The sequence below is a fragment of the Gemmobacter nectariphilus DSM 15620 genome, from assembly GCF_000429765.1.
Lineage (GTDB): Bacteria > Pseudomonadota > Alphaproteobacteria > Rhodobacterales > Rhodobacteraceae > Wagnerdoeblera > Wagnerdoeblera nectariphila.
Window position 1 is genome coordinate 1 of the sequence record NZ_AUCM01000005.1, and the last position, 56,426, is coordinate 56,426.

Here is a 56,426-nt window from a genome sequence, read left to right on the forward strand (position 1 = left end):
ATGTCAAAGAGCGCAACAATCCAGAACAACAAACAACCGAACCGACCCAATTCTCACCGGGCCAACTCGACCGTGCAGTCCACATTGTCAACCTCAACTTCCCATCAGGCTCGCACCCTCCGTTCCGTCTCAGCTACCGTCCGTCCCGGTTCCTTCCGTCCCCGTCGTCTCGGTGAAGCGGTTTCTAGTCAGACCAGCCGGGGGGCGCAAGAGGAAAAAACACACCCCGTCATCTTTTTGTCGCCAACCCATGTTTCGTTGGAAATTTCAGCACCAACGCCCAACATCACACCTGTGGATAAACCACCCAAACTGTGGATAACTCACAACAAACACCAAAAATACCCCAGTCGAAGCCCGAATCCCCCTCGAGTCGCCACGAGTCACCCCCCCTGCGCCCGCATGATTCACGAAGACCGCGAATCCCTTCGACTCGCGCCCGCGTTGACGCTGCTGAAAGCGTGCCACAACAGTCTTGCGACACATCGAAATATCGCTAACACTCGGCGGACAAACACGGACGGGCCTGACCCGGACCGCAACAAGAAGACCATACGCGGGGAGCGACATATGCCCGATGGGGCGCAGCCTGTTCTTGATGTTCGGGGCCTTAAGACGGTTTTCCGAACCCGCGGCGGCCTGATTCATGCCGTCAATGATGTCAGCTTCAGCCTGCGGCCCGGTGAGCTGCTGGGCGTTGTCGGGGAAAGCGGCTCTGGCAAGTCAGTCACCATGATGTCGCTGCTTGGGCTGCTGCCCTCGCCCCCGGCGCAGAATGCCGGCGGCCAGGTGATGTTCGACGGCAAGGACCTGCTGAAGGTCGCGCCGGCCGAGCTGCGCGCCGTGCGCGGTGGCAAGATCGGCTTCATCTTCCAGGATCCGATGACCAGCCTGAACCCTGTGTTCACCGTCGGCTTTCAGATCATGGAGCCGCTGCGGCGTCATCTTGGTCTTGATAAGGAACGCGCGCGCAAGCGGGCGGCGGAACTGCTCGATCTGGTGGGCATTCCCGATGCTGCGCGGCGGCTGAAGGATTATCCCCACCAGTTTTCCGGCGGGATGCGCCAGCGGGTGATGATTGCCATTGCCCTTGCCTGCGATCCCAAGGTTCTGATCGCCGACGAGCCGACGACCGCGCTGGATGTGACCATTCAGGCGCAGATCCTGGAACTGGTGCGCGATCTGCGCCAGAAGCTGGGCATGGCCATCGTCTGGATCACCCATGATCTGGGCGTCGTCGCCGGCATCTCGGACCGGGTGATGGTGATGTATGGCGGTCAGGTCGTCGAGATGGCCCCGGTCAAGGAACTGTTCGCGCGCCCGCGTCATCCCTATACACAGGCGCTGCTTCAGACGATCCCCGCCCTGCACGGCGCGCGCGAGGCGCGGCTGCGCACCATCGAAGGTCAGCCGCCCATCCTGCGCAAGGCGCCGGCCGCCTGCCCCTTCATGTCGCGCTGCCGCCATGCGGTTCCGCTTTGCGGGCTGGAGAATCCGGCACGCCGCACCCTGACCCCCGGCCATGACGTGGCCTGCCACCGGGCCGAGGAACTGGCCGTCACGCAAGAGGTGGCCCATGGCTGACACCGCCCGCAAGCCACTGGTCGAGGTGGACGGCCTCAAGATGTATTTCCCGATCACCGCCGGCATCTTCCGCACCAAGGTCGGAGATGTGAAGGCTGTCGATGACGTCTCGTTCACCATCTATGAGGGCGAGACGCTGGGACTGGTCGGGGAATCGGGCTGCGGCAAGTCCACCTGCGGGCGGGCGGTGCTGCGGCTTTATGATCCGACCGCGGGGTCGATCCGCATCGACGGCAAGGACATCGGCAAGATGGACCAGGGCACGCTGCGTCCGCTGCGGCCCAAGATGCAGATGGTCTTTCAGGATCCGCAGGCCAGCCTGAATGCGCGGATGACGGTGGCCTCGATCATCTCGGAGCCGCTGGACGAACATACGCGGATGAGCCGGGCCGAAAAGCTCGCGCGGGTCTATGAGCTGATGGATGCCGTCGGGCTGAATCGCGATTTCGCCAACCGCTATCCGCACGAATTTTCCGGCGGGCAGCGGCAGCGGATCGGCATTGCCCGCGCCCTTGCGCTGAACCCCAAGTTCATCGTCTGCGACGAACCCATCGCCGCGCTGGACGTGTCGATCCAGGCGCAGGTCGTGAACCTGCTCGAGGATCTGCAGGACAAGCTGGGGCTGACCTACCTGTTCATCAGCCACGATCTGTCGATGGTGCGCCATATCTGCGACCGGGTCGCGGTGATGTATCTTGGCCGGATCGTCGAACTGGCGCCGCGCGATGCGCTGTATGATGCGCCGATGCACCCCTATACCCAGGCGCTGCTGTCGGCCGTGCCCGAACCCGACCCTGCCACCGAAACGTCCCGCCAGCGCATCATCTTGCAAGGCGACGTGCCCTCGCCTGCCAATCCGCCCAAGGGCTGCAACTTCTGCACCCGCTGCCCCAAGGTGATGCCGGTCTGCCGCGAGGTGAAACCCGCCCTGACCGAAATCGCGCCCGGGCATATGGCGGCCTGCCATCTACTTGATACCAGAAACGCCACAACAGCCGGGGCAACCGGCGGCACTGGGGCGCCCGAGCATACCCAACAAGGAGAGAACGCATGAAACTGAGAACCGCCCTTCTGGGCGCGGCTGCCACGGTTGCCTTTGCGCCGATGGCGCTGGCCGAGCGCGGCGCCGATGGCCATGTCAACGTGATCTACTGGCAGGCGCCGTCCATCCTGAACCCCTATCTGTCGGGTGGCACCAAGGACGTGGAATCCTCGTCGCTGGTCATCGAGCCTCTGGCCCGTCACGACCAGACCGGCGCCATGGTTCCGTGGCTGGTCGAGGACATCCCGACCGTCGCCAATGGCGGTGTGTCCGAGGACCTCAAGTCGATCACCTGGAAGATCAAGCCGGGCATCCTGTGGTCGGACGGCACGCCCTTCACCTCGGCCGATGTGGTCTTCACCTATGACTACTGCACGCATCCCGAAGGCGGCTGCGCCCAGTCGGCCAAGTTCGAAGGCGTGAGCAAGGTCGAGGCCGTCGATCCGATGACGGTCAAGATCAGCTTCGCCGATGCCAAGCCGAACCCCTACCTGCCCTTCGTCGGCGCCCAGTCGCCGATCCTGCAGATGGCGCAGTTCAAGGACTGCATGGGCACCAAGGCCCCGGAATGCACCACGGCCAACTTTGGCCCGATCGGCACCGGCCCGTTCAAGGTGACCGAGTTCAAGACCAATGACGTGATCTCGCTGGTCGCCAACCCGAACTATCGCGACCCGGCCAAGCCGCGCTTTGCCACCATGACGCTCAAGGGCGGCGGCGATGCCGAAGGCGCGGGCCGCGCCGTGCTGGAAACCGGCGAATTCGACTACGCCTGGAACCTTCAGCTGGCCCCGTCGGTCATCGACCAGATGGCTGCTGCCGGCAAGGGTCAGGCTGTGTCGGCCTTTGGCACGCTGGTGGAACGCATAGAGGTCAACCTGACCGACGCCTCGCCCAGCCTGCCCGAGGGCGAGCGCTCGACCACCAAGCACCCGCATCCGTTCCTGACCGATCCGGCGGTGCGCAAGGCCCTGTCGATGGCCATCGACCGCGAGCTGCTGGTCGAAGTCGGCTATGGCCGCGCCGGCCGCCCGACCTGCGATCTGGTCCCCGGCCCGGAAGTCTATGCGGCCAAGAACACCTCGTGCTTTGCCCAGGACATCGCCGGCGCCAACAAGCTGCTGGATGAAGCCGGCTGGGTCAAAGGCGGCGACGGCATCCGCGCCAAGAACGGCGTGAAGCTGTCGATGGTCTATGCAACCTCGACCAACGCCGTGCGCCAGGACTTCCAGGCGCTGATCAAGCAGTGGTGGTCGGAAATCGGCGTTGCCGCCGAGCTGAAGAACGCCTCGGCCAGCGTGTTCTTCGGGGGCGATCCCGGCTCGCCGGATACCTTCCAGAAGTTCTATGCCGACGTCGAGATGTATGCGAACAACTTCGATGGCACCGACCCCGAGGCCTATCTGTCCGCCTACACCTGCAACAAGATCCCGCGGCCGGAAAGCCAGTGGCAGGGCGAGAACATCAACCGCGTCTGCTCGCCCGAGTATGAAGCGATGATCGTCGAGCTTGGCCGTACTGCCGATATCGCCAAGCGCCGCGAGCTGGCGGTGAAGATGAACAACTTCCTGACCGTCGACAACAACTACATCATCCCGCTGGTCGACCGTGGTCGTGTTTCGGCCCATTCGAACACGCTGGGTGGCGTCATCCTGAACACTTGGGATTCGGAACTGTGGAACGCGGCCGACTGGTATAGGGTCAAGTGATCCGGGCCACGGCCTGACATGAACCGGCGCGGGCAGGCTCTCTGCCCGCGCCATCCCTTCCCCGCCTTCCCGATGGTTCGCCCATGCTGACCTTTGCGATCCGCCGCATCCTGCTGGCGATCCCTACGCTGATCTTCATCAGCCTCGTGCTGTTCCTGCTGCTGGAGGCCGCGCCCGGCGATCCGCTGGCGGACATGCCCCTGACCATTCCCCCGGAAGTGCGCGAAAAGATCCGCCTGGCCATGGGCCTGGGCGAGCCGTGGTACGTCCGTTACGCGCTGTGGCTGAACAACTTCTTCATCACCGAGCCGCAACACTGGCTGGATTCCGTCTTCCACACCAACTGGGCCGAGGGCAAGCAGCGCATCCTGTCCTACCAGACCCGTTCGCCCGTCTTTGACACCATTGGCGAGCGCCTGCCGCAAACGCTGATCGTGGTCGGCACCGGCATGCTGGTCGGCATCCTGATCGCCATTCCCATCGGGGTCATCTCGGCCTATCGGCAATACAGCTGGTTCGACCAGCTGGGCACCTTCATCTCGATGATCGGCTTCTCGATCCCGACCTTTGTCACCGGCGTCGTGCTGATCGTGATCTTCGCGGTCTGGATCCCCAATGACAGCCCGTTCTGGCTGCCGACGATCTACGACACCACGCTCAAGGTCACGGACTGGCACAGCTTTGTCGCCCAGGTGCGCCAGATGGTGCTGCCGGCCACCGTGCTGGCCCTGTATTATGCCGCCCAGATCAGCCGCTACATGCGCTCGTCGATGCTGGACAATCTGGGCCAGGATTATGTGCGCACCGCCCGCGCCAAGGGGCTGACCGAAAAGGTCGTGGTGCTGGTCCACGTCCTGCGCAATTCGATGATCCCGGTGGTCACGGTGATCACCCTGCTGATCCCCGGCGTCTTCACCGGCGCGATCATCACCGAGACCATCTTCAAGGTGAACGGAATCGGGCAACAGCTGCTGTTGTCGCTGCAAGGGAACGATGCGCCGATGGTGATGACCATCACCTTCATCTTCGCGGTGCTGATCGTGGCCTTCAACCTGATCGCCGACCTGCTTTACGGCCTGCTCGACCCGAGGATCCGCTATGACTGACACTGCCGCCACGACCTCGGCCCGCCCGCCGCGCAACCAGTGGTGGGATGTCTGGGACCAGTTCAAGACCCACAAGGGCGCGCTGTTCGGCAGCTTCGTGTTCCTCAGCGTGATCGCGCTGATCGTGCTGGGGCCTTGGATCTGGTCGCAAGATCCCAAGTACATCAACATCCGCGCCCGCGATCAGGGCATGTCGCTGCTGCATCCGCTGGGCACCGACCAGCTGGGGCGCGACATGCTGGCCCGCATCATCGCGGGCGGCAAGACCACGCTGGCGGTCGGCATGGCCGCCATGGCGCTGTCCATGCTGCTGGGCACGCTGGTCGGCGTGCTGTCAGGCTTCTTCAAGCGCCTTGACGGCCTGCTGATGCGTCTGACCGATCTGTTCCTGGCGCTGCCGCTGCTGCCCTTGCTGCTGCTGATGGTCATGCTGTTCCGCGAGCCGCTGGTGATGTCCTTCGGCCCGGAAATGGGGATCTTCATCCTGATCGTCGTGGCCATCGCCGTGACCTCGTGGATGAACACCGCGCGCATCGTGCGGGGCGAGGTGCTGACCATCAAGGAGCGCGAATTCGTGCTGGCCGCCCGCTCGATCGGCACGCCCTCGCGGCGGATCATCACCCGGCACATCCTGCCCTCGGTGCTCTCGCCCATCATGGTTTCGGCCACGCTGGGGATCGCGAATGCGGTGATCACCGAAAGCGCGCTGTCCTTCCTGGGGCTGGGCTTCCCGCCTGACTTCCCCACCTGGGGGCGGCTGCTGCAAGACGGGATGCCCTACATCAACCTGCATCCCGAACGGGTGCTGTGGCCCGCGATGGTGCTCTCGGCACTGGTGCTGTCGGTGAACTACATCGGCGACGGTTTGCGCGACGCGCTGGACCCGCGCATCCGGGGCCGCTGAGGCCATGCAGATCCGGCCGCTGACCCCGGATCTGCTGCCTGACCTGCGGCGCCTGTTCGCCGCCGACAGTGTGGCGCGCGGGTGCTGGTGCCTGCACTGGCGCATCGCGACCGCAGAACGCAAGACGATTGCCGCCGCCGACAGGCCTGCCCGGTTTGCGGCGGAAACCGACGGCACCGTGCCCGGCCTGATCGCACATGATGCCCAAGGTCCGGCCGCCTGGGTGCAGATCACCCCGCGCGCGCAGGTGCCGCGGTTCAACCAAGTGCCGACCGCCCGGCCGGCTGCCGACACTCCGGCCGGCACCTGGGCCTTGTCGTGCTTCTTCATCCGCAAGGATCTGCGCCGGCAGGGCCTGATGACCCGGCTGGCGCAGGCGGCCTGCACCCATGCCGCCGCCCATGGTGCCACCGCGGTCGAAGCTGCCGCCCGCCGCCCCGGTGGCAGCACCGCCTGGGGCGAGGGGTTCACGGGCCTCGTCCCTTCGCTGCTCAAGGCCGGGTTTGCAGAAATCGAAGATCGCAGCCCTGTCCGGGTGCTGATGCGCTGGACTGCGAAATAAGAACAGACTTTGCCGCCCGTGCTGCCACGGCCGACAATGCCCTGACACCCCGGCTGCGTCGATGAACGGCAATCCCGGCGGCAGGGCTGTCTGTGGAACAATGTTCCAAGGCTACACGCATGGGCGCGGCCCTGGGGCCTTGAAACTTCAGAGACACCTCGGCATCTCGGAACAGTTTCCTGATCAAGGAGCCCGGAATGCTCGAATCTCTCGACATCTCTCCGCGTGCGGCCAGCCTGTGGGTTGGGCTGCTGGTCGGTCTTGCCTTCGGCCTGCTGGCCGAGGCCAGCCGCTTCTGTCTGCGCCGCGCGCTGGTCGGGCCTGTGGCCGAACGCCGGGGCGCGGGCGCCATGTGGCTGATCGCGCTGGCCACTGCCATGGCGGGCACGCAAGCGGCCCGGTCTGCCGGGCTGTTCGACCTGTCGGACCACCGCTTCCTGTCGGACAACGTGCCGGCACTGGCCATCGTGCTGGGCGGGCTGATGTTCGGCGTCGGCATGGTGCTGGCCCGTGGCTGCGCGGCACGGCTGACGGTTCTGGCCGCCACCGGCAACTTGCGGGCGGCGACAGTCGTTCTGCTGATCGCGGTCACCGCGCTGATCACGCTCAAGGGCCTGCTGGCGCCGCTGGCCAGCACGCTTGCCAGCGTCACCCTGGCGCTGCCGCATGTGACCGCCCTGCCCTTTGCCGCCATCGTGCTGCCGCTGGTGCTGGCCGCCGTTGCCCTGGCCGCACGGCCCGGATGGAAGGCGCTGGCCTTCGGCATTGCCATCGGTGCGCTGGTTCCGCTGACCTGGACCGCAACCGGCTGGCTGCTGCTGGACGATTTCGACCCGATCCCGGTCGACTCGCTCAGCTTCATCGGGCCGGTGGCGGATACGCTGTTCTGGTCGGTCGCCGCCACCGCCATTGCCCCCGCGCTGGGGGTCGGGCTGGTGCTGGGCACGCTGGCCGGGGCGCTGATCTCGGCGCTGATCGGGCGGCGGGCCGCGTGGCAATCCTTCACCTCGCCGCGCGAGACCGGGCGCTATGCGCTTGGCGGTGTGCTGATGGGGGTCGGCGGCGTTCTGGCCGGTGGCTGCACCATCGGCGCGGGCCTGAGCGGGGTGGCCACCCTGTCCAGCGCCGCCGCGCTGGCGCTGGTCGCCATCATGCTGGGGGCAAAACTGACCGACCGGCTGCTTAGTGCATCTTCTGCCGGATCCGCCGGATCATCAGCCACACCAGCAGCACAACCGGCAGAGTAAGCCCCGCCGTCACCAGCCCCTTGGACAGTCCAAGGGGCTCGGTGACCGGATACGCCAGATAGCTGGCCAGATTGACGGCATAATAGCTGATCGCCACCACCGATAGCCCTTCGACCGTCGCTTGCAGACGCAGTTGCAGATCGGCGCGGCGATCCATGCTTTCCAGCAATTTCTGGTTCTGCGCGCTGCGTTCCACATCGACCCGTGTGCGCAGCAGTTCGGACGCCCGCGCCGCGCGTTCAACCATCTGGCCCAGCCGCGTTTCCGCCGATTTCACCGTGCGCATCGCCGGATCATAGCGGCGGCGCATGAATTCGGCCAAGGTCTGCCGCCCCTGCCAGCGCGTCTCGCGCAGAACCTCGATCCGGTCGTGAACGATCGCCTCATAGGCCGCCGTGGCCCCCGCCCGAAAGGCAAAGCGGGCGGCCAGCGTCTCCAGCTCGGCCGAGATGCGCAGCAGATCGTTCAGCGTGGTGTCCGGCGGGCTTGCCTCGTCACGCATCGCGCCGACCAGCGCCGACAATTGCGCCTCGACCGCGTTCAGCGGACCGCCAAGTTCGCGCGCGCGGCCAAGGCCCAGCATCGACATGGCGCGATAGGTCTCGATCTCGCTCAGGCGCTGGACAATGCGGCCGATGCGTCGGCTGCCGGTGTCGGGGCGGACAAAGACGGCAAAGCGCATGTTCCCCGCCGGGTCGATGCGGAAATCGCCCGCGACGATCGCCGCCCCGTCCAGCACCTCGGCACAGGCCAGGCTTTCGGCGACGAACCAGTCGTCCAGCTTGCGCGGCACCTGCGCGGCATCATCGGGCATCGGCTCGATGCGGATCAGCATGGAACATAGCCGCTGGCCCGGCGCCTGGTCCAGCCAGTCCGCCGGGAACACATCGGTTTCGGCCGGGTCAAAGGGGCGCTCGGGCGCACCGGGGCAAAAGGCCGAATAGGTCACGAATTCGGTATGGCTTTCCCACTTCAGCAGGTGCCGCCCCAGCTGCGCCGAATGATGCGTGGCGTCGGGCTGCGGATGCGGGGCGCCGTGCCGGTCCAAGAGCGCCAGCAGATGCGCCCGGTCCCGCCCCCGGTCGCGCCGCGCGGCCTCGACGGGTTCCTTCACGGCCAGCAGCACAGCATGACACGGCGCCTCGAGCTGCGGAAACGGGCGGGCGTGCAGTTCGTTCACCAGCGCATAGCGCTGCGGGTGGTCGTCGATCGGGGCCATGGTCCAGTTCCTTTTGCCGCAAGTTTCGGCCGTCGGGCGCCTGGTTCCAGCACAAATGCAGTATGCCGGGGTATGCGGCCCGGGTGTTGCCCAAACGCCCCGCCGCATTGCGCCTGCAAAAGCGGCAGCGCCGCCCGCGCAAACTGCAGACTGCCCAAATACCGCGCCATATGCCCATTTCTTGCGCAGATACGCCGCCATGGCCCGCGCCACGGCAGACACCACCCGCTTGGCGGTTGAGCCGCCCCGGCGCCCGGTGACACTGGAGGGCGGAGGACCCGCATGACCGCCTTGCCCACCCTGTCCATCCCCCCGACCCGGATGCAGCGCAGCCGCGGAGAGGTCACGGCCTCGTGGCGGATGTCGGGCGGACAGGCACGGCTGCACGGGCTGCGCCAGGCCGGATCGGCCCGCGCCATTGCCTTGCCAGGGCCGGAACTTGTGGTGCTGAACACCTCGGGCGGGCTGACGGGCGGTGATCGGCTGTCGGTCGCGCTGGACGTGGGCGATGGCTGCCGCGTCACGGCAACCACCCAGACGGCCGAGCGGTTCTATCGCGCCGCCGAAGGGCGGGCGCAGATCGACATGTCCATGACGGTGGGCGCCGGCGGGCATCTGGACTGGCTGCCGCAGGAAACCATCCTGTTCGACGCCTGCGCGGCCGAGCGGCGCACGACCATCGACCTTGCCGCCGATGCCGGTTGCCTGACGCTGGAGACGCTGGTGATGGGCCGCGCCGCCATGGGCGAGACGCTGGCCCGCGTCAACCTGCGCGACTGGCGGCTGATCCGCCGTCAGGGCCGCCCCGTGCATCTGGAGCCGCTGGCGCTTGATCCCGCGCGGATCGGCCCGCAGGCCGCGGGGCTCGCCGGGGCGCGGGCGGTGTCCACCGTGGTCATGGTGACCCAGGGCGCCGAAGATGCCATCGGCCCCGCCCGCGCCGCGCTGACCGAACCCGGCGTCACCGCCGCCGCCTCTGGCTGGGATGGCCGGCTGGTGGTGCGCCTGATGGCCCCCGATGGCTGGCCTCTGCGCCGCCAGCTTGTCCGCCTGCTGGCCGCCCTGCGCCAGTCCCCCCTGCCCCGCGTCTGGCAAAACTGAGGTCCGCCGATGAACCTGACCCCCCGCGAAAAAGACAAGCTGCTGGTCAGCCTTGCGGCCATGGTGGCCCGGGGCCGTCTGGCCCGCGGCGTCAAGCTGAACCACCCCGAGGCGGTGGCGCTGATCACCGATTACGTCGTCGAAGGCGCGCGCGATGGCCGGTCCGTCGCCGACCTGATGGAGGCAGGCGCCCATGTCATCACCCGCGATCAATGCATGGAAGGCATCCCCGAGATGATCCATTCGGTTCAGGTCGAGGCGACCTTTCCCGATGGCACCAAGCTTGTCACCGTTCACCACCCGATCCGATAAGAGGCCCCGATGCGCATTCTTCGTCTTGCTTTGCCGCTGACCTTCCTGCCGACGCTGGCGCTGGCCCATGCCGGCCACGATCAGGGCACCTTTGCCGCGGGTGCGCTGCACCCTGTAGGCGGCAGCGATCATGTGCTGGCCATGGTGGCGGTCGGTCTGCTGGCGGCGCAGATGGGCGGGCGGGCCTTGTGGGCCGCGCCCATGGCCTTTGTCGGCGCGATGGTCGCAGGCGGGCTGCTGGGCGCGGGCGGGCTGCCGTTTCCGGCGGTCGAGCCGATGATCCTGGCCTCGATCATCGTGCTGGGCACCATCACCGCACTGGCCGCCCGCCTGCCGCTGACCGCCGCGCTGCCCATGATCGTGCTGTTCGGTGCGGCCCATGGCTGGGCACATGGCGCCGAGGGGCCGCAGAGCGGCCTTGCGCTGTATGCGCTTGGCTTTGCGCTGGTCACGGCGGCGCTGCATGTCGCGGGGATCGCGCTTGGCAAGGGCCTTGGCGCCCTGGCCCTGCGCGCCATGGGCGGGATGGCGACGGTCGCCGGCCTTGCGCTTGCGTTTGCGTAAGGTGCGCCGATGATCCCCGGAGAACTCTTCCCCGCCGAAGGCGAGATCGTCCTGAACGCGGATGCGCCCGTGACCGTGCTGCTGGTCGCCAATACCGGCGATCGCCCCGTGCAGGTCGGCAGCCATTACCACTTTGCCGAAACCAATCCCGGCCTGTCCTTTGACCGCGACGCCGCACGCGGCCAGCGGCTGGACATTCCGGCCGGCACCGCCGTGCGGTTCGAACCTGGCCAGACGCGCGAGGTGCGGCTGGTGCCGCTGTCGGGCCGGCGCACCGTCTATGGCTTCAACGGCAAGGTGATGGGCGCGCTGGACGGTTGACCGGCGCAATGCGTGGTGGAACGCTGCGACGGCGCGGGCAGCCCCCGCGCCACACACCAGCGGGCCCCGCCCGCCTCAACAGGAACGAACGACATGTGCAACGCCTGCCTGATCGAAGACGTCAAACGCTCGATGCTGTCGCGCCGCTCGCTGTTCACTGGCGCCGCCGCCACCACGGCCGCCGTGATGGCCTCGGGCCTTGGATCGGCCCGGCCCGCCCTGGCACAAGCCTCGGGCAAGGTGGTCGATCTGACCCATGCCTATGACAGCACCTTTCCCACCTTCGACGGCAAGCCCGGCATCTTGTACGAACCCGCCGTCAAGTTCGAGGAATCCGGCTATCAGCTGTGGAAACTGACGATCTGGGAACATACCGGCACCCATATCGACGCGCCGCTGCACTTTTCCAAGGATGGCACCTCGGTCGCGGATCTGCCGCCCGAGAACCTGATCTGCCCGCTGTGCGTGATCGACCTCAAGGCCAAGGCCAAGGACGATCCGAACGCCATGGTCGAACCCGAAGACATTGAAAAATGGATCTCGGCCAATGGCGACATTCCGGCAGGTGCCTGCGTGGCCATGAACTCGGGCTGGGCCGACAAGGTGGCCAGCCCCGAATTTCGCAATACCCCCGATGGCAACTTCGCCTTCCCCGGCTTTTCCAAGGCGGCGACCGACCGGCTGGCCGAACTGGGCGCGGCCTGCATCGGGGTGGATACGCTCTCGCTCGATCCTGGCAATTCGGCCGATTTCGCGGTGCATTTCAGCTGGCTGCCCTCGGGCCATTTCGGGATCGAAAACCTTGCCGGCCTTGACGCCGTTCCGGCCAAGGGCGCCACGATCTTCATCGGCGCGCCCAAGCACAAGCAGGGCACCGGTGGGCCGGCCCGCGTGATGGCGGTGATCTGACATGGCGACGGTTCCCCTGCTGAGCGATCAGGACGCCAGCCCGGATGCCCGCGCCGTGTTCGACGACATCCGCGCCAAGCGCCAGACGGATTACGTCAACAACTTCTGGCGCGCGCTGGCGCATGACCCGGATCAGCTGTCCGCGATCTGGACCCGTCTGCAAAAGGTGATGGCGCCCGGTGCCCTGGACCCGCTGGTCAAGGAGCTGATCTATGTCGCCGTCTCGACCGCCAACGGATGCAGCTATTGCGTGCATTCCCATACCGCGGCGGCCAAGGCCAAAGGCATGACGCCCGAGATGCATGCCGAACTTCTGGCGGTGATCGCCATGGCCAGCCAGACCAACGCGCTGGCGACCGCCCTGCAGGTGGAAACCGACGACAGATTCAAGGCCTGAAACCCGGCGCGGCCCCTGATGCGGGGCCGCGCCTCAACCCCCAAGGGAACCCGATGCCGCACGCCATTTCCCGCGCCGCCTATGCCGACATGTATGGCCCCACCACGGGCGACCGCCTGCGGCTGGGTGATACCGACCTGATCATCCAGGTCGAACGCGACCTGATCGCGGAACGCTCTGCCGATGGTGGGAATGCCTCGCGCTATGGCGAAGAGGTGAAGTTCGGCGGCGGCAAGGTGATCCGCGATGGCATGGGCCAATCGCAGCTGACCCGCGCCCAGGGGGCGATGGATACGGTCATCACCAATGCGCTGATCGTCGATCATACCGGCATCTACAAGGCCGATGTGGGCCTGCGCGACGGGCGCATCGCGGTGATCGGCAAGGCGGGCAACCCCGACACCCAGCCCGGCGTCAACGTCATCATCGGCCCCGGAACCGAGATCATCGCGGGCGAAGGCCGGATCCTGACCGCAGGCGGCATGGACGCCCATATCCATTTCATCGCGCCGCAGCAGATCGACGATGCGCTGCATTCGGGCATCACCACCATGCTGGGCGGCGGCACCGGCCCCGCGCATGGCACGCTGGCCACCACCTGCACCCCCGGCCCCTGGCACCTCGCCCGCATGTTGCAGGCGGCCGAGGCGTTTCCGATGAACCTCGCCTTCGCCGGCAAGGGCAATGCGTCCCTGCCCGCCGCGCTGGAAGAACAGATCCGCGCCGGCGCCTGCTGCCTGAAACTGCACGAGGATTGGGGCACCACCCCCGCCGCCATCGACTGCTGCCTGACCGTGGCCGAGGCGATGGATGTGCAGGTGATGATCCACACCGACACGCTGAACGAATCCGGCTTCGTGGAGAACACCCTTGCCGCGATCAAGGGCCGCACCATCCACGCCTTTCACACCGAAGGCGCGGGCGGCGGCCATGCCCCCGATATCATCAAGGTGGTGGCCAGCCAGAACGTCATCCCCTCGTCCACCAACCCGACGATGCCCTATACGGTCAACACGATCGAGGAACACCTCGACATGCTGATGGTCTGCCATCACCTGTCGCGCAAGGTGCCCGAGGATGTCGCCTTTGCCGAATCTCGCATCCGGCGCGAAACCATCGCCGCCGAAGACCTCCTGCACGACATGGGCGCCTTCTCGGTGATCTCGTCGGACAGCCAGGCCATGGGCCGCGTGGGCGAGGTGATTACCCGCACCTGGCAGACCGCCCACAAGATGAAGAAACAGCGCGGTGCCCTGCCCGAGGAAACCGGGCCGAACGACAATGCCCGGGTCAAGCGCTATATCGCGAAATACACCATCAACCCCGCCATCGCGCATGGCATTTCAGCCCATATCGGCAGCATCGAACCCGGCAAGCGTGCCGATCTGGTGCTGTGGTCACCGGCCTTTTTCGGCGCCAAACCCGAAATGGTGCTGATGGGTGGCCAGATCGTCGTGGCCCAGATGGGCGATCCCAACGCCTCGATCCCCACGCCGCAGCCGGTCTACACACGACCGATGTTTGGCGCCTTTGGCAAGGCGCTGCCCCGCGCCGCCGCCACCTTTGTCAGCCAGGCCGCGCTGGACGAGGGCATCGGCCACCAGCTTGGCCTGGACAAGGAGCTGATCGCCGTCCGGCACACCCGCGGCATCGGCAAATCGGACATGCGGCTCAACAGCGCGACCCCGGCCATCGAGGTCGATCCCGAAACCTACGAGGTGCGCGCCGATGGCGTCCTGCTGACCTGCGAGCCGGCCACCGAACTTCCCCTCGCACAGCGCTATTTCATGTTCTGATGCTTCATCTTGCCACAAATACCCTGGGGGGAGCCGTGCGGAACGCACGGCCGGGGGGCAAGGCCCCCCGCCCACGGCTGGACCAGGCACCCCGTCTGTGGCATCCTGACCCAAGGGGAGGGGCCATCCGACCGGGGGCCCCCATGACGAACCGCCTGTCGCCTGCCAATTCCCGCCTCAGCCCCGCGCAATCGGCGCGGCTGGATCTGTTCCTGGCCAGCAGCGGCATGGGTTGGAACCCCGCCCTCGACCGCCGCGCACGCGAGGATCTGTTCGTCCGCCTCGACGCCCTGCCCGATGCCGCCCTGCGCGCCATGGGCCTTTCGCGCGAGGGTCTCCCCGCCCATGTCTACCGCGACCTTCTGAGTTGACCCCACCGAGTTGCCCCCATGTCCACACTGCCCACCATCCGCCAGTTGCTGACCACGGCCCCGCCCAAGACCCACGATACCGTGGTGCTCGATTACGATGGCCGCCTGATCCGCCGCCGCCGCCTTGTCACCACCTTTGGCAAAAGCTTCCTCGTCGATCTGGAATCGCTGACCAACCTTGACGACTACTGGGGGTTCGAGCTGTCGGACGGCACCACCGTTCAGGTCAAACCCGCCGAGGAGGATCTGGTCGAGATCACCGGCAACTTGCCGCGCCTTGCCTGGCATATCGGCAACCGTCATACGCCGTGCCAGATCGAACCCGACCGCCTGCTGATCCGCCGCGACCATGTGATCGAGGGGATGCTGACGCTACAAGGCGCCAGCCTGCGCATGGTGTCTGAACCCTTCACCCCCGAAGGCGGCGCCTATGGCCATGGCCGCACCATGGGCCACGATCACGGCCACCAGCACTGACATGCACCCCGGCCTTCTGACCCTTGTGCAATGGCTCTCCCCGGCCTTCCCGACCGGGGCCTTCGCCTATTCCCACGGGCTGGAAACCGCCATTGCCGACGGCCGCCTGCCCGATGCCGCAGCGGTCCAGGACTGGCTGGCCGAGATCCTGCGCCATGGCTCCGGATGGCAGGATGCGGTTCTGCTGGCCTGCGGGCTCAGGGGCGGCAAACTCGACGATCTCTCCGATCTTGCCCGCGCCCTTGCCAGCAGCGCCGAGCGCCTCGGCGAAACCATGGACCAGGGCACCGCCTTTGCCCGAACCGTCGCCCATGTGACAGGCCGCCCGCTGCCGCCGCGCCCCCTGCCGCTGGCGGTGGCCGAAGCCGCCACCCCCTTTGCCCTGCCGGTGGCCGAGGTGGTCGCACTCTACCTGCATGCCTTCGCCTCGAACCTCGTCACCATCGCCGTGCGCGCCGTGCCGCTGGGCCAGTCCCAAGGCCAGGCGGTGCTGACGGCCCTGCACCCGCTGATCGCCCAATTGGCCAACCGGGCAACCACCGCCACACCCGACGACCTCGCCAGCTCTGCCTTTGCCGCCGACCTGACCGCGATGGCCCATGAAACCCTGCAACCAAGGCTGTTCCGCACATGAGCACCCACGGCCCCCTCCGCGTCGGCATCGGCGGCCCCGTCGGCGCCGGCAAGACCTCGCTGACCGAACACCTCGCCCGCGCCCTTGCCCCCCGCTGCTCGATGGCCGTCATCACCAATGACATCTACACCCGCGAGGATGCCGATTACCTCATGCGCGCCCAGGTGCTGCCGCAAGACCGCATCCGCGGGGTGGAAACCGGCGGCTGCCCCCATACCGCCATCCGCGAGGATGCCAGCATCAATCTGGCCGCCGTGGCCGACCTCACCCGCGCCTTTCCCGATCTCGACCTGATCCTGATCGAATCGGGCGGCGACAATCTGGCCGCCACCTTCTCGCCAGAACTCGCGGATCTGACGATCTATGTCATCGACACCGCCGCCGGTCAGGACATCCCCCGCAAACGCGGACCGGGCCTGACAAAATCCGACCTGCTGGTCGTCAACAAGACCGACCTCGCCCCCTATGTCGGCGTCGATCTTGCCCGTCTCGAACACGACACCCGCACCGCCCGCGGCACCCGCCCCTATGTCCTGGCGCAGGTCAAGTCCGGCAAGGGCATCCCCGACATCATCGCCTTTCTCGAAACCGAAGGCGGCCTGACCCTGGCCTGACCGCTCCTCCTTGCCTTTTTCCAAATACCCGCCCGCGGCAGGCGCGGCGCGCGGAACGCGCGCCGCCGGGCCCAAAGCCCTTGCGCGCCCGGCAGGGCGCGCAAGGGGTGCGGGAGCCGCCCCGAAATGCAAAAGGCCCCGCGCATCGCGGGGCCTTTCCACATTCTGAAACCCTGATCAGTCCAGCATCGGCAGCAGCTGGTCGACCGACTTCTTGGCATCGCCATAGAACATCCGGGTGTTCTCCTTGTAGAACAGCGGGTTCTCGATCCCCGAATAGCCGGTGCCCTGGCCGCGCTTGGACACGAAGACCTGCTTGGCTTTCCAGACCTCCAGCACCGGCATCCCGGCGATGGGCGAGTTCGGATCCTCTTGCGCCGCCGGGTTCACGATGTCGTTCGAGCCGATCACGATGACCACATCCGTATCGGGGAAGTCCTCGTTGATCTCGTCCATCTCCAGCACGATGTCATAGGGCACCTTGGCCTCGGCCAGCAGCACGTTCATATGCCCCGGAAGACGGCCCGCCACAGGGTGAATGGCGAAACGCACGTTCTTGCCCTTGGCGCGCAGCTTGCGGGTCAGCTCGCTGACCGATTGCTGTGCCTGCGCCACGGCCATGCCATAGCCCGGCACGATGATGACCGAATCCGCATCGTTCAGCGCAGCGGCCACACCCTCGGCGTCGATGGCGATCTGCTCGCCCGTCACTTCCATCGCCGGACCCGTGGTGCCGCCAAAGCCGCCCAGGATGACCGAGATGAACGAGCGGTTCATCGCCTTGCACATGATGTAGGACAGGATCGCACCCGAGGACCCGACCAGCGCACCGACGACGATCAGCAGATCGTTCGACAGCGAGAAGCCGATCGCCGCCGCCGCCCAGCCCGAATAGCTGTTCAGCATCGACACCACGACCGGCATGTCGGCGCCGCCGATGCCCATGATCAGGTGATAGCCGATGAAGAAGGCCAGCAGCGTCATGGCGATCAGCGCCCAGGTGCCTGCCCCGTTCAGATACATCACCAGCAGCACCAGCGAGCCAAGCGCCGCGGCCGCGTTCAGGACATGCCCGCCCGGCAGCTTTTTCGCCTTGCCGTCGACCTTGCCCGCCAGCTTGCCATAGGCGATCACCGATCCGGTGAAGGTCACCGCGCCGATGAACACGCCCAGGAAGGTCTCGACCCGCAGGATGGCCAGCTCGGCCGGCGATTTCTCGAACACCTTCTTGGCAAATCCGGCCAGCGCGTTCAGCGCATTGGCATCAGCGGTGGCCAGCATCTCGCTGATGCGGGCCATTTCGATCTCGGTGTTGAAGCCGATGAACACCGCCGCCAGACCGACCAGCGAGTGCATCGCGGCCACAAGCTGCGGCATTTCCGTCATCTGGACGCGCTTGGCGACGATCCAGCCGATGATGCCGCCCGCAACGATCAGGATGGCCGACAGCCACCACAGCCCCGCACCGGGACCGATCAGCGTTGCAACAACCGCCAGCGCCATGCCGACAATGCCATACCAGACCGCGCGCTTGGCGCTTTCCTGCCCCGAGAGGCCGCCCAGCGACAGGATGAACAGGACAGCCGCGACCACATAGGCAGCAGTGGTAAAACCGTATTCCATTGCCCCTCGCTCCTTACGACTTCTGGAACATGGCGAGCATGCGCCGGGTGACCATGAAGCCACCGAAGATGTTGATGCCGGCCATGAACACCGACAGCGCCGCCAGCACGATCACCAGCCACGACCCCGACCCGATCTGCATCAGCGCGCCCAGGATGATGATCGACGAAATCGCGTTGGTCACCGCCATCAGCGGCGTGTGCAGGCTGTGCGAGACGTTCCAGATCACCTGGAAGCCGACAAAGCACGACAGCACGAAGACGATGAAGTGCTGCATGAAGCTGGCCGGAGCGACCAGCCCCACCAAGAGCAGCAAGGCGCCGCTGACGCCCAGCAGGGTGAACTGGTTGCGGGTCTGCGCCTTGAACGCGGCAACCTCCTGCGCGCGCTTCTCCTCGGGCGTCAGCTCCTTGGCCTTTTCCTTGGGCTTTTGCGCGGCGATGGCGGCGATCTTGGGCGGCGGCGGCGGATAGGTGATCGCGCCGTCCTTGGCGACCGTGGCGCCGCGGATCACGTCGTCTTCCATGTTGTGGAAGATCACGCCATCCTTCTTGGGCGTCAGATCCGTCATCATGTGGCGGATGTTGGTCGAATACAGGGTCGAAGCCTGCGCCGCCATCCGGCTGGGGAAGTCGGTATAGCCAACGATGGTCACGCCATTGTCGGTGACGATCTTTTCATCCGGCACAGTCAGATCGCAGTTGCCACCGCGCTCGGCCGCCAGGTCGACGATGACCGAACCCGGCTTCATCATCTTGACCATGTCCTCGGTCCACAGCTTGGGCGCAGGCCGGCCGGGGATCAGGGCGGTGGTGATGACGATGTCCATGTCCGGCGCCAGCTCGCGGAACTTCTTCAGCTGCGCGTCGCGGAACTCGGGGCTCGACGGGGCAGCATAACCGCCGGTCGCCGCGCCGTCCTGGGCCTGTTCGGCAAAATCCAGATAGACGAATTCTGCGCCCATCGATTCGATCTGCTCGGCCACTTCGGGACGAACGTCAAAGGCCAGCGTGATCGCGCCGAGGCTGGTCGAGGTGCCGATCGCGGCAAGACCCGCCACACCTGCGCCGACAACCAGCACCTTGGCCGGGGGCACCTTGCCCGCTGCCGTCACCTGGCCGGTAAAGAAGCGGCCGAAGTTGTTGCCCGCCTCGATCACCGCGCGATAGCCGGCAATGTTGGCCATCGAGGACAGCGCGTCCATCTTCTGCGCCCGGCTGATCCGCGGCACCATGTCCATGGCGACGACGGTTGCCCCCTTTTCCCGAACTGCCTCAAGCAGTTCCGGGTTCTGGGCCGGCCAGAAGAACGAAATCAGCGTCTGGCCCGAACGCAGCAGGGCGACTTCGGACAGTTCCGGCCCGCGCACCTTGACCAGCACATCAGCGGCCTCGGCCACCGCGGCGGCCGTGGGCAGCACCTCGACGCCCGCTGCCGCATAGGCCGCGTCCGAGAACCCCGCCTTGGCCCCTGCCCCGCTTTCGATGCAGCAGGTATGACCCAATTTGGCAAGCTGAAGGGCCGAGTCCGGGGTCATGGCCACCCGGTTCTCGCCCTCGAATATCTCTTTCAGAGCGCCGATCTTCACCTGATCCGTCCCCCTTGTCCTGTCTCGACGACTTTACGTGGCGGCACACCGCCGGATTCCTTGCGCGCCCACATAACATTGCGCAACATTATTTCACAAGCCCGTGCTGCATGGCAGCGCAACATCATCCCCGTTGCACATTGCACATGGATGAAACGGCCGTTTGCCGCAACGTCCCGGTTGATTGCGTGACCGGGTGCGGCAAACTCGCACCAGTCAGGGAGGACACAATGTTACAAGGACGCCACGCCCTCGTTACCGGAGGGGGAACCGGAATTGGCCTCGCCATCGCCCAGGCGCTGGCCGCGCAGGGCGCGAAGGTCACGATTGCCGGCCGACGCGCCGATGTGCTGGACAGGGCGGCAGCGGCAACGCCAGGCCTGTTCCCGCTGGTGATGGACGTCGCCGACGAGGGCAGCGTGGCGACCGGCATCGCCTCGGCCATCGCCGCGCGCGGTCCGGTGTCGATCTGCATCGCCAATGCCGGTATCGCCGAAGGACGCGCGCTGACCAAGACCGACATGGCCTTCTGGCGGCGGATGATGGCGATCAACCTGGATGGCGCCTTCCTGACGATCCGCGAATGCCTGCCCGGCATGAAGGAAACCGGCTGGGGCCGCGTCATCGCCATTTCCTCGATCGCCGGGGTGCGCGGGCTGAAAGGCGCCCCCGCCTATAGCGCCTCGAAACATGGCATGATCGGGCTGATCCGCGCCTTGTCCGAGGATTACCTGGGCACCGCGATCACCTGCAATGCGGTCTGCCCGGCCTATACGGAAACCGATATCGTCACGTCGAACACCACGTCCATTGCCGCCCGTGCCGGGATCTCTGCGGACAAGGCGTTGCAACTGATGCTGTCGGCCAATCGCCATGGCCGCCTGGTGGCACCTTCGGAGGTGGCCGAAGCGGTGCTGTGGCTGTGCGGCCCCGGATCGTCCAGCGTCAACGGCCAGACCATCGAGATCGCCGGCGGTCAGGCCTGAGCCAGCCAGCCCCGCGCCTCGACCTCGGCCATATAAGTGCGGCTGACCGGCACCTGGCCACCATCGGTCAGCCGCAGAAAGATCCGCCCGCCTTCACGCCCCCCGCCGATCACCGCATCGGCCGCCACCCAATGGGACCGATGAACCTGCATGCCATCCACCCCTTCAAGCTCTGCCAAGGCGTCGGAAAAGCGCATCAGAAGGCTGGCCTCGCCGCATGTCGTGGTCACGTCGACATAATGATCGCGCCCCGAGATGCGCAGGACCGGCCCACGGCACTCTTCGGGCAGGCGCAGGGTCAGACGGGGCAGGATGGGGGCCGGTTCGTCATCGCTGTCCACAAAACCGGCCACCCCGCCTGTTTCGAGCCCGTGGCGCAGCGCGTTGACCCCCATGGTCAGGCAAAAGATGAAACCGCCAATCTCGATCAGCCCCGGCGGCATGGTCAGATAGGCATCCCCCGAAACCTGCGCGAGCCGATACAGCGGCAGCGTCAGCACCAGCGCCGCGATCAGCGCCGTCAGCGTGCCACCGCGCCAATAATCCTGAACCTTCCAGCAGGAATAGACGACGACCCGGATTGCCGTGGTCAGAACGATCGCAAGGGCAGTGATCACAACCCAGACCGCCAGCCGCTGGTGCAGCGGAACCTGTTCATAGCTGCCAAACGGCCCGGCAAGCGCCATCATGGTGGTCAACGACGCCCATGCGACCAGAACCGCCCTGGACCGGAGATCCTTGCGGATCCGGTTCAACAAACCTGTCATTCGCACTCGTTCACAAAGCCCCTGATGACAGGAATTATCATCGAAACCCGCCCCCGACAATGCGCTCAGCCCAGGATAGACTGATGACCGATCCCTTCGCCCATATCCACGACAGCTTTGCCCGCCAAAGCTTCATGCACACCCTGCAAGCCCGCCTGACGCACGTCGAGCGCGGGCTTTGCGTCATGACAGCGCCGATCCTGGAAATGACGCGCCAGCAACATGGTGCGGGACATGCTGGCGTGACCTTCACACTGGGGGACACCTCGGCAGGCTACGCCGCACTCTCGGTCTTGCCGCTAGGGGTCGAGGTGATGACATCGGAAATCAAGATCCACCTCTTGCGCCCCGCAATGGGGGACATGCTGGAAGCCACCGGAGAGGTGATCAAGGCCGGTCGCAGGCTGGTGATCGTGCGCTCGGACGTTCACGCGATCACCGGGGATCAGCGGGTGCTGATCGCCACGCTGCTGGGCACCATGGTGCCGGTCGATCCGTGATCAGACGGTCAGCCCCTCGGGCTCGGGCAGGCCATGGATGCGGCAACAGGCGGTCAGCGTATTGGCCAGCAGGCAGGCGATGGTCATCGGGCCGACGCCGCCCGGAACCGGGGTGATGGCCCCCGCAACCTCGGCCGCTGCCGCATAATCCACATCGCCGACCAGCCGGGTCTTGCCATCGCCCGCGTCGATCCGGTTGATCCCGACGTCGATCACCGTCGCGCCCGGCTTGATCCAGTCGCCCTTGATCATGCCAGGCCGCCCGACCGCCGCCACCAGAACATCGGCGCGCCGGCAAACGGCTGCCAGGTCTTTCGTGCGCGAATGGGCAATCGTCACGGTGCAGTTCTGCGCCAGCAGCAGCTGCGCCATCGGTTTGCCGACAATGTTGGACCGGCCGACGACCACCGCCTCCAGGCCCGACAGATCGCCCAGATGATCGCGCAGCAGCATCAGGCTGCCCAGCGGGGTGCAGGGCACCATCGCCTTCTGCCCCGTGCCCAGAAGCCCGACATTCGAGATATGAAAGCCATCGACATCCTTGGCCGGGTCAATCGCATTGATCGCCAGATCGGCGTTCAGATGCGCCGGCAGCGGCAGTTGCACCAGAATGCCATGCACGGCCGGATCGGCGTTCAGCGCGGCGATCACCGCCAGCAGCTCGGCCTCGGATGTCTCGGCCGGCAGACGGCGTTCAAACCCGGCCATGCCGACTTCGGCGGTCATCTTGCCCTTGCTGCGCACATAGACCTGACTGGCCGGATCCTCGCCCACCAGCACCACGGCCAGCCCCGGCACGATCCCCTGCGCCGCCAGCCCGGCGACATGCCCTGCCACTTGCGCGCGCACCCGCGCCGCGAATGCCTTGCCGTCGATCACCGTCGCGCCCATGACCTGCCCCTCTTCGCCTTGACCCAAATATCCCCGCCGGAGGCCCGGCAGCCGCAGGGGCTCGATGCCCCTGCGGCTGCCGATACAGCCAAATCCGCGCTCAGAACAGCCCTTCGACCTGCCCTGCGGCATCAAGACCAATGGTTTCCGCAGCCGGATGGCGCGGCAAGCCGGGCATGGTCATGATCTCGCCGCAGATCGCCACGATGAAGCCCGCGCCTGCCGACAGCCGCACCTCGCGAACCGGAACGGTATGGCCCTCGGGGGCGCCGCGCAACGTCGGGTCGGTCGAGAAGGAATATTGCGTCTTGGCCATGCAGACCGGCAGGTTGCCATAGCCCGCCGCCTCCCAGGTCGCCAGTTGCGCCAGAACCGCCTTGTCGGCCACCACCGCCCCCGCATGATAGATGCGGCGCGCCACCGTCTCGATCTTGGCGAACAGGCCCATGTCATCGGGATAGAGCGGCGCGAACCGCGCGGTGCCGCCTTCGGCCAGCGCAACAACCCAGCGCGCCAGGTCCTCGGCCCCTGCGCCCCCCAATTCCCAATGGCGGCACAGCACCGCCTCGGCACCATGCGCGGCGACATAGGCACGAACGGCGGCGATCTCGGCCTCGGTATCGCTGCTGAAATGGTTGATCGCCACGACCACCGGCACGCCAAAGCCGCGCACATTGGCGATATGGCGGCCAAGGTTCGCACAGCCCCGCGTCACGGCGGCCACATCCTCGGTGCCAAGATCGGCGCGTTCGACCCCGCCGTTCATCTTCAGCGCCCGCACTGTGGCCACCACCACCGCCGCCGCAGGCGACAGGCCCGCCTTGCGGCACTTGATGTCAAAGAACTTCTCGGCCCCCAGATCGGCGCCAAAGCCCGCTTCGGTGACCACATAATCCGCCAGTTTCAGCGCCGTGCGCGTCGCGATCACCGAATTGCAGCCGTGGGCGATATTGGCGAACGGCCCGCCATGAACAAAGGCCGGCGTATTCTCCAGCGTCTGCACCAGGTTCGGCTGCATCGCATCCTTCAGCAGCACCGTCATCGCGCCCTCGGCCTTCAGATCGCGCGCGTGGATGGGCCGCTTGTCGCGGGTATAGGCGACAACAATGCGCCCCAGACGGTCCTGCAGATCGGCCAGATCCTCGGCCAGGCACAGGATCGCCATCACCTCTGACGCGACGGTGATGTCAAAGCCGGTCTGGCGCGGATAGCCGTTCGACACCCCGCCCAGCCCCACGACACAATCGCGCAGCGCGCGGTCGTTCATGTCCATCACCCGGCGCCAGGCGATGCGGCGCTCGTCGATATCCAGCGCATTGCCCCAGTAGATGTGGTTGTCGATCATCGCGGCCAGCAGGTTATGCGCCGCCGTGATCGCGTGGAAATCGCCGGTGAAGTGAAGGTTCATGTCCTCCATCGGCACGACCTGCGCCATGCCGCCGCCTGCTGCCCCGCCCTTCATGCCAAAGTTCGGGCCAAGGCTTGCCTCGCGGATGCAGACCGCCGCGCGTTTGCCGATGCGCGCCAGCCCGTCGCCAAGGCCCACCGTGGTCGTGGTTTTCCCCTCGCCTGCCGGGGTCGGGTTGATCGCCGTCACCAGAATCAGCTTGCCATCGGGCCGGTCTGACAGGCTGCGGATAAAGTCCTGATCCACCTTCGCCTTGTCGTGGCCATAGGGCAACAAGGCGGACGAGGGGATCCCCAGGCGTGCGCCAATCTCCTGTATCGGCAGTTTGCGGGCGGCGCGGGCGATCTCAAGGTCGGTGCGGACGCTCATGCGGGCTCCTTGTGGCGGTTCGTGCCCCTTCCATAGCCCGGACAGCCGCGGGGTTCAGCCGGAAAACGCAATCCCCCGGGACACCGGGACACCGGGACACCGGGACACCGGGACACCGAAGGCGTTTCATTCCCGCTTTGACGCTGCAACCCGAGTCGCGCGGCAAGAAAAAACCCCGAAGATTCGCATCTTCGGGGTCTTTGCATCATGGTGCACCGTTTCAGGCGCTGGGTTCGGGCTCCATCCCGCCGCTGCTGCCGCGCGGCTTGGTCTTGGGAATCGAGATCAGGTTCGACAGCCCCCCGCCCTGATTGGACGAGCTGCCCGAATCGTCGTCGCTGTCCAGCGGTTCGCCAGCGATCACCTTGGTGATCTGATCGCCCGTCAGGGTTTCATATTCCAACAGCCCCTGGGCCAGACGTTCAAACTCTTCGTTCTTGTCCAGCAGAATGCGGCGGGCGGTCTCGTAGCCTTCGTCGATCAGGCGCTTCACCTCGGCCTCGATCAGCTTCTTGGTCTCGGCCGAAACCGAGAAGCCGCCCGTGTTGCCCTGATAGCCCTCATGCGCCTCGGCATAGTCGATGTTGCCGACCACGTCCGACATGCCCCAGCGCATCACCATGGCACGGGCCAGCGCGCTGGCCTGCTGGATATCGCCGGTGGGGCCGTTCGACACACGCTCGTCGCCGAACTTGATGATCTCGGCCGCCTTGCCCGCCATGGTCATGGCGATCTTTTCGCGCGCCTCGTCCTTGTGGAACTCGAGCCGGTCCATTTCCGGCAAGGACACCACCATCCCCAGCGCGCCGCCGCGCGGGATGATCGTGGCCTTGTAGACCGGATCGCATTTCGGCAGGTTGATCCCGACGATGGCATGGCCCGCCTCGTGATAGGCGGTCATTTCCTTTTGCGCCGGGGTCAGCACCATGGACCGGCGGGCAACGCCCATGATCACCTTGTCCTTGGCATTTTCGAAATCTTCCATCGTGACAAAGCGGCGGCCGACGCGGGCGGCCAGCAGGGCCGCCTCGTTGACGATGTTCATCAGATCGGCGCCCGAGAATCCGGGGGTGCCGCGCGCGATGGTGCGCAGATCGACATCCGGCCCCAGCGGAACCTTGCGGGCGTGCACGGCAAGGATCTTCTCGCGCCCCTTGATGTCGGGGTTCGGCACATGGATCTGACGGTCGAACCGGCCAGGGCGCAGCAGCGCAGGGTCCAGCACGTCCTTGCGGTTGGTGGCGGCGATGATGATGACACCCTCGTTCGCCTCGAAGCCGTCCATTTCGACCAGCAGCTGGTTCAGCGTCTGCTCGCGTTCGTCATTGCCGCCGCCGATGCCGACACCGCGGGCACGGCCCACCGCGTCGATTTCGTCGATGAAGACGATGCAGGGGGCGTTCTTCTTGGCCTGTTCGAACATGTCGCGCACACGGCTTGCACCGACGCCGACGAACATTTCCACGAAATCAGACCCCGAGATGGTGAAGAAGGGCACGCCCGCCTCGCCCGCGATGGCGCGGGCCAGCAGGGTCTTACCCGTGCCCGGAGGGCCGACCAGCAGCGCGCCTTTCGGAATCTTGCCGCCCAGACGGCTGAATTTCTGCGGGTTGCGCAGGAACTCGACGATCTCTTCCAGCTCTTCCTTGGCCTCGTCGATGCCGGCCACGTCGTCAAACGTCACCCGGCCATGCTTTTCGGTCAGCAGCTTGGCGCGCGACTTGCCAAAGCCCATCGCACCGCCACGACCGCCGCCCTGCATCCGGTTCATGAAGAAGATCCAGATGCCGATCAGGATCAGGAAGGGCATCCACAGCGACAGAATCGACATCAGACCCGATTCTTCCTGCGGCACCGCCCGGACCTCGACCTTCTTGGCGATCAGCCGGTCGGTCAGATTCTCGCCTCCCGGCTTGATGGTGGTGTAGCGGCTGCCATCCTTGGCCTGCACCTCCACCTTCTCGCCATCCAGCGTGACTGCCGCGACTGCGCCATCCTCCACCCGCTGGATGAAGTCGGAATAGGACAGCGTGCGCGACGATGTCGTCTGCTGCCCCCCACCAAACAGCGAGAAAAGCGTGACGATCAGCACCAGAAGCACGACCCAGAAGGCAATGTTGCGTGCGTTGCCCAAATGAAATCTCCCATACGCCGGGCAGGGCGAGCCTGTCCTGTTGGCGATAAGATAAGGATAACGGCGCCGGGTTCAATGTGCGAACGGCACCATAGCGAAACTTGGCCGCAGGCGCGCGGTCCATCCGGCGCCGAAACCGGCCAGTGGGGCCGCGATCAGGGACCTGCCTGACCAGACCGCCGGCCCTGCCATCAGCGAGGCACGCGGCAGGCCCGTGCTCCGCCAGTCCGGGCAAAGGCCGATCCCCTGCCCCAGCGCGCGGATCGTCAGGCCGGGGGCATGTGGCCCGTCCAGCGACCAGCGGCCATCCCATTCGGCATCCGAAGGCACCTCGAGCCCGCGCACCGCCTGCCATTCGCGGGCTATGCGCAGCATATCACCTTTTCGGGCGATCAGGCAGCCGGAAAGCGTGTGCCGTCCCCGCGCGGCAAGCCGTTCGGTCAGATCGGCCAGCGCGGCATGTCGGGCGGGCCAGTCCTGCCCGCCGATCAGCCGCAGCCCCGCCACCAGCAGGCGGCGCAGCACCTCGGCCCCCGCGCCGTCGCTGCGGATCAGCAGATCGCCGCGGTCCAGCGTCACACGGGCGGCCCATTCGCCGGCCATATGATCCGCGACCAGCCCGCGCGCCCCGTCCAGCGCGGCGGCGCTATGGGCGATGGCCTCGGGCGTCAGGCCGATGCCTGCCAGCACATCCAGCGCCTTGCGCACCCGGACGCGGGCATAGCCATCGTCCAGATTAGACGGATCCTCGACCCAGTTCACGGCGCGCGCGCGCAGATGGGCGCGCAGATCGGCGCGCGCGATATCCAGCAGCGGGCGGGCCCATGCCATGTCCTCGCGCTGAAAGACGGGCGCCATGCGGGCAAGCCCCTCCAGCCCCGAGGCACGGCCAAGGCGGATCAGGAAGGTTTCCGCAACATCGTCGCGGGTATGGCCCAGCCAGACCTGGCCAATGCCTTGCCCCAAGGCCCAGCCGCCAATCAGCCGATAGCGCGCCGCCCGCGCCGCGGCCTGAAGGTTGCCCGAGCCGTCCCAGCCGGTCCAGCGCAGGATGGTATGGGGAATGCCCCGACCGGCGCAAAAGGCGGCGACGGTGGCGGCCTCGGCCGCTGCCTCGGGGCGAAGGCCATGGTCCAGCGTCACGGCCTGCACGGGGATACCCCGCGCCGCGCCAATCGCCAGATCCAGCAGCGCCATGGAATCGCCCCCGCCGGACACCGCAATCGCCACCGGGCGACGGTCCGGCAAGGCATCAAAGGCGCGAGCAACGGCGGCTTCGGCCGCGCTCACGGGCAGGCCAGCGCCGCGCGTTCCGCCTGGGCCAGCGCCTCGGCCGGGTTGGCGGAATAGCGCACACCAACCTCGCCCAGGGTCAGACAGGCCTCGTGGACCTGCCCCAGCCGCCCCAGCGCACGGCCAAGGCGAAACAGCGCCTCGGGCGCGCGCGGGCTGTCGGGATAGCTGGAAAAGCTGTCCAGATAGCTGCGCGCGGCGGCCGCCGTCTCGCCCAGCCCTTCCAGCGCCTCGCCGCGCAGGAACAGCACCTCGCCGGTCAGGGGGCCGTTCGGCCAGGCCGCGGCATGGGCCGCAAGGAGACCTTCGGCGGTGCGAAAGTCACCTTGACCGAGCACCGCCCGGGCCCGGTCGAAATCAGCCTGTTCGCCCACGGCCGTCTGCGGCTTGGGCGCGGCCGGGCTGGCAGCCGCAGGTTTGTCGCCGCCCAGCGGCGCAGGACTGGACAGCGCCGACGGATCGCCGCCTTCCAGTTCGGTCACGCGAAATTCCAGATCGCCCAGGCGGTTGGTCCCATCGGCCACGATGCGGTTGACGCGCAGCTCCAGCTCTTCGGTGCGGCCGGTCAGGCGCATCAGCTCCAGCTCCAGCGCCTCCATCCGCTCCAGCATGGTGGACCCGCCGGGGCGCGCAACCGCCCCGGTCGTCATCAGTTCAGACCGCAGCGAGGACAGCTCTCCCCCCAGCTGGGTCAGTTCGGCCCGGATGTCGGCCAGCGTCTCGGCCCGGTCCTGCGCGGACCCGGCCAAAGGCCAGACGACCAGCGCCAACGCGACGAGCAGGCGGCGCATGTCAGCTGCCAGCCCCGACCGACAGCACGGTCACCGCGCGGCGGTTCTTGGCATAGCATTCCTCGGACGAGCACACCTCGATCGGGCGTTCCTTGCCATAGCTGATCGTGCGCACCCGGCCCGCAGAGACGCCTTGCGAGATCAGGTAATCCTGCGCGGCGCTGGCACGGCGGGCGCCAAGGGCAAGGTTGTATTCGCGGGTGCCCTGCTCGTCAGCATGGCCTTCGACGATCACGGCATACTGCGGATTGGCGTTCAGCCATTGCGCCTGACCGGCCAGGATCGTGCGCCCCTCGGCCGACAGGGTATGCTGATCGACCGCGAACAGCACGCGATCGCCCACGCGCTGCTGGAAATAGGCCAGCGACTTGGGATCGTTCGGATCGCCAAGGCCCGTGGTGCCCACGCCACCCGCGCCGAACCCGCTGCCGCCGGTGCCATCGCCATAGCCGCCCTGGCCATAACGATCGGGGTTGTTGCACGCCGCGAGGCCGAGCGCGGCGATCAGCAGGGCGGCCTTGGTGATATGGCGCATTGTCCTGTTCCGTTCCTTTTCAGGCCGCGACTGCCCGGCGCGGCATCGTTTCGTTCTAGCATCCTTGGGCCGCGATGGGAATCACCCCTGTCTCACGGCCCCGTGACAGATCAGGGCAACAGCGGCGACCAGGCCGGGTCGGACGCGCCGCCCTGCACCTGAACCATCCGCGGCGGGTTGCGCCCGGTGATATCGACCGTGAACATGCCCGGCGTGCCCGCAGGCCCGGCGCTTTCGCGGGTGAACATGATGACCCGGCCATTCGGCGCCCAGGTCGGGCCTTCGTCCAGGAAGCTGGCGGTCAGCAGACGTTCCTCCGATCCGTCGGTGCGCATCACGCCGATATGGAAACGCCCGTCGAGCTGCTTGGTAAAGGCGATCAGGTCGCCGCGCGGCGACCACACCGGGGTGCCATAGCGGCCCCGGCCCTGGCTGATGCGCTGCGGCTCTCCGCCTGCGGCCGACATGATGTAGATTTGCGACGCGCCAGTGCGGTCCGATTCAAAGGTGATCTGGCTGCCGTCCGGGCTGAACGAGGGCGCCGTCTCGATCGAGGGGGCCGAGGTCAGGCGGCTGGTCTGGCCTGTTGCGGTATCAAGGCGGTAAAGGTCGGTATTGCCCCCCTGCGAGGCCGAGAACACCACGGTCCGCCCGTCCGGGGCAAAGCGCGGGGCAAAGGTCATCTCGCCCGGCAGCTGGCCAAGGCCGCGCCGCGCGCCGCTGGCCACATCCATCAGCACGATCTGCGGAAAGCCGCTTTCATACGAGGTATAAAGGATCCGGTCCCCCGCCGGCGAGAAACGCGGCGCCAGCACCAGCGAGCGGCTGTCGGTCAGATATTGCAGGTTCGCGCCATCGTAATCGGCCACCGCCAGACGCTTGGCGCGCTGGTTCTTGGGCCCGGTTTCCGAGACAAAGACGATGCGGGTGTCGAAATAGCCCGACTCGCCGGTGATCCGGGCATAGACGGCATCGGCCACCTTGTGCGCCATGCGCCGCCAGCTTTGCGTGGTGCCGACGAATTGCAGCCCCTCGCCCAGTTGCTGGCCCGCGAACACGTCGAACAGGCGGAACTTGACCACCAGCCGCCCGCCCTGGGCGCTGACCGCCCCGGTGATCAGCGCCTGGGCATTGACGGCGCGCCAGTCCTCGAACCGCACGGGGGCATCGAAGCTGTCCAGCCGCGAGATATGCGCCGAGGCCGGGATTTCGCGGAACAGGCCGGTATTCACCAGATCCTGCGCCACCAGCGCGGTGATGTCGGCCGCCACCTTGCCACCATCGCCCACGAATTGCGGCAGGGCAAAGGGCATCGGCTCGATCACCCCGTCGGTAAAGCGCAGCTTCAGCTGCGCCTGTGCAGGTGCCGGGGCCAGCACCGGCAAGGCCAACAGCACCGCCAGCAGCGCCGCCCAAAGCCGTAGCGGTTGGGGAATGTGCATCTTGGTCATCTACGCTCCGGGTTTCCCCGCCCTCGTCCTTGGGCCTGCCCAGTCTGGGCCGGGGTCAGGCCGCGTTCCAGTCACGTCTGCGCCAGTTGCCAACGCGGGCAGCCGGCATCCGTTCCGTCATTCGCCCACGGCCGCTATCGCAGCCGCATGGCATTATAATCGAATTCCATCGTGATCTCGCGCCATTGGTCGTATTTCTCGGCCGGCAGCGCGCCGTTCTTGGCGCAGCGCATGATCGTGCGGCGCGCGATGTCATAGGCGCCGCGTTTTGCAGCGTCGCTCGGCCCCTCGGCGGACACCAGTTCCACCGACTCGACCGCCCCGTCCGGCTTCATCATCGCCTTGACCGTGACGACGGACCGCAACGTGTCGGTCGAGGCAGACCCCACGTTCCAGCACGCGCTGATCGCCCGGTGCAGCCCGTCCACCTCGCCCGAGGACAGCGGCGGGCCCGAGGCCGCGCGCCCTGCCCCGCCCGTTCCGGCCCCGGACGCGGCCTTTGCCGCAGCCGCGGCCGCAGCAGCCGCAGCGGCGGCGACCGCATCCTCTTTCGGCTCGGACCTGGCCGCCGGCTTGTCAGCGGCCGGTTTCGCCGGCTGGGCCGGTTTGGCGGGCTCGGCGGGTTTTGCAGTTTCGGCATGCTTGGCGCTGGCCGTTTCAGGGGCTTCGGTCTCGGAGGGTTTCGGCCGCGACTTCGGCCGGGCCGAGGATTGCGGCGCCATCGGCGCGGGGGCCGAATCCACCTTGGCGGTTTCCGTCGCCTCGGTCACCGTGCGGGTCGTCGCCTCTTTGGGCGCGGCCGCCTTGCGGGGCGGCTCGACCGGGGCCGGGGTCTCGGAAGGGGCATCCTCGACCGCCTCCTCGCGCACCGGGGCCTCTTCGGCCTCGGGCGGCGGGGCGGGCGTCGCCTCGGCGGCGACCCGGTCAACAGGGCGCTGGCGCGGGCGCGCGCTTTCCTGCTGGGCCGGCGGGACCGGATCAGGGACCGGCTGGACCGAGGGCTTGGTCACTGGCGGCTGCGGCACGGGAACCGGCTTGGGTTGCGGCACCGGCTGAGGCGCGGGAGGTTCGGGCTGGGCCTGCGGCTCGGGCCGGGCCTCGGGCTCTGGCGTCACCTGCGGCTCGGGGGTCGGCTCTGGCGCCGGATCGGGGGCTGGCGCCGGATCGGGGGCAGGTTGCGGTTTCGGCTCCGGCTCGGCCTCGGCAGCCTCCTCGGACGGGGCGGGCGCCGCCGCCTCGATCGCCGCGAATTCCTCGGACGTGACCAGCGAGACCTGGGTGACAGTCATTTCCTGGGCACGGTCGCGCGGAAAGAATACCCCGCCGACCGCGATCCACAGGATCAGGGCCCCGTGTCCGGCCCCCGAAACCATCATGCCCGTGCGATTGTTCATGGCTCAGCCGCCACTGGCCCCGAACCGCGGGCCGTCGGTATCGGTCACAAGGCCGATGCTGGTATAGCCCGCCGCCTGCAACGCGCCCATCACCTGCGCAACCCGGCCATACTCCACCCCGGCATCGGCGCGGATGAACAGCTTGGTGCTTTTGCGCTCGGTCATGATGGCGCGCAGACGCGGGATCAGGTCGGCATCGGCCACCGGCGTCGTCTGGATCGCCAGCCCGCCCGTGCCATCCAGCGAGATGGTCAACGGCTCTTCGCGTTCCGTCGGCAACGATTGCGCGGCGGTCTTGGGCAGCTCCAGCGGAACGCCCACGGTCATCAGCGGCGCGGCCACCATGAAGATGATGAGCAGCACCAGCATCACATCGACAAACGGCGTGACGTTGATTTCCGACATCGGCTGCGCGCCACCGCGCCCACGCCCCCGGCGACGCCCGCCGCCGCCTTTCTGAATGACACCCGCGCCCATGGCTCAGGCCGCCGAATCAAGCTGGCGCGACAGGATGGTCGCGAATTCGTCGGCAAAGGATTCGTAGTTGCCCACGATCCGGTCGCTATCGGCCGACAGCTTGTTGTAGAACACCACAGCCGGGATTGCCGCCATAAGGCCAAGGCCGGTCGCCAGCAGCGCCTCGGCGATCCCCGGCGCCACAACGGCCAGGTTCGTGCTTTGCGCGATGGCGATTTCCTCGAAGGCGTATTTGATGCCCCAGACCGTCCCGAACAGCCCGATGAACGGCGCGGTCGAGCCGGTGGTCGCCAGGAACGGCAGCGACTTGTTCAGCGCCTCGGTCTCGCGCGCGATGGCGACGTTCATCGCCCGGTCGATCCGCGCCTGGGCCCCTGCGATCAGCGCCCCATCCTGCCGGTGGCTGCGGCGCCATTCGGTCATCCCGGCCGCGAACACCTTTTCCGATGCGCCCTGCGGATCGGACCCCAGCGCCTCGTAAAGTTCGTCCAGCGGCTCGCCGGACCAGAAGGCGGCATCGAAATTCGCAGCCTCGGCCCGCGCCTTGCGGAACAGGAGGTGCTTTTGCACGATGATCGCCCAGGACCAGAAGGACATGACGATCAACAGGATCATCACCAGCTTCACGGTCAGGGTGGCGCGGGCAAAAAGTGCCAGCAAGGAGAAGTCGATCTCCTGCGCCATGGCGAGGGCTTCGGTTTCCATCAGGGACTGCTCGATCTTTGTGGCCGTCGCGCGGCGTATTGGCGCAGATTCTATAAGGAATAAAGGAGGAATGCCAACACATCTCCGTCAGGCGTGTTTCAGCCTGCGGAAAGCCGCCATGCAGCCGCAGCATGGCGGCCGCGGTCAGCCCGGAATGCCATAGGGCAGGACACCGCGCCGGTCCGGATCGACCGCCAGCCGGCGCTCCAGCGGGGGCACAGATCGCTGGTGGCAATCGGGCCGCTCGCAGATCCGGCACGAGATCCCGATCGGCTCGAACCGGCGGGTCAGGTCCAGATCATCGGCATAGACAAGGTTGGGGGCATGGGCGATCTCGCAGCCCAGACCAATGGCGAACCGGCGCACGGGGGCGGTGAAACTGCCCCCCGGCTTGGTCACATCCCGCGCAAGGCTCAGATAGCGCACCCCGTCCGGCGTCTGCGCCAGCTGGCGCAGGAAGCGGCCCGGCGTTTCAAAGGCCCGATGCACGTTCCACAGCGGACAGGCCCCACCAAAGCGCGCGAATTGCAGCCGCGTCGCGGAATGACGCTTGGTGATGGTGCCCGCCTGATCGACCCGGACAAAGAAGAACGGGATCCCCTTGAGCCCCGGCCGCTGAAGGGTCGACAGCCGATGCGCCACCTGCTCGATGCTGGCGCCGAAACGGTCGGCCAGACGCTCCAGATCGTGGCGTTCTTCCTGCGCGGCGGCGAGGAAGGCGGCATAAGGCATCTGGGCCGCACCTGCGAAATAGTTGGCCAACCCGATCTTGGCGATCCCCCGCGCCTCGGCCGTCTGAAAGCGGGCCAGATCCAGCGTCGCCTCCAGCAATTCGTCCTGCGTCAGCAGCGCGATCTGGTGGAGCAGCTGAAACCGCCGCGTCGCCTCGGGGATGCGGGCGGAAATCACCAGCCGCTTGCCCTCGGGGTCATAGGCGCGCACCAGTGCCGTTTCCGCAAAGTCGACGGCAATGCCGCGCGCCTCCAATGCGGCGAGCGCAGCCTGCACCAGATCGCGCCCGGCCGCGCCGCGCGCAAACCGCTCGGCCGTGCGGTCGACCGCGTCGATGTAATTGTCGCAATAGTGAAAAAAGTCGCGCACCTCCTCCCACGGGCTGGGCGCGGCGGACCGATCCTCGCGCCCCAGCGCCTCATCCAGCGAGGCCAGCCGCTCGCTGACCTGCCGATAGGCGCGGTGCAGGTTCAGAAACGACCGCGCAAGGCCCGGCGCGTTCGAGGCGACCAGCCGCAAATCCGCCTGTGGCGGCAGCCCCGCGCCAAAGACCGGATCGGCCAACGCCTCGCGCATGTCTGACACCAGCCGCTCGGAATCGCCCGTTGTCAGCTCGGTGACGTCCAGCCCGAATTCCTGCGCCAGCCGCAAGACGACCGAGGCGGACAGCGGGCGGTGATTGTGCTCCATCTGGTTCAGATAGGGCAGCGAAATCCCCAGCTTTTCAGCAAAGGCCTTTTGCGACAGACCGATCCGCCCGCGCACCTCGCGCAGCTTGGTTCCGGCATAGAGCTTTTGCGTGGCCATCGGCGCCCCCAGCTTTGCAAATTCAGCCTAGAATATTTGCAAACCAAGCCCAAGCCTTTCGTTTCGCCTTGATCCAAATATCCCCGCCGGAGGCATCCGACAGGCGCCACAGGCGCGACACCCGGCCAGAGGCAATCGCGTCGGCAGGGGGCACGAGGGGGCTTTGCCCCATCGCACCGGAGCGCGAGGCCCAAGGGCAGGGCCGCCCCCAGGATATTTGGATCAAGGCGAAAGACCACCAGACGGCGCCCTGCCACTCGCCGACCTGTCCGAAAGGCGACGCAGCACACCATCGCGCGTCACGGCGCCGATCCTGAGGCCATTTTCGACCACTGGCAGCGCCCCTTCCACGGTGACCAGCCGCGCCATGACCTCGCGCAGCGGCATGTCGGGCGGGATCGGCGTACCCTCAGCGACCAGCCCGGCCCCCATCACGTCGCGGGCCGTGAAGACGTCCAGCGGGTTCATATGCGCCACGAACTCGGCCACATAGGGCGAGGCCGGGCGCGCGATGATCTGTTGCGCCGTGCCGCTCTGGACGATGCGGCCTTCCTCCATCAGGGCGATGCGGTTGCCTAGGCGGAAGGCCTCGTCCAGATCATGGCTGACGAACAGGATCGTGCGGCGCAGGCGGCGCTGGTGGTCCAGCAGCTCGTCCTGGAGCCGCGTGCGGATCAGCGGATCAAGGGCCGAGAACGGCTCGTCCATCAGAAGCACCGGCGCCTCGGTCGCGAAGGCACGGGCAAGGCCGACGCGTTGCTGCATCCCGCCGGACAGATCGGCGACCGCGCGATCGGCCCATTGCGACAGGCCGACCAGATCCAGCTGATCGGCCACGCGCCGGGCGCGTTCGGGGGCGGGCAGGCCCGACAGTTCCAGCCCAAGGCCGACATTTTCGGCCACCGTCCGCCAGGGCAGCAGGCCGAATTGCTGAAACACCATCGCAACGCGCTGGCGGCGCAGGCGCCGCAAGGTGGCCGCATCGGCCTCCGTCACCGGCACCATGCGATCGCCGTCGCGCAGCCGCACCGCGCCGCGCACCGCCGGGTTCAGCCCGTTGACCGCCCGCAGCAGCGTGGACTTGCCCGACCCCGAGAGGCCCATCAACACGACGATCTCGCCTTCGGTCACGGCAAGCGAGCAGTCGTGGACACCGAGGGTCTGGCCGGTGGCGGCCTGCACCTCGGCCCGTGTCGCGCCGCGGTCCATCAGGGGCAGCGCCTGGTCCGGGCGGTCACCAAAGACGATGGATACGCGGTCGAATTCGATGGCGGCAGTCATTTGCGCGGCCTTTGCAACATGCGGTCCAGCACGATCGCCAGCACCACGATGACCATGCCGGATTCGAACCCCAGCGCCGGATTGACGCTGTTGAGCGCCCGCACCACTGGCACCCCAAGCCCGTTCGCCCCGACGAGGGCCGCAATGACCACCATGGACAGCGACAGCATGATCACCTGATTGAGCCCTGCCATGATCTGGGGCAGCGCCCAGGGCAGCTCGACCTTCCACAGCTTTTGCAAGGGGGTCGCGCCAAAGGCATCCGCGGCCTCGGACAAGGCGGGAGGCGTCGAGGATATGCCCAGATGGGTCAGCCGGATCGGCGCGGGCAGCACGAAGACCACCGTGGCCACCAGCCCCGGCACCATGCCAAGGCCGAAGAACACGATGGCCGGGATCAGATAGACAAAGGTTGGCAGCGTCTGCATCAGATCCAGCACTGGTAGCAGGATCCGGTAAAGCCGGGGCCGATGCGCCGCCGCAATGCCCAGCGGCACGCCGAGCCCCATGCACAGAAGGCAGGCCGTCAGGATCAGCGTGAGGCTTTCGGTCGTCGCCTTCCAGTAGCCCTGATTGACGATGAACAAGAGACCCAGCCCGACCAGCAGGCAGATGCGCCAGCTGCGCCGGACCCACCAGGCCAGCGCCACGAATGCCGCGATCACCACATAGGGCTGCAGCGCGGGATCATAGAGCGGCACATAGTCATCCGCGAACGGTGCCAGGTCGAGCGGCCATTGCAGCACCAGCAGGATCGTGTCGATGACCCCGCCAAGCGCCGCCGCGACCGCGTCGAACGCGCTGCCCAGATGGGCCTGCATCCAGTCGAAGGCGGCCTTGGCCTGCCGCCCGACCGGGATTTTTGTCTGAGTGATCCAGCCCATCGGTCAGGATGCCGGGGCCGCGCGGCCCCGGCGTGCCCTTATTTCAAGGCAGCGGTGACGGCGGCGACAGCATCGCCACCGTCCTTGGTGGTCACACCGCCCAGCCAGCCCTGCCAGACCTCGGGATGGGCCGCCAGCCAGGTCTTGGCGGCCTCTTTCGGGTCAGCACCATCGTTCAGGATCGCGCCCATGATCTCGTTTTCCATGGCAAGGGTGAAGGACAGGTTTTCCAGCAGCTTGCCGGTGTTCGGGCATTCCGCGACATAGCCCGCGCGGGTGTTGGTCGCCACGATGGCGCCGCCAAGGTTCGGGCCAAAGTAATCGTCGCCCCCCGTCAGATAGGTCATCTTGAAGGCGGCGTTCATCGGGTGCGGCTCCCATCCAAGGAACACGACCGGCCTGCCCGCATCGTCGGCCCGCTTGACGGCGGCCAGCATCCCGGCCTCGGAGCTTTCGACCAGCTCGAACCCGTCGAGGCCAAAGGGGCCCGAGGCGATCATGTCGAGGATCAGGCGATTGCCGTCATTGCCCGGCTCGATCCCGTAGATCTTGCCATCAAGCGCGGCCTTTTGCGCAGCGATGTCCTTGAAATCAGCCAGTCCCAGCGCGGCACCGGCAGCATTGGTGGCCAGGGTGTACTTGGCCCCTTCAAGGTTGGTGCGGACGGTATCGACCTGGCCCTTGTCGCGGTAGGGGGCAAGGTCGCCTTCCATCGTGGGCATCCAGTTGCCAAGGAAGACATCGATATCGCCCTGCGCCAGCCCGGCATAGGTCACAGGCACCGAAAGCACCTTGGTTTCAGTCTGATACCCCAGCGCTTCCAGCACCAGCGAGGTCGCGGCCGTGGTGGCGGTGATGTCCGTCCAGCCCACATCGGAGAACACGACCGTGTTGCAATCGGCAAGGGCTGGGGCCGCGGACAAGCCAAGAGCGGTGGCAAGGGCAAGGCGGATCATGGTCATGGCGGGGCCTTTCGTGGGCGGTTGTTTTCTTGATTGACGGATCAATCAAAATCTGCGAATCTGGACGTTGGAGGATTCTGCCCCAAGATGCCCAGACCCGGTGTGGAACCTATACGAAAGGCCGCGCTGGTTGAAGCCGCGATCTCGGAGATCGGGCGTACCGGCTCGCTTGACGTCACTGTCAGTCAGATCGCGCGGCGCGCCGGCATGTCGGCGGCGCTGGCGCATCACTATTTCGGATCCAAGGAAGACATGTTCCTGGCCGCGATGCGCCATGTGCTGACCGTCTATGGCGCCGAAGTGCGCGGCGCGCTGGCGGCGGCCGACGGGGCCGAGGCGCGGTTGAATGCGATCCTGCGCGCCTCGTTCGGACCGACGAATTTTCGGCGCGAGGTGGTGGGGGCCTGGCTGAATTTCTGGGTGCTGGCGCAGACGGTGCCGCAGGCCCGGCGCCTGCTGACGATCTATGAGCGGCGGCTGCAATCGAACCTGACCGCCTGCCTGCGGCCCCTGGCCGGGGCAGAGGCGCCGCGTCTGGCCGAGGCGGTGGGCGCGATGATCGACGGGGTCTATCTGCGTCAGGCGCTGGCCGCGACCGCGCCGGATGGCAAGGCAGCGGTGGCGCTGATCCGGCGGCTGCTGGATGCCGAGCTGGCGGCACAGCGCACCTGACCCCCTGGAGAAGCGCCGAATGCTCCCGCACCCTTGCGCCGCCCGGGGGCGGCCCAAGGCTTTGGGCCGCGCCGCGCAGGTCTGCGCGGCGGTGGCGCCCATGACGCAGGGCTTGCGCGGGCGGCCCGCCGGGGATGCCTCCGGCGGGGGTATTTGGCGAAGGTGATGGGGCGGGCGGCCCCGGCAGGTCAGAGGCGGGCGAGGCGTTTGGTGAGCAGGGTGTAGAACCCTTCGGCGTCGATATCGCCCAGGAACAGCGCATTCGGTGCCCTGCCCGAGACGCGCCACCAGTCGGCCACCGTCATGCCGGTGGTGTGGCGGCCCTCGGTTTCGATTTCCACGTTGATCTCGCGGCCGGTGAACAGATCGGGGCGCAAGATCCAGGCGATGGTGCAGGGATCGTGCAGGGGCGCGCCTTCGCTGCCGTATTTGTGCATGTCGAACCGTTCAAAGAAATCGGTCCAGCCGGCGACGGCATGGCCGACGGGGGTGCCAAGGGCGCGCAATGCCTCGATCCGGGGGCGGGTGGTCAGGGCCTTGTGCGTGACGTCCAGCGGCACCACGACCAGCGGGATCCCGGCACCGAAGACCAGTGCGGCGGCTTCGGGGTCGACGAAGATGTTGAATTCGGCCGCCGGGGTGATGTTGCCGACCTCGAAGTAGGCGCCGCCCATCAGCACGATCCGCTTGATGCGGCTGGCGATGTCGGGGGCGCGCTCCAGCGCGGTGCCGATATTGGTCAGCGGGCCGATCGGCACCAGCGTGACCGAGCCGGACGGTTCGGCGCGCAGCGTGTCGATGAGGAAATCGACAGCGTGGGCGGATTGCAGCTGCATCACGGGATCGGGCAGGTCGGCCCCATCAAGCCCGGTCTTGCCATGCACATGTTCCGCCGTCACCAGCGCACGGCGCATCGGCCAGTCGCACCCGGCAAAGACCGGCATGTCCGGGCGCCCGGCCAGCTCGCACACTACGCGGGCATTGCGGGTGGTCAGCGACAACGGCACGTTGCCGGCAACACAGGTGATCCCGAGCACCTCGATGTCCGGGCTGGCCAATGCCAGCAGGATCGCCACGGCATCATCCTGCCCCGGATCCGTGTCGATGATGATGCGTTCGCGCAATTCCGCTCTCCTGACCTGTTCCGGCGCGCAGACTATCGCCGATGGGCTGGCGATGCCGCAGGAATTTCTTGTCCGCAAGGGCCCGGTGCGGCAACGGCAAGGAAAGACGCGGGATCCCCCGCCCTTGCAGGAGCGACGGATGGCCTTGAATGCCTTTGAGCAGTATTTTCTGGAGCTGGTGAACCGTGCCCGGCTTGACCCGATGGCCGAGGCCGCGCGCATCGGGATTTCGCTGAACGCGGGGCTGACGGCTGGCACGCTGGATGGCAGCGCCCGCCATGTGCTCGCCCCCAACACGCTGCTGGAAACCGCAGCCAGCGACCATTCGCTGTGGATGCTGGCGACCGACACGTTCGGCCACACCGGCGCCGGCGGATCCAGCGTTGGCACACGGGTCGCCGCTGCGGGCTATGCGCTGAGCGGAACATGGATCGTGGGCGAGAATATTGCGCTGACCGGCACCACAGGCACGGTGAACCCGGCCCTGGCCATCGTCCAGCTGTATTCCCAGCTGTTCAACAGCGCCGGGCACCGGACGAACATGCTGAGCGATGCCTTTCGCGAGACGGGGATCGGCAACGAGATCGGGGTCTATACCTCGGACGGGCAAGATTACAACACGTCCATGATCACGCAGGTCTTTGCCACATCGGGCAGCAAGGTGTTCATCACCGGGGTGATCTATGACGATCTCGACGGCGACCGGTTCTATGATCTCGGCGAGGGGCGGGGCGGCGCGCTGATCACGGCGGGCGGCAGCACAACCGGCGCGGCCAGCGCCGGGGGCTATGCGCTGGGTGTCACGCCGGGCAGCGCGGTGGCGGTCGGGTTCGCCTGGGATGGCAGCCAGCGCAGCCTGACGGTTGACCTGACATCAGGCAACGTCAAGCTTGACCTGTTGGCGGATGGCGCGCTGCTGACATCGGGCAATGTCGTGCTGGGGGCGGGATTTGCCGATGCCCAGGCCCTTGGCATCGCCGGACTTTCGCTGACTGGCAACGCGGCAAACAACCGGCTGACGGGCAGCACGGGCGCCGACACGCTGACAGGCAACGGCGGCAAGGACCGTCTTTCCGGCGGCCAGGGGGCCGATCTGCTGCTAGGCGGCGCGGGGAACGACAGCCTTTACGGCGAGGCGGGCAGCGACCGGCTGAATGGTCAGGGCGGCAATGACATGCTGTATGGCGGGGGCGGCAACGACCGGCTGATCGGGGGCGCCGGGATGGACCGGCTGAATGGCGGAACGGGCAATGACCGGCTGAGCGGCGGTGCCGGCGCAGATACCTTCATCTTTGCCAAAGGGGGGCAGGTCGACCGGGTGCACGACTTTAGCGTCACCGAAGGCGACCGCCTGCAGCTTGACTGCGGGCTATGGGGCGGCGGCCTGTCGGTGGCGCAGGTGCTGGACCAGTTCGCAAGCCAGGACACGACCGGCCTGACGCTGACCTTCGGCAGCGACAGCCTGCATATCGACGGGCTGACGGCCACCGGCCTTTCCGCGCAGACCGACCTGTTCTGACCGGCTTAGCCGGTTACGAAGTCTTCGGCGGCATAGCCTTGCAGGAACAGCAGGGCCGTCAGATCGCCATGGTTGACGCGAATTTCGCATTGCGCGGCCACGCTGGGCTTGGCGTGCAAGGCAACACCCATGCCCGCGCGGTTCAACATGCCCAGATCGTTCGCGCCGTCTCCCACCGCCAGCACGGCATCCGGGCCAAAACCCAGCCGCGCGCTGATCTGGTCCAGCGCGTCCACCTTGGCCTGACGGCCAAGGATCGGCTCGGCGACAGTGCCGGTCAGCAGGCCATCCTCGGCCAGCAGGGTGTTGGCGCGATGCTCGTCAAAGCCCAGATGCGCCGCAACCGCCGTGGTGAACGCGGTGAACCCGCCCGACACCAGCACCGCATGGCCGCCATTCGCGTGCATGGTGGCGATCAGCTCCTTGCCGCCGGGAGTATAGGTGATGCGCTCTGCTAGCACCTGACCGATGACCCCGACCGGCAGCCCCTTGAGCAAGCCGACCCGTTCCTTCAGCGCCGCCTCGAAATCCAGCTCGCCATTCATGGCGCGGGCGGTGATGCCGGCCACATGCGCCCCGACCCCGGCCATGTCGGCCAGCTCGTCGATGCATTCCTGACCGATCATCGTGCTGTCCATGTCGGCCAGCAGCATCCGCTTGCGCCGGCCCTCGGCGGGAACAAGGTTGAGATCCACCCCCATGCCTTGCAGATCCTGCCAGACCTCGCGGAAATTCCCGGGCTGGTCCATCACCGGAAATTCCAGCGCCTGCCCCAGCGCCAGCCAGCGCGGCGACCCGCCGCCCCAGGCCGTGCGCAGGGCCTCGGCCAGAACCGGGTCCAGCGTGTCGGGTTTGGCGATCAGGACGGCGAACATCATGGCAGGTCTCCGGGGCATCGGTCCGCCGCCATATCCCATGCCGTGCGCCAAAGGCCAAGCCGTTCCGATACCCCCGCCGCCACGCGGCCCCAGGCCTGCGACAGCCTGCCACGCGTTGAAATGTCTTGCGTGCAAGGCGAGTCGGGCGTAAGTGCGTCAGCGGGACACCCTTCCCCAACGAAGGGCATATATCTGGAAGGATACCAGAGATGGCACTTACCGCCCCGGCCACGCGTCCGGCCAACCCGCGCTTTTCTTCGGGCCCCTGCGCGAAGATCCCCGGTTACTCCCTCGACATGCTGGCCGATGCCCCCTTGGGCCGTTCGCACCGTGCGACCGTCGGCAAGGCCAAGCTGAAAGAGGCGATCGACCTTACCCGTGAAATTCTGGGCGTGCCTGCGGACTACCGCATCGGCATCGTGCCCGCCTCGGACACCGGCGCCGTCGAAATGGCGCTGTGGTCGCTGCTGGGTGCCCGCCCGGTGGAAATGCTGGCCTGGGAATCCTTTGGCGAAGGCTGGGTCACCGATGTGGTGAAGCAGCTGAAACTGGACGCAACCGTCAAGAAGGCCCCCTATGGCGAGATCGTCGATCTGGCCAGCGTCGATTTCGACAAGGACGTGGTCTTCACCTGGAACGGCACCACCTCGGGCGTGCGCGTACCGAATGGCGACGCGATCCCGGCGACCCGCGCCGGCCTGACCATCTGCGACGCCACCTCGGCCGCCTTTGCGATGGACCTGCCCTGGGACAAGCTGGATGTGACCACCTTCTCCTGGCAAAAGGTGCTGGGCGGTGAAGGCGGCCATGGCGTGCTGATCCTGTCGCCCCGCGCGGTCGAGCGGCTGGAAACCTATACCCCCGCCTGGCCGCTGCCGAAGATCTTCCGCCTGACCTCCAAGGGCAAGATCTCCGAAGGCATCTTCGTCGGTGAGACGATCAACACCCCGTCCATGCTGTGCGTCGAGGATTACCTGGTAGCGCTGAAATGGGCCAAGACCATCGGCGGGCTGAAAGGCCTGATCGGGCGCAGCGAAGCCAATGCCAAGGCGATTGCCGACTATATCGCCGGCAAGGGCTGGATCGCCAATCTGGCGGTCGATCCGGCGACGGCCTCGTGCACCTCGGTTTGTCTGAAATTCACCGATGATCGCATCACCGACGGCGCAACCTTCGCCAAGAATGTTGCAAAACGTCTTGAGAAAGAGGGCGTTGCCCTTGACGCCGGCGCCTATCGCGATGCCCCTCCCGGCCTGCGCATCTGGTGCGGTGCCACGGTGGAAACGGCCGATGTCCAGGCGCTGATGCCCTGGGTCGAATACGCCTTCGACGCCGAGATCGAGGCGCTGGCGAAAACCGCCTGATCGCCGCGGGTGGCGGCGGGGTGAACCCCGCCCTGCCCGGCCACGCGCATCGCAGGGCGGGGATGACCCCGCCCCTTCCCAAGATACACTCCGGCGGGTTGCCCCCGCCCCCTCATTCAAGGAGCCCGCTATGGCCCCCCGCGTTCTCGTTTCCGACGAACTGAGTGAAACCGCCGTCCAGATCTTCCGCGACCGTGGCGTCGAGGTCGATTACATGCCGAAGCTCGGCAAGGACAAGGAAAAGCTGGCCGAGATCATCGGCAACTACGATGGCCTTGCCATCCGCTCGGCGACCAAGGTCACCGAAAAGCTGCTGGAGGGCGCGACCAACCTGAAGGTCGTCGGCCGCGCCGGCATCGGCGTCGACAACGTCGACATCCCGGCCGCGTCGAAAAAGGGCGTGATCGTGATGAACACGCCCTTCGGCAACTCGGTCACCACGGCCGAACATGCCATCGCCATGATGTTCGCAATTGCACGGCAACTGCCCGAGGCTTCTGCCTCGACCCATGCCGGCAAGTGGGAAAAGTCCAAGTTCATGGGCGTCGAGCTGTTCAACAAGACCCTTGGCGTGATCGGCGCCGGCAACATCGGCGGCATCGTCTGCGACCGTGCGGTCGGCCTGCGCATGAAGGTCATCGCCTATGACCCCTTCCTGTCGGAAGAGCGCGCCAAGCAACTGGGCGTGACCAAGGTCGAACTGGATGACCTGCTGGCAAAGGCCGATTTCATCACCCTGCACGTCCCGCTGACCGACAAGACCCGCAACATCCTGTCGCGTGAGAACCTGGCCAAGACCAAGAAGGGCGTGCGCATCATCAACTGCGCCCGCGGCGGCCTGATCGACGAAGCGGCCCTGAAGGATGCGCTGGACAGCGGCCATGTCGCCGGCGCGGCGCTGGACGTGTTCGAGGTGGAACCGGCGACCGAAAACGTGCTGTTCGGTCACCCCAACGTCGTCGTCACCCCGCACCTTGGCGCCTCGACCACCGAAGCGCAAGAAAACGTCGCCCTGCAAGTGGCCGAACAGATGTCGGACTACCTGCTGACCGGCGCGGTGCAGAACGCGCTGAACATGCCGAACGTCACCGCCGAACAGGCCTCGGTCATGGGGCCGTGGATCAAGCTGGCCGGCCATCTGGGCAGCTTCATCGGCCAGATGACCGACGAGCCGATCAAGGCGATCAACATCCTTTATGACGGCCGCGTCGCCGACATGAACATCGCCGCGCTGAACCAGTCGGTCATCGCGGGCGTGCTCAAGGCCGCCAACCCAGATGTGAACCTTGTCTCGGCACCGATCGTCGCCAAGGAAAAGGGCATCCAGATCTCGACCACCCGTCAGGACAAGTCGGGCGCCTTCGATGCCTATATCAAGGTCACCATGGTCACCGACAAGCGCGAACGCTCGGTCGCCGGCACCTGCTTCTCGGATGGCAAGCCGCGCTTCATCCAGATCAAGGGCATCAACATCGACGCCGAGGTGGGCGAGCACATGCTGTATACCACCAACGACGACGTGCCGGGCATCATCGGCCTTCTGGGGCAGACGCTGGGCAACAACGGCGTGAACATCGCGAACTTCACGCTGGGCCGCTCGGCGGTCGGGCAGGATGCCATCGCGCTGCTCTACCTTGATCAGGCGATCGACCCCAAGGCCGTCGAAGAACTGACGGCAACCGGCAAGTTCAACCAGGTCAAGCCGCTGCACTTCGAAGGCGCCTGAGCGAAGGGGCGCGGCCCCTTCATCTGTCGACAAATATCCCGGGGGGTCCGGGGGCACGCGGCCCCCGGTCCTTCCTTTCAGTTCAGAGAACCGTTTCCCATGCGCGCCTATGCCATCGGTGATATCCACGGCCACCTCGACCTGCTGCACGCCGCCCACGGCCGCATCGCCGCCGACCGCGCGGCGACGGGCGACCACGCGGCGCCCGTCATCCACATCGGCGATCTGGTGGACCGCGGCCCCGCCAGCCCCGGCGTCATCGACTTTCTGATGCAGGGCATCGCCGGTGGTGCGCCCTGGGTGGTGCTCAAGGGCAACCATGACCGCATGTTCAGCCTCTGGATGCAAAGCCCCCCTGCCCGCGACCCCAGGCTGCGCGCGGAATATTCCTGGCTGCATCCGCGCATCGGCGGAGCCGAGACGCTGATCGCCTATGGCGTGCGGGCCGCGGGCGACCGGCCCGAAGCCGCGGTCCATGCCGAGGCGCTGACCGCCGTTCCGCAAGCGCATCTGGAATTCCTGGCCGCGAGGCCGACCTCCTACAGGCTGGGCGATCTGCTGTTTGCCCATGCGGGCATCCGCCCCGGCATCGCGCTGGAGGCACAGACCGAAGACGATCTGACCTGGATCCGCCACGATTTCCTGGACGATCCGCGCGATCATGGCGCGCTGGTCGTGCATGGCCATACCGCCATCGAGCGGGCCACCCATTACGGCAACCGCGTCAACATCGATTCCAGCGCCGCCTATGGCGGGCCACTGACGGCTGTGGTGATCGAAGGCCGCGATGTCTGGCTGCTGGGTGATGGCGGGCGCGAGCCGCTGCGGCCCTGAGGCAGGGGGCGGATGCGGGGGCCAGCCCCCGCACCCCCGCCAGGGAGGGCTGTCTGCCCTCCCTGGACCCACCCGAGGATATTTCGGGACAGATGAAAGGGGCGGTTGCGCCCCCTTCAAGCTTACATGCAGGCGTCGAACAGGGCGCGGGTATTCTCGCGCGTCATCTCGACCGGGTTGCCGCCGCAGGACGGGTCCTCCAGCGCCATCTCGGTCAGCATGTCGAGATCGGCGAACTGCACGCCCATGGCCGACAGGTTCGCCGGGATCGCCAGCTTGGACCGCAGGTCCATGATGGCATCGTGGAAGCCCGCAAAGCCGCCGTCGATCCCCAGATAGGCCGCCGCGCGCTCGATCCGGTCCTCGATGGCGGGGCGGTTGAACTCCAGCACCATGGGCATGACCACCGCGTTCGTGGTGCCGTGGTGGGTGTTGTAGACCGCGCCGATCGGGTGGCTCAGCGAATGGATCGCCCCCAGGCCCTTCTGGAAGGCCACCGCGCCCATGGCTGCCGCGCTCATCATATGGCCGCGCGCCATCAGATCGTTCGGATCGTCATAGACCTTGGGCAGGTTCTCGAACACCAGCCGCATGCCTTCGAGGGCGATGCCCTGGCTCATGGGGTGGTAATGCGGCGAGCAATAGGCCTCGAGGCAGTGGGCCAGCGCGTCCATCCCGGTGCCTGCCGTGATGAAGCGCGGCATCCCCACGGTCAGGGCCGGGTCGCAGATGGTGACGGCCGGCATTAGCCTGGGGTGGAAGATGATCTTCTTCTTGTGGGTGGCCGAATTGGTCAGCACCCCGGCGCGGCCAACCTCGGATCCGGTGCCGGCGGTGGTCGGCACGGCGATGATCGGCGCGATTTTGCTGGCATCGGCGCGGGTGAACCAGTCGTCCACGTCTTCCAGATCCCAGACCGACAGGTCGGCCCGCTGACCGGCCATCAAGGCGATCATCTTGCCAAGATCCAGCGCCGAGCCGCCGCCAAAGCAGATCACCCCGTCATGCCCGCCCGCCTTGTAGGCGGCGATACCGGCCTGCATGTTCGCCTCGGTCGGGTTGGCATCGACCTCGGAGAACACAGCGCGGCCAAGGCCTGCTGCCTCAAGCACATCCAGCGCCTGCGCGGTGATCGGCAGCGCGGCCAGCGCCTTGTCGGTCACCAGCAGGGGCTTTTTCAGCCCCGTTTCGGCGGCATGAACCGCCAGTTCCCCGATCCGGCCAACGCCGAACTTGATCGCGGTCGGATAGGACCAGTTGCGGAAAGGAACGCCGTGCGACATGTCACACCTTCTTGAGATGATAGGATTTGGCCCGGGTCACCGAATAGAAACCCAGGTAAGACAGCGAGGTGCCGCGCCCGGTGTTCTTGCACCCGGTCCAGCACAGCGCAGGATCAAGGTAATCGGCCCGGTTCATGAAGATCGTGCCGGTCTCGATCTGTGCACCGATCTCGGCGGCGGTGTCGTAATCGTTGGTCCAGATGCTGGCAGTCAGCCCATAGGGGCTGTCGTTCATCAGCGCGATCGCCTCGGCGTCGTCCTTGACCGGCATGATGCCGACGACGGGGCCAAAGGATTCCTCGCGCATCACCGCCATGGAATGATCGACATTCACCAGGATCTGCGGGGCCAGATAGGCGCCGCCATCATCGGCCGGAAAGTGCGCCGGGTCGATCAGCGGCTTTGCCCCAGCTGCCACGGCGGCGGCGATCTGGTCGCGCACCACGCGGGCAAAGCGCACGTTCGCCATCGGGCCAAGGGTGGTTTCCGGGTCCAGCGGGCTGCCAAGTTTCAGGCTGTTGACCCATGCCACGGCCTTTTCGACAAACTCGTCGAACAGGCTTTCGTGGACATAGATCCGCTCGATCCCGCAGCAGCACTGCCCCGAGTTGAACATCGCCCCGTCCATCAGCGTATCGACCGCCGCATCGACATTGGCATCGGCGCGCACATAGCCCGGATCCTTGCCGCCCAGTTCCAGCCCCAAGGGGGTAAAGGTGCCCGCCGCCGCGCGTTCGATCGCCTGCCCGCCACCGACAGAGCCGGTGAAGTTCACGAAATCGAACGCCCGCGCGCCGATCAGCCGCTCGGTCGTCGCATGGTCCAGAACGACGTTCTGGAAGACGTCCGCCGGAATGCCGGCGGCATGGAAACCCTCGGCCAGACGCTCGCCCACCAAGAGGGTCTGGCTGGCGTGTTTCAGCACCACGCTGTTGCCCGCAATCAGGGCCGGGACGATGGTGTTGATCGCGGTCAGGAACGGGTAGTTCCAGGGCGCGATCACGAACACCACCCCCAGCGCCTCGCGCGCGATGTAGCGGCGGAAGGCATCGGTATCCTCGATCACCTTGGGCGCCAGCGTTTCGGCAGCGATCCCGGCCATATAGTCGGTGCGGGCGTTCACCCCGCCGAACTCGCCTGCGCCAAAGCGGATCGGGCGGCCCATCTGCTCGGCCAGCTCGCGGGCGATCTCGTCCTTTTTCGCGGTCATGTGGGCAACGCCCGCCTTGACCAGGGCGATGCGCTCGTCCAGCGGGCGCGCGGCCCAGGCCTTTTGCGCCGCGCGCGCGGCGGCCACGGCCGCATCGGCCGCCTCGGGCGCCAGCGGCATCCGTTCCGCATAGACCCGGCCATCGACCGGGGAAATCAGTTGTATCGGTTTCATCGTGTCACCTGTCGGGCGGGGGTCGCCCCCGCCATTCCCGGCGCAAGGCGGCCCGCCTTACGCGCGTTCCAAGAGCCGTTGCAGCTCGAAATCCGTCACCACGCGGTCGGTTTCCTGAATCTCCCACTCGGCATTGCGGACATAATGGTCGACGACATCGTCGCCAAACGCCGCCCGCAGCATGGCCGAGCCCCCGAGCGCCGCCGCCGCATCGCGCAGGTTCGTCGGGATCTCGCGGATACCGTCGGTCGCATACATGTCACCCGTCATTTCGGGCTCCAGTTCCATCTTGCCCTCGATCCCCGCCAACCCTGCGGCCAGCAGCGCCGCACAGGCGAGATAGGGGTTCACGTCCGATCCCGGAATGCGACATTCCACCCGCACCCCCTTGGTGTGAACGCCGCAGATGCGGAAACCCGCCGTGCGGTTGTCGGCAGACCAGACCGCCTTGGTCGGCGCGAACATGCCCACGCAGAACCGCTTGTAGCTGTTGACATAGGGCGCAAGGAACACCGTCAGCTCCTCGGCATGGGCGAGCTGGCCGGCCAGGAAGTGCTTCATCAGGGGCGACATGCCGTGCGTGTCGTCGTGGTCGTAGAAGGCAGGCTTGCCGTCCAGCGTCCACAGGCTCTGATGAACATGGCTCGACGATCCGGCCTTGCGGTGGTCGTATTTGGCCATGAAGGTCACGGACTTGCCCTTGGACCAGGCGATTTCCTTGACGCCCTGCTTGACGATCACATGGTTGTCGGCGGTGTCCAGCGCGTCGGAGTAGCGGTAGTTGATCTCCTCTTGCCCGGCATCCGCCTCGCCCTTGGAATTTTCCACCGGGATCCCGGCGCCATACAATCCGTTGCGCACCGCCCGCATCACATCTTCTTCCTTGGTGGTCTGGAAGATGTGGTAATCCTCGTTATAGGCGCTGATCGGCTTCAGCGCGCTCAGGCCGCCGTCGCGCAGATTGTCATAGCTGTTCTCGAACAGATAGAACTCCAGCTCGGTCGCCATCATCGGCTCCAGGCCCATGGCGCGGGCGCGGGCCACCTGCCGCTTGAGGATCGCGCGGGGCGAGACCGCCACTTCCTCATGCGTCGCATGTTCCAGCAGATCGGCCAGACACAGCACCGTGCCCTCCAGCCAGGGCAAGCGGCGCAGCGTGGCCAGATCGGGCTTCATGACGTAATCGCCATAGCCCTTTTCCCAGCTCGAGGTCTTGTAGCCCGGCACGGTGGTCATTTCCATGTCCACGGCCAGCAGGTAGTTGCAGCAATGCGTCTCCTCGAACCCACCGTCCAGGAAGAACTGGGCATGGAACCGCTTGCCCACCAGGCGCCCCTGCATGTCGGGGGCGGCGACCAGAACGGTATCCACCTCGCCCCGCGCCACCGCATCCTTCAGCGCCTCGAAACTCATGTTGCCCGGCATATTCGCCCTCTCCCGCACCCGGAAACGGGCGCCCTTTCATCTTTCTGAAAATACCCTGGGGGGTCCGGGGGGCAAGGCCCCCCGGCGCCGTCCTCAGCCGTAGCGATAGGGCCGCCCGGCCTTGGCCATCACCGCGTTGTATTTCTTGAAGATTTCCACAACCTTCGCCTTGGTCGGCGATTCCGCCGCGATCTCGTCCCAGAAGGCGCGGGCCTTGTCCTCGACCGTAGCCCATTCGGCATCGGGAATCGAGGTCAGCTCCAGCTTGGGCCCGTTGACGCGCAGATCGGCCTCGCCGCCCCAATACCACCACTGGCGGTAATAGTGCGACTGCTCGAAGCAGACCTTCATCAGCGCCTTGAGGTTGTCCGGCACCGCGTTCCATTTTTCCTGATTGGCGAAGAAATGCCCGATCCAGGCGCCCGAGATGTTGTTGGTCAGGAAATACTTGGTCACATCGGCCCAGCCGACCGTGTAATCCTCGGTGATGCCCGACCAGGCGATCCCGTCCAGCTCCCCGGTCTGCAGGGCGACCTGAATGTCTTCCCACGGCAGCTGCACCGGCACGACGCCAAACTGCGCCAGGAACCGGCCCGCGGTCGGGAAGGTGAAGACGCGCTTGCCTTCCAGATCCTTCAGGCTGCGGATCGGATCCTTGGTGGCGAAATGGCACGGATCCCAGGCGCCGGCCGAAATGTGCTGCACGCCGACCTTGGCATATTCCTCTTCCCAGATCTGTTTCAGACCATACTGGTTGAACAGCACCGGCACATCCAGGCTATAGCGGCTGGCAAACGGGAAATAGCCGCCGAACACCGTCACCTCGGTGGGCGAGGCCATGGAATCGTCATCCGACTGCACGGCGTCGATGGTGCCCGACTGCATGGCGCGGAACAGTTCCGACGTGGGGACAATCTGGTCCGAGTAATACAGCTCGATTTCCATCTGCCCGTCGGCGATCTGGTTGAAGGTGTCGATGGCGGGCTTGACCACATGCTCGCCCAGCGCGGCGCCGGCATAGGTCTGCATCCGCCACTTGATCGGGGCGCCCTGCGCGTGAACCGCCGGGGCGGCCAGCACCGCCGCGCCGCCAACGGCGCCGGTGGTCAGAAACTTGCGTCTGGTCGTCGTCATGTCGTCACCTCCTGGTTGGTTGTCGGGCGGTTGTCCCGCCCCGTTCGGGTCATCGTGCGTAGACCAGATGCGGCAGCCAAAGCGCGATCTGGGGAAAGATCATCACGATCACCAGCGTCAGCAGCATCAGCAGAACGATGGGCGTGATGGATCGGTAGATGTCGGCCAACGTGACATGGTCGGGCGCCATGGCGCGCATCAGGAACAGGTTATAGCCAAAGGGCGGCGTGATATAGGCGATCTGGCAGGTGATCGTGTACATGATGCCATACCAGATCAGCGCATCCTGCGGCGGCATACCCAGATCCAGTTTCGCCACCAGCGGCACATACAGCGGCGCGACGATCACCAGCATCGCAGTATCGTCCAGGAACATGCCCATGATCAGGAAGGACAGCTGCATCAGGATCAGGATGGTCCAGGGGCTTAGCCCCATGTCGCGCAGGAACAGCCCCTCGATCGCCTTGACCGCGCCCAGCCCGTCGAACACCGCGCCGAAGGCCAGTGCCGCCAGGATGATCCACATGAACATGCAGGAAACGCCCAGGGTCTGCACCATGCAGGTGTCGAACACCTTGCGCGACATGCGCCCGCGCAGCACGGCCACCAGCGTGGCCACGGCGGCCCCCACGACCGAGGCCTCGACAAGGCTGGTCCAGCCATAGATGAACGGGCCCATCATGGCGACAAAGATGCCGACCGGCAGCAGGCCCGCCGACAGAAGGCGCAGCTTTTCGGCCCGCGTCACCGTGCGTTCGGCCACCGGCAGCACCGGGCCAAGCGCCGGGTTGATCCGGCAGCGGATCACGACATACAGGATGAAGATGCCCGCCATCATCAGCCCCGGCACCACGCCCGCCAGCCACAGATGCCCGACCGGCTGACGCGCGATCATTGAATACAGCACCAGCACCACGCTGGGCGGCACCAGGATCCCCAGGCTCGACCCGCCCTGGATGATCCCCGTGACCATCCGCTTGTCATAGCCGCGCTTGAGCAGTTCCGGCAGCGCGATGGTGGCCCCGATGGCCAGCCCCGCGACCGACAGCCCGTTCATGGCGGAAATCAGCACCATCAGCAGGATCGTCCCGATGGCCAGCCCCCCCGGCACCGGCCCGAACCAGACGTGGAACATGCGGTAAAGATCGTCTGCCATGCGGGTTTCCGACATGACATAGCCCATCCAGACGAACATCGGCAGCGTCAGCATGGGATACCAGTTCATCAGCTTGATCGCGCTGGTGAAGGGAATGGCCGACCCGCCCCCGCCCCACAGCGCAATCGCCGCCAGCGAGGCGACAAAGCCGATCACCGCAAAGACCCGCTGCCCGGTCAGCAGCAGGATCATCATCCCGCCGAACATCAGAAGGGCGATGTATTCGTAGGGCATCAGATCTTTTCTCCGCGCAGAAAGGCGATGTCGCGGATCAGGAAGGCCACCGATTGCAGGATCATCAGGAACACGCCGGTGCAGATCACGATCTTGATCGGCGCCATGTAGGGGCGCCAGACGGTGCGCGAACGCTCGCCAATGTCCAGCGCGTAAAGCGTGCTGTCGATCCCGCCATACAGCACCACCGACAGGAAGAAGATCATCGCCAGCACCGTGACCGCATCGACCATCGCGCGGCGGCGCAGATCCCAGCGGGTATAGATCAGATCCATCCGCACATTGGCGCCCATCTGCAGCGCATAGGCCCCGCCCAGCACGAAATAGCCCACCATGGTGAACTGCGCCATTTCCTGCGTCCACAGCGGCGGGCGAAAGAACGCCTTGGCGATGGTGGACCACAGCAGAACGCCCGCCAGCACGAACAGCAGATACATCGCCATCCGCCCGATGCGGTAGTTCAGCGCCTCGACCCAGCGCACATACAGGACCAGCACACGCGGCATCAGCTGCCCCCCTCGAACATCGCCAGCGCGCGGGTCAGCACGGGGGCCAGCTGATCGGCCATGGCCGCCTCGGCCTCGGGCGTGTCGATCAGATCGTTGCGGATCTCCAGCATGGCATGGGGCAGGCCATAGGGCACCGCATGGCAGCGCAGCAGATGCGTCACCCCGTCGGCGGCGGAATAGGGCGCGTTCAGTTCGGATTGCAGGCCGGTCATCGCCCAGGCGGCCGCCAGCACCTCGCGCGCCAGGCGGTCATCGCCAGGGCGGGTATCGTCATGGATCACGCCCAGTTCCACCGCGCGCGGCTTGCCGTGCCAGACCGGGGTAAAGGAATGCACCGTCACCACCACCGGCCGCAGCCCCAGCGCGATGCGCTGCGCGATCAGCGCGGCAAGGCCATTGTGGAACGGCGAATAGACCGCCGCCGCCCGCGCCGCCCGATCCTGCGGCGTGATCGCGGCATTGCCGGGCACCTCATAGGTTTCGGACCGCGCCGGCATGGCGCCGGGGCTGTCGGGGGCGCGGTTCAGATCGTGGATCAGCCGGCTGACCGGGGCGTGAACCAGACAGGCGCCCAGCCGCGCCGCCAGCCCGCGTGCCAGCCCCAATGCGCCCGGATCCCAGGCGATATGCGCGCGCTGCGCCGCCCCATCCAACCCCAGCGCACCCCAGGGTTCGGGGAAGGCATTGGACGCATGTTCGCACACCAGCACAAGGCGCGACGGCGCATCGGCGCCCTCGATCCGCGCTGGAAAGCCCTGTTGTTCTATCATGGGCGAGTCATCCCTGTCGTTGGTCCAAGGCTGGCCAGAGCCTGCCGGGCTGTCAAGAATGTTTCTTCCACCGAAAACTCTGTTACAAATCTTTCAGAGCCATTTAGAGGCGCATGATGAGTTTTCCGGCACCCGCCCCCCCGGCCCCGATCGAGGACCAGCTTCGCCGCGCGATGGACGGGCTGACCCCGACCGAACGCAAGCTGGCCCGCCATATGCTGGACCATTACCCGGTCGCGGCGCTTGGCTCGATCACCGCGCTTGCCAAGGCGGCCGAGGTCTCCACCCCCACCGTGGTGCGGCTGATGCAGAAGCTGGGGTTCAAGGGCTATCCCGACTTCCAGAACAGCCTGCGCGCCGAGGTCGAGGACATGCTTGCCTCGCCCCTGGCCAAGCATGACAAATGGTCCGGCAGCGCACCGGATGCCCATATCCTCAACCGCTTTGCCGATCAGGTGGTCGCGAACCTTCAGGCGACATTGGCCGGGATCGACCCGGCCGACTTTGACGCCATCGCCGCGCTGCTGGCGGACCCGTCGCGCCGCATCTATGCGCTTGGCGGGCGGATCACCCATGCGATGGCCGAATATTTCGTCACGCTGATGAAGGTGGTGCGCCCCGAGGTGACGCTGCTGTCGGCCATGTCGAACACCTGGCCCCCGGCGCTGCTGGACATGCAGCCGGGCGATGTGTTGCTGATCTTCGACATCCGGCGTTATGAAAATTCGGTGCTGCAGGTCGCGGAACTGGCGGGGGAACAGGGGGCCGAGGTGGTGCTGATCACCGACCGATGGATCTCGCCTGCGGCAAGCCATGCGCGTCACAGGCTGGTGTGCCATGTCGAGGCGCCCAGCGCCTGGGACAGCACGGTTCCCCTTCTGGTGCTGGTGGAAACGCTGCTGGCGGCCGTGCAGAACCTGCGCTGGCAGGACACCGAGGCCCGCCTGACCCGGATGGAGGCGCTTTACGAAAAGGTGCGCTTCTTCCGACGGTTCCGCTAGCCCTGTTCGTGCGACCCTTGCGGCATTCTTGCAGGGCCGGATGCGCACCGATCCTGCCTTGCGGTGGCGGGCGGGGCATGAAACCCTTGGCGCCAAACGACGGGCGCGCGACGGACCATGCTGGATATCCTGCTGAAAACACTTCCATTCTTTGCCCTGATTGGCGTGGGGTTTGTCGCGGGACAGCTGCGGTTCTTCACCGCCGAAGGCACGGCCTGGCTGACAAAGTTCGTGTTCTATTTCGCACTGTCCGCCATGCTGGTGAAACTTTGCGCAAACCTGTCGCTGGCCGACCTGTTCGATGTGCAATTCGCCAGCGCCTATCTGCTGGGCTGCGCGGTGGTCTATGCGCTGGCGATGGGCGTGGCCTTTGCCCGCCGCGTCCCCCTGGCGGAAGCGGCGGTCGAGGCGCAATGCGCCGTCATCGGCAACACCGGCTTTCTGGGCGTGCCCATGCTGGTGATGCTGCTGGGGCCGCAGGCGACGGGGCCGGTGCTGCTGGTGCTGTGTCTGGACATGATCGTCTTCAACACGCTGATCACCGTGATCATCACAGGCGCGCGCGAAGGGCGGATGCGGCTGTCGACATTTCGCGCGCTGGGGCTGGGGCTGGTGAAGAACCCGATCATCGTGTCGATGATCCTGGGCCTTGGCTGGGGCGCGACGGAATGGCCGGTGCCGGGGCCGGTGAACGATTTTGTCGCGCTGCTGGGAGCGGCAGCGACGCCGGGGGCGCTGTTCGCCATCGGGGCCTCGCTGGCCGGGCGGCGGGCGGAACGGCTGGCGGTCGCAGGCTGGCTGTCCTTTGCCAAACTGGTGCTGCATCCGCTGGCGGTGGCGGTCTGTGCCTTCTGGATCTTTGATGTCGATCCGATGGCCGCTGGCGTGATGGTGGCAGCCGCCGCCTTGCCCGTGGCGGGAAACACCTACATTCTGGCCGCGCATTATGGGGTTGCACCGCAACGC

The 56,426-nt window shown here is 66.5% G+C and carries 54 protein-coding genes (1 of these 54 running past the window's edge); 27 read left to right on the forward strand and 27 right to left on the reverse strand.

Translation table 11 applies throughout. The annotated features are described in order from the left end of the window. Positions 1-570 precede the first annotated feature (570 nt). The 7 genes from G481_RS0105005 to G481_RS22895 all read left to right on the forward strand — a co-directional run bounded on the left by G481_RS0105005 (position 571) and on the right by G481_RS22895 (position 8,154). Positions 571-1,584, forward strand: a complete 1,014-nt coding sequence (locus G481_RS0105005; RefSeq protein WP_028029043.1) for an ABC transporter ATP-binding protein — start codon at positions 571-573, stop codon at positions 1,582-1,584. Then, a complete protein-coding gene (locus G481_RS0105010; RefSeq protein ID WP_028029044.1) occupies positions 1,577-2,638 on the forward strand; it encodes an ABC transporter ATP-binding protein in 1,062 nt (353 codons plus the stop codon). The genes G481_RS0105005 and G481_RS0105010 overlap by 8 nt, the downstream gene beginning before the upstream one ends. After that, a complete protein-coding gene (locus G481_RS0105015) occupies positions 2,635-4,335 on the forward strand; it encodes a peptide ABC transporter substrate-binding protein (protein WP_028029045.1) in 1,701 nt (566 codons plus the stop codon). Before G481_RS0105010 ends, G481_RS0105015 begins: the two co-directional genes overlap by 4 nt. 83 nt (positions 4,336-4,418) lie before the next feature. Next, entirely contained in the window at positions 4,419-5,441 is a 1,023-nt protein-coding gene (locus G481_RS0105020) for an ABC transporter permease (RefSeq protein ID WP_028029046.1), read from the forward strand. Beyond that, on the forward strand, positions 5,434-6,345 hold the full coding sequence (locus G481_RS0105025) for an ABC transporter permease (RefSeq protein WP_028029047.1): 912 nt from the start codon (positions 5,434-5,436) through the stop codon (positions 6,343-6,345). The genes G481_RS0105020 and G481_RS0105025 overlap by 8 nt, the downstream gene beginning before the upstream one ends. Positions 6,346-6,349: 4 nt before the next feature. Then, entirely contained in the window at positions 6,350-6,907 is a 558-nt protein-coding gene (locus G481_RS22890) for a GNAT family N-acetyltransferase (RefSeq protein ID WP_051294312.1), read from the forward strand. 197 nt (positions 6,908-7,104) lie between these two features. After that, positions 7,105-8,154 (forward strand): YeeE/YedE family protein, encoded by a 1,050-nt coding sequence (locus G481_RS22895; protein WP_035025207.1) that lies wholly within the window; start codon positions 7,105-7,107, stop codon positions 8,152-8,154. Here the strand turns inward: G481_RS22895 and G481_RS0105040 are convergent. Next, positions 8,090-9,373, reverse strand: a complete 1,284-nt coding sequence (locus G481_RS0105040; protein WP_028029048.1) for a DUF3422 family protein — start codon at positions 9,371-9,373, stop codon at positions 8,090-8,092. The genes G481_RS22895 and G481_RS0105040 overlap by 65 nt on opposite strands. A 282-nt stretch (positions 9,374-9,655) precedes the next feature. Here G481_RS0105040 and G481_RS0105045 point away from each other — a divergent pair, with 282 nt between their 5' ends. The 11 genes from G481_RS0105045 (at position 9,656) to ureG (ending at position 16,869) form a co-directional block, all read left to right on the forward strand. Beyond that, positions 9,656-10,474 carry an urease accessory protein UreD gene (locus G481_RS0105045; RefSeq protein WP_028029049.1) on the forward strand — a complete coding sequence of 273 codons (819 nt, stop codon included), beginning with the start codon at positions 9,656-9,658 and terminating at the stop codon, positions 10,472-10,474. 9 nt (positions 10,475-10,483) lie between these two features. Continuing rightward, the gene (locus G481_RS0105050; protein ID WP_028029050.1) at positions 10,484-10,786 is read left to right on the forward strand and encodes an urease subunit gamma; all 303 of its coding nucleotides are present in this window, start codon (positions 10,484-10,486) and stop codon (positions 10,784-10,786) included. Positions 10,787-10,795: 9 nt separating this feature from the next. Beyond that, complete coding sequence (locus G481_RS0105055; RefSeq protein WP_028029051.1) at positions 10,796-11,350, forward strand: HupE/UreJ family protein; 555 nt, start codon at positions 10,796-10,798, stop codon at positions 11,348-11,350. A 9-nt stretch (positions 11,351-11,359) separates the two neighbouring features. Then, positions 11,360-11,671, forward strand: coding sequence for an urease subunit beta (locus G481_RS0105060; protein ID WP_028029052.1), 312 nt, complete (start codon positions 11,360-11,362; stop codon positions 11,669-11,671). Between the two features lie 93 nt (positions 11,672-11,764). After that, entirely contained in the window at positions 11,765-12,580 is an 816-nt protein-coding gene (locus G481_RS0105065; protein ID WP_028029053.1) for a cyclase family protein, read from the forward strand. A gap of 1 nt (position 12,581) precedes the next feature. Continuing rightward, positions 12,582-12,977, forward strand: coding sequence for a carboxymuconolactone decarboxylase family protein (locus G481_RS0105070; protein ID WP_028029054.1), 396 nt, complete (start codon positions 12,582-12,584; stop codon positions 12,975-12,977). A gap of 53 nt (positions 12,978-13,030) precedes the next feature. Beyond that, on the forward strand, positions 13,031-14,773 hold the full coding sequence (gene ureC, locus G481_RS0105075; RefSeq protein ID WP_028029055.1) for an urease subunit alpha: 1,743 nt from the start codon (positions 13,031-13,033) through the stop codon (positions 14,771-14,773). Between the two features lie 143 nt (positions 14,774-14,916). Continuing rightward, a complete protein-coding gene (locus G481_RS22900) occupies positions 14,917-15,144 on the forward strand; it encodes a hypothetical protein (RefSeq protein ID WP_035025210.1) in 228 nt (75 codons plus the stop codon). A gap of 18 nt (positions 15,145-15,162) precedes the next feature. After that, positions 15,163-15,621, forward strand: a complete 459-nt coding sequence (locus G481_RS0105085; RefSeq protein WP_028029056.1) for an urease accessory protein UreE — start codon at positions 15,163-15,165, stop codon at positions 15,619-15,621. Between the two features lies 1 nt (position 15,622). Continuing rightward, entirely contained in the window at positions 15,623-16,255 is a 633-nt protein-coding gene (locus G481_RS0105090; protein ID WP_028029057.1) for an urease accessory protein UreF, read from the forward strand. Further along, positions 16,252-16,869, forward strand: a complete 618-nt coding sequence (ureG, locus tag G481_RS0105095; RefSeq protein WP_028029058.1) for an urease accessory protein UreG — start codon at positions 16,252-16,254, stop codon at positions 16,867-16,869. Before G481_RS0105090 ends, ureG begins: the two co-directional genes overlap by 4 nt. Positions 16,870-17,046: 177 nt before the next feature. On the opposite strand, the gene G481_RS0105100 is transcribed toward ureG, so the two are convergent. Both G481_RS0105100 and G481_RS0105105 read right to left on the reverse strand, forming a co-directional pair. Continuing rightward, positions 17,047-18,492, reverse strand: coding sequence for an NAD(P)(+) transhydrogenase (Re/Si-specific) subunit beta (locus G481_RS0105100; protein ID WP_028029059.1), 1,446 nt, complete (start codon positions 18,490-18,492; stop codon positions 17,047-17,049). A gap of 13 nt (positions 18,493-18,505) precedes the next feature. Next, positions 18,506-20,080, reverse strand: a complete 1,575-nt coding sequence (locus tag G481_RS0105105; protein ID WP_028029060.1) for a Re/Si-specific NAD(P)(+) transhydrogenase subunit alpha — start codon at positions 20,078-20,080, stop codon at positions 18,506-18,508. Between the two features lie 230 nt (positions 20,081-20,310). Here G481_RS0105105 and G481_RS0105110 point away from each other — a divergent pair, with 230 nt between their 5' ends. Then, positions 20,311-21,066 carry an SDR family NAD(P)-dependent oxidoreductase gene (locus G481_RS0105110; RefSeq protein WP_028029061.1) on the forward strand — a complete coding sequence of 252 codons (756 nt, stop codon included), beginning with the start codon at positions 20,311-20,313 and terminating at the stop codon, positions 21,064-21,066. On the opposite strand, the gene G481_RS0105115 is transcribed toward G481_RS0105110, so the two are convergent. Continuing rightward, positions 21,057-21,833: a LytTR family DNA-binding domain-containing protein gene (locus tag G481_RS0105115; RefSeq protein WP_084450642.1), complete on the reverse strand. Its 777-nt coding sequence runs from the start codon at positions 21,831-21,833 to the stop codon at positions 21,057-21,059. The two genes, G481_RS0105110 and G481_RS0105115, sit on opposite strands and share 10 nt — an antisense overlap. 83 nt (positions 21,834-21,916) lie before the next feature. Between G481_RS0105115 and G481_RS0105120 the strand changes: the two genes are divergently transcribed. After that, positions 21,917-22,333, forward strand: coding sequence for a PaaI family thioesterase (locus tag G481_RS0105120; protein ID WP_028029063.1), 417 nt, complete (start codon positions 21,917-21,919; stop codon positions 22,331-22,333). Here the strand turns inward: G481_RS0105120 and folD are convergent, their stop codons facing one another. The 14 genes from folD to choX form a co-directional block, all read right to left on the reverse strand. Next, positions 22,334-23,224, reverse strand: coding sequence for a bifunctional methylenetetrahydrofolate dehydrogenase/methenyltetrahydrofolate cyclohydrolase FolD (folD, locus tag G481_RS0105125; RefSeq protein ID WP_028029064.1), 891 nt, complete (start codon positions 23,222-23,224; stop codon positions 22,334-22,336). A 100-nt stretch (positions 23,225-23,324) separates the two neighbouring features. Then, complete coding sequence (locus G481_RS0105130) at positions 23,325-25,001, reverse strand: formate--tetrahydrofolate ligase (protein WP_028029065.1); 1,677 nt, start codon at positions 24,999-25,001, stop codon at positions 23,325-23,327. A 220-nt stretch (positions 25,002-25,221) separates the two neighbouring features. After that, the gene (ftsH, locus tag G481_RS0105135) at positions 25,222-27,135 is read right to left on the reverse strand and encodes an ATP-dependent zinc metalloprotease FtsH (protein WP_028029066.1); all 1,914 of its coding nucleotides are present in this window, start codon (positions 27,133-27,135) and stop codon (positions 25,222-25,224) included. A 72-nt stretch (positions 27,136-27,207) separates the two neighbouring features. After that, a complete protein-coding gene (tilS, locus tag G481_RS22905; protein WP_035025213.1) occupies positions 27,208-28,425 on the reverse strand; it encodes a tRNA lysidine(34) synthetase TilS in 1,218 nt (405 codons plus the stop codon). Continuing rightward, positions 28,422-29,219 (reverse strand): tetratricopeptide repeat protein, encoded by a 798-nt coding sequence (locus G481_RS0105145; RefSeq protein ID WP_028029067.1) that lies wholly within the window; start codon positions 29,217-29,219, stop codon positions 28,422-28,424. Before G481_RS0105145 ends, tilS begins: the two co-directional genes overlap by 4 nt. A 1-nt stretch (position 29,220) precedes the next feature. Beyond that, on the reverse strand, positions 29,221-29,754 hold the full coding sequence (gene pal, locus G481_RS0105150) for a peptidoglycan-associated lipoprotein Pal (RefSeq protein ID WP_028029068.1): 534 nt from the start codon (positions 29,752-29,754) through the stop codon (positions 29,221-29,223). Between the two features lie 110 nt (positions 29,755-29,864). After that, a complete protein-coding gene (gene tolB / locus G481_RS0105155) occupies positions 29,865-31,196 on the reverse strand; it encodes a Tol-Pal system beta propeller repeat protein TolB (protein ID WP_154664538.1) in 1,332 nt (443 codons plus the stop codon). A gap of 143 nt (positions 31,197-31,339) precedes the next feature. Beyond that, positions 31,340-32,599, reverse strand: a complete 1,260-nt coding sequence (locus G481_RS0105160) for a hypothetical protein (protein ID WP_035025216.1) — start codon at positions 32,597-32,599, stop codon at positions 31,340-31,342. 3 nt (positions 32,600-32,602) lie between these two features. Then, entirely contained in the window at positions 32,603-33,076 is a 474-nt protein-coding gene (gene tolR / locus G481_RS0105165; protein WP_028029071.1) for a protein TolR, read from the reverse strand. Positions 33,077-33,079: 3 nt separating this feature from the next. Continuing rightward, positions 33,080-33,781, reverse strand: a complete 702-nt coding sequence (gene tolQ / locus G481_RS0105170; RefSeq protein ID WP_028029072.1) for a protein TolQ — start codon at positions 33,779-33,781, stop codon at positions 33,080-33,082. Between the two features lie 144 nt (positions 33,782-33,925). Next, on the reverse strand, positions 33,926-35,320 hold the full coding sequence (locus tag G481_RS0105175; protein ID WP_028029073.1) for a helix-turn-helix domain-containing protein: 1,395 nt from the start codon (positions 35,318-35,320) through the stop codon (positions 33,926-33,928). A 222-nt stretch (positions 35,321-35,542) separates the two neighbouring features. Beyond that, complete coding sequence (gene choV, locus G481_RS0105180) at positions 35,543-36,601, reverse strand: choline ABC transporter ATP-binding protein (protein ID WP_028029074.1); 1,059 nt, start codon at positions 36,599-36,601, stop codon at positions 35,543-35,545. Further along, positions 36,598-37,485 carry a choline ABC transporter permease subunit gene (gene choW / locus G481_RS0105185; RefSeq protein ID WP_028029075.1) on the reverse strand — a complete coding sequence of 296 codons (888 nt, stop codon included), beginning with the start codon at positions 37,483-37,485 and terminating at the stop codon, positions 36,598-36,600. The genes choV and choW overlap by 4 nt, the downstream gene beginning before the upstream one ends. Before the next feature lie 38 nt (positions 37,486-37,523). Beyond that, positions 37,524-38,447, reverse strand: a complete 924-nt coding sequence (choX, locus tag G481_RS0105190) for a choline ABC transporter substrate-binding protein (RefSeq protein ID WP_028029076.1) — start codon at positions 38,445-38,447, stop codon at positions 37,524-37,526. Between the two features lie 87 nt (positions 38,448-38,534). Here choX and betI point away from each other — a divergent pair, with 87 nt between their 5' ends. Continuing rightward, positions 38,535-39,119: a choline-binding transcriptional repressor BetI gene (betI, locus tag G481_RS0105195; RefSeq protein ID WP_028029077.1), complete on the forward strand. Its 585-nt coding sequence runs from the start codon at positions 38,535-38,537 to the stop codon at positions 39,117-39,119. 188 nt (positions 39,120-39,307) lie between these two features. Here the strand turns inward: betI and G481_RS0105200 are convergent, their stop codons facing one another. Continuing rightward, entirely contained in the window at positions 39,308-40,243 is a 936-nt protein-coding gene (locus tag G481_RS0105200; RefSeq protein WP_028029078.1) for a nucleoside hydrolase, read from the reverse strand. 139 nt (positions 40,244-40,382) lie between these two features. Between G481_RS0105200 and G481_RS22910 the strand changes: the two genes are divergently transcribed. Further along, positions 40,383-41,762 (forward strand): CAP domain-containing protein, encoded by a 1,380-nt coding sequence (locus G481_RS22910; RefSeq protein ID WP_051294315.1) that lies wholly within the window; start codon positions 40,383-40,385, stop codon positions 41,760-41,762. Between the two features lie 5 nt (positions 41,763-41,767). On the opposite strand, the gene serB is transcribed toward G481_RS22910, so the two are convergent. Beyond that, the gene (gene serB, locus G481_RS0105210; RefSeq protein WP_028029079.1) at positions 41,768-42,640 is read right to left on the reverse strand and encodes a phosphoserine phosphatase SerB; all 873 of its coding nucleotides are present in this window, start codon (positions 42,638-42,640) and stop codon (positions 41,768-41,770) included. 209 nt (positions 42,641-42,849) lie between these two features. On the opposite strand from serB, the gene G481_RS0105215 reads away from it, so the two are divergent. From G481_RS0105215 to G481_RS0105225, 3 genes are all read left to right on the forward strand, one after another. Further along, the gene (locus G481_RS0105215) at positions 42,850-44,004 is read left to right on the forward strand and encodes a phosphoserine transaminase (RefSeq protein WP_028029080.1); all 1,155 of its coding nucleotides are present in this window, start codon (positions 42,850-42,852) and stop codon (positions 44,002-44,004) included. A 130-nt stretch (positions 44,005-44,134) separates the two neighbouring features. Continuing rightward, a complete protein-coding gene (gene serA, locus G481_RS0105220; protein WP_028029081.1) occupies positions 44,135-45,730 on the forward strand; it encodes a phosphoglycerate dehydrogenase in 1,596 nt (531 codons plus the stop codon). 99 nt (positions 45,731-45,829) lie between these two features. Then, a complete protein-coding gene (locus G481_RS0105225; protein WP_028029082.1) occupies positions 45,830-46,564 on the forward strand; it encodes a metallophosphoesterase in 735 nt (244 codons plus the stop codon). 122 nt (positions 46,565-46,686) lie between these two features. Here G481_RS0105225 and G481_RS0105230 read toward each other — a convergent pair whose 3' ends face one another. From G481_RS0105230 to G481_RS0105260, 7 genes are all read right to left on the reverse strand, one after another. Next, positions 46,687-47,847 carry an iron-containing alcohol dehydrogenase gene (locus tag G481_RS0105230; protein ID WP_028029083.1) on the reverse strand — a complete coding sequence of 387 codons (1,161 nt, stop codon included), beginning with the start codon at positions 47,845-47,847 and terminating at the stop codon, positions 46,687-46,689. Position 47,848: 1 nt separating this feature from the next. After that, the gene (locus G481_RS0105235; RefSeq protein WP_028029084.1) at positions 47,849-49,231 is read right to left on the reverse strand and encodes an aldehyde dehydrogenase family protein; all 1,383 of its coding nucleotides are present in this window, start codon (positions 49,229-49,231) and stop codon (positions 47,849-47,851) included. Positions 49,232-49,288: 57 nt separating this feature from the next. Further along, positions 49,289-50,656 (reverse strand): glutamine synthetase family protein, encoded by a 1,368-nt coding sequence (locus tag G481_RS0105240; RefSeq protein ID WP_028029085.1) that lies wholly within the window; start codon positions 50,654-50,656, stop codon positions 49,289-49,291. Positions 50,657-50,749: 93 nt separating this feature from the next. Further along, positions 50,750-51,790 (reverse strand): TRAP transporter substrate-binding protein, encoded by a 1,041-nt coding sequence (locus tag G481_RS0105245; protein ID WP_028029086.1) that lies wholly within the window; start codon positions 51,788-51,790, stop codon positions 50,750-50,752. A 49-nt stretch (positions 51,791-51,839) separates the two neighbouring features. Continuing rightward, positions 51,840-53,180 carry a TRAP transporter large permease gene (locus G481_RS0105250; RefSeq protein WP_028029087.1) on the reverse strand — a complete coding sequence of 447 codons (1,341 nt, stop codon included), beginning with the start codon at positions 53,178-53,180 and terminating at the stop codon, positions 51,840-51,842. Next, positions 53,180-53,686, reverse strand: coding sequence for a TRAP transporter small permease subunit (locus G481_RS0105255; protein WP_028029088.1), 507 nt, complete (start codon positions 53,684-53,686; stop codon positions 53,180-53,182). Before G481_RS0105255 ends, G481_RS0105250 begins: the two co-directional genes overlap by 1 nt. After that, positions 53,686-54,459, reverse strand: a complete 774-nt coding sequence (locus tag G481_RS0105260; protein ID WP_028029089.1) for an N-formylglutamate amidohydrolase — start codon at positions 54,457-54,459, stop codon at positions 53,686-53,688. Before G481_RS0105260 ends, G481_RS0105255 begins: the two co-directional genes overlap by 1 nt. A 116-nt stretch (positions 54,460-54,575) precedes the next feature. Here G481_RS0105260 and G481_RS0105265 point away from each other — a divergent pair, with 116 nt between their 5' ends. Continuing rightward, positions 54,576-55,460: a MurR/RpiR family transcriptional regulator gene (locus tag G481_RS0105265; protein ID WP_084450683.1), complete on the forward strand. Its 885-nt coding sequence runs from the start codon at positions 54,576-54,578 to the stop codon at positions 55,458-55,460. Between the two features lie 117 nt (positions 55,461-55,577). Further along, positions 55,578-56,426, forward strand: partial view of an AEC family transporter gene (locus G481_RS0105270; RefSeq protein ID WP_028029091.1) — the 5' portion only. It continues 81 nt past the right edge of the window; 849 of the gene's 930 nt are visible here — the first part of the coding sequence; its start codon is at positions 55,578-55,580; its stop codon lies off the right edge, out of view.

Coding starts and splice junctions, on each gene's coding strand:
- G481_RS0105005 (WP_028029043.1), top strand. CDS start 571: ATGCCCGATGGGGCGCAGCCTGTTCTTGATGTTCGGGGCCTTAAGACG.
- G481_RS0105010 (WP_028029044.1), top strand. CDS start 1,577: ATGGCTGACACCGCCCGCAAGCCACTGGTCGAGGTGGACGGCCTCAAG.
- G481_RS0105015 (WP_028029045.1), top strand. CDS start 2,635: ATGAAACTGAGAACCGCCCTTCTGGGCGCGGCTGCCACGGTTGCCTTT.
- G481_RS0105020 (WP_028029046.1), top strand. CDS start 4,419: ATGCTGACCTTTGCGATCCGCCGCATCCTGCTGGCGATCCCTACGCTG.
- G481_RS0105025 (WP_028029047.1), top strand. CDS start 5,434: ATGACTGACACTGCCGCCACGACCTCGGCCCGCCCGCCGCGCAACCAG.
- G481_RS22890 (WP_051294312.1), top strand. CDS start 6,350: ATGCAGATCCGGCCGCTGACCCCGGATCTGCTGCCTGACCTGCGGCGC.
- G481_RS22895 (WP_035025207.1), top strand. CDS start 7,105: ATGCTCGAATCTCTCGACATCTCTCCGCGTGCGGCCAGCCTGTGGGTT.
- G481_RS0105040 (WP_028029048.1), bottom strand. CDS start 9,373: ATGGCCCCGATCGACGACCACCCGCAGCGCTATGCGCTGGTGAACGAA.
- G481_RS0105045 (WP_028029049.1), top strand. CDS start 9,656: ATGACCGCCTTGCCCACCCTGTCCATCCCCCCGACCCGGATGCAGCGC.
- G481_RS0105050 (WP_028029050.1), top strand. CDS start 10,484: ATGAACCTGACCCCCCGCGAAAAAGACAAGCTGCTGGTCAGCCTTGCG.
- G481_RS0105055 (WP_028029051.1), top strand. CDS start 10,796: ATGCGCATTCTTCGTCTTGCTTTGCCGCTGACCTTCCTGCCGACGCTG.
- G481_RS0105060 (WP_028029052.1), top strand. CDS start 11,360: ATGATCCCCGGAGAACTCTTCCCCGCCGAAGGCGAGATCGTCCTGAAC.
- G481_RS0105065 (WP_028029053.1), top strand. CDS start 11,765: ATGTGCAACGCCTGCCTGATCGAAGACGTCAAACGCTCGATGCTGTCG.
- G481_RS0105070 (WP_028029054.1), top strand. CDS start 12,582: ATGGCGACGGTTCCCCTGCTGAGCGATCAGGACGCCAGCCCGGATGCC.
- ureC (WP_028029055.1), top strand. CDS start 13,031: ATGCCGCACGCCATTTCCCGCGCCGCCTATGCCGACATGTATGGCCCC.
- G481_RS22900 (WP_035025210.1), top strand. CDS start 14,917: ATGACGAACCGCCTGTCGCCTGCCAATTCCCGCCTCAGCCCCGCGCAA.
- G481_RS0105085 (WP_028029056.1), top strand. CDS start 15,163: ATGTCCACACTGCCCACCATCCGCCAGTTGCTGACCACGGCCCCGCCC.
- G481_RS0105090 (WP_028029057.1), top strand. CDS start 15,623: ATGCACCCCGGCCTTCTGACCCTTGTGCAATGGCTCTCCCCGGCCTTC.
- ureG (WP_028029058.1), top strand. CDS start 16,252: ATGAGCACCCACGGCCCCCTCCGCGTCGGCATCGGCGGCCCCGTCGGC.
- G481_RS0105100 (WP_028029059.1), bottom strand. CDS start 18,492: ATGGAATACGGTTTTACCACTGCTGCCTATGTGGTCGCGGCTGTCCTG.
- G481_RS0105110 (WP_028029061.1), top strand. CDS start 20,311: ATGTTACAAGGACGCCACGCCCTCGTTACCGGAGGGGGAACCGGAATT.
- G481_RS0105115 (WP_084450642.1), bottom strand. CDS start 21,833: ATGACAGGTTTGTTGAACCGGATCCGCAAGGATCTCCGGTCCAGGGCG.
- G481_RS0105120 (WP_028029063.1), top strand. CDS start 21,917: ATGACCGATCCCTTCGCCCATATCCACGACAGCTTTGCCCGCCAAAGC.
- folD (WP_028029064.1), bottom strand. CDS start 23,224: ATGGGCGCGACGGTGATCGACGGCAAGGCATTCGCGGCGCGGGTGCGC.
- G481_RS0105130 (WP_028029065.1), bottom strand. CDS start 25,001: ATGAGCGTCCGCACCGACCTTGAGATCGCCCGCGCCGCCCGCAAACTG.
- G481_RS0105145 (WP_028029067.1), bottom strand. CDS start 29,219: ATGCGCCGCCTGCTCGTCGCGTTGGCGCTGGTCGTCTGGCCTTTGGCC.
- pal (WP_028029068.1), bottom strand. CDS start 29,754: ATGCGCCATATCACCAAGGCCGCCCTGCTGATCGCCGCGCTCGGCCTC.
- tolB (WP_154664538.1), bottom strand. CDS start 31,196: ATGCACATTCCCCAACCGCTACGGCTTTGGGCGGCGCTGCTGGCGGTG.
- G481_RS0105160 (WP_035025216.1), bottom strand. CDS start 32,599: ATGAACAATCGCACGGGCATGATGGTTTCGGGGGCCGGACACGGGGCC.
- tolR (WP_028029071.1), bottom strand. CDS start 33,076: ATGGGCGCGGGTGTCATTCAGAAAGGCGGCGGCGGGCGTCGCCGGGGG.
- tolQ (WP_028029072.1), bottom strand. CDS start 33,781: ATGGAAACCGAAGCCCTCGCCATGGCGCAGGAGATCGACTTCTCCTTG.
- G481_RS0105175 (WP_028029073.1), bottom strand. CDS start 35,320: ATGGCCACGCAAAAGCTCTATGCCGGAACCAAGCTGCGCGAGGTGCGC.
- choV (WP_028029074.1), bottom strand. CDS start 36,601: ATGACTGCCGCCATCGAATTCGACCGCGTATCCATCGTCTTTGGTGAC.
- choW (WP_028029075.1), bottom strand. CDS start 37,485: ATGGGCTGGATCACTCAGACAAAAATCCCGGTCGGGCGGCAGGCCAAG.
- choX (WP_028029076.1), bottom strand. CDS start 38,447: ATGACCATGATCCGCCTTGCCCTTGCCACCGCTCTTGGCTTGTCCGCG.
- betI (WP_028029077.1), top strand. CDS start 38,535: ATGCCCAGACCCGGTGTGGAACCTATACGAAAGGCCGCGCTGGTTGAA.
- G481_RS22910 (WP_051294315.1), top strand. CDS start 40,383: ATGGCCTTGAATGCCTTTGAGCAGTATTTTCTGGAGCTGGTGAACCGT.
- serB (WP_028029079.1), bottom strand. CDS start 42,640: ATGATGTTCGCCGTCCTGATCGCCAAACCCGACACGCTGGACCCGGTT.
- G481_RS0105215 (WP_028029080.1), top strand. CDS start 42,850: ATGGCACTTACCGCCCCGGCCACGCGTCCGGCCAACCCGCGCTTTTCT.
- serA (WP_028029081.1), top strand. CDS start 44,135: ATGGCCCCCCGCGTTCTCGTTTCCGACGAACTGAGTGAAACCGCCGTC.
- G481_RS0105225 (WP_028029082.1), top strand. CDS start 45,830: ATGCGCGCCTATGCCATCGGTGATATCCACGGCCACCTCGACCTGCTG.
- G481_RS0105230 (WP_028029083.1), bottom strand. CDS start 47,847: ATGTCGCACGGCGTTCCTTTCCGCAACTGGTCCTATCCGACCGCGATC.
- G481_RS0105235 (WP_028029084.1), bottom strand. CDS start 49,231: ATGAAACCGATACAACTGATTTCCCCGGTCGATGGCCGGGTCTATGCG.
- G481_RS0105240 (WP_028029085.1), bottom strand. CDS start 50,656: ATGCCGGGCAACATGAGTTTCGAGGCGCTGAAGGATGCGGTGGCGCGG.
- G481_RS0105245 (WP_028029086.1), bottom strand. CDS start 51,790: ATGACGACGACCAGACGCAAGTTTCTGACCACCGGCGCCGTTGGCGGC.
- G481_RS0105250 (WP_028029087.1), bottom strand. CDS start 53,180: ATGCCCTACGAATACATCGCCCTTCTGATGTTCGGCGGGATGATGATC.
- G481_RS0105255 (WP_028029088.1), bottom strand. CDS start 53,686: ATGCCGCGTGTGCTGGTCCTGTATGTGCGCTGGGTCGAGGCGCTGAAC.
- G481_RS0105260 (WP_028029089.1), bottom strand. CDS start 54,459: ATGATAGAACAACAGGGCTTTCCAGCGCGGATCGAGGGCGCCGATGCG.
- G481_RS0105265 (WP_084450683.1), top strand. CDS start 54,576: ATGAGTTTTCCGGCACCCGCCCCCCCGGCCCCGATCGAGGACCAGCTT.